Source organism: Actinocrinis sp., from assembly GCF_035946395.1.
In the GTDB taxonomy this organism is placed as follows: domain Bacteria; phylum Actinomycetota; class Actinomycetes; order Streptomycetales; family Catenulisporaceae; genus Actinocrinis.
Window position 1 is genome coordinate 1 of sequence record NZ_DASYZI010000298.1, and the last position, 43,164, is coordinate 43,164.

Consider the following 43,164-nt stretch of genomic DNA (forward strand, 5'->3'; position numbering starts at 1 on the left):
CGCAAAAGCCCTGGTCGGCACACTTGCCTTAGGCCCCGCCCTCGCCCGAGGCCTCGTCCGCCGTGACTTGCCCTCCCGCACAGAGCGCTGGCTGGCGGACTTCGTCACAGGCCTCGGCCCCGCATTCATCAAGATGGCGCAACTCCTAGCTACCAGGGCCGACCTCCTTCCGCCACACGTGTGCACAGCGCTAGGCCGACTACATGACGCCGTCGAGCCCGACGCACAGTCCGCCGGGCCCTCGCCCGACCTCCTCAAACGCAGTGGTCTCACAATCGAGACCGACCCGGACGGCGTACCCAGGCCAATCGCAACAGGCAGCATCGCTTCCGTCTACCGCGCAACAGACCCCACCGGTCGGGTAGTGGCCGTCAAAGTACGCCGACCAGGCGTCGAACACGAACTCACCACCGACCTAGAGCTGATGCGCCGAGTCACACGAATGGCTGCACGCCTGCCACCACTACGCGGCATGCCTGCCGTGGAGATCGTCGACCAGCTGACTGCCGCGATCCGCGCCCAACTGGACTTTCCACGCGAAGCCCGCCATCTGGAGCAACTCCGTGCCAATCTGGCTACGCAGCCCCGCATGCACGTACCAGAGGTACACACGCAGCTGTGCAGCGACGACGTCCTGGTCATGGAATTCCTGGACGGCCTCAGTCGGCACACCGCCGCCAGTCTCCCCGCCGCCGACCGCGAACAAGCCGTGCTCGCCACGCTGCACAGCATCTACCACATGCTTTTCATCGACGGGCTCGTACATTGCGACCTGCACCCGGGCAACGTCTACTTCCGGGCCGACGGCACGGTCGCACTCGTAGACGCCGGATTCACCGTGCGCCTTACCCAGGACGCCCGGGAGAAGTTCGCGGCCTTCTTCATGCGTATGTCCTACGGGCACGGAGAAGCTTGCGCGCAAATCGTTTTGTCCACCACGATCCCGGGACCACGCGCCAACGTCGACGGCTTCACCCGCGACCTTGCCGACCTCGTCCACGTAAGCAGCGGTGCCCGCGCGGCGGACTTCGACCTGGTGCGTTTCGCAGCCAGCCTCTTCATCCTGCAACGGCGGCACGGACTCTACGCCGACCCGCAGTTCATCTTCCCGCTCCTATCGCTCCTCGTGCTGGAAGGAACCGTTCGCGCCCACGCGCCGAAGGTCGACTTCCAGAAGGAGGCCGAGCCCTACATCCTCGACGCGCTCTTCGCCCGAGTATTCGAGGCCCACGGGGCGCCAACCGGCTCCTGACTCCCGCAGTCCCCGCAGTCCCCGCAGTCCCCGCAGTCCCCGCAGTCCCCGCAGTCCCCGCAGTCCCCGCAAGGGAACCTACCCCGACAACGAACTCACTCCGATGCCGAGGGGCCCGGCCGATCGAAACCGGACGGGCCCCTCGTCTGCTGCACTGGACCGTTACACGCCCGGGATCGGGCTGCTGCTCTGGTTCACCGTGACCGGGAAACCCAGCAGCTGGAAGATCGAGCCACCGGAACCCGACCCCGAACCCGAACCGCTGGACGAACCGCCGGTCGAGGACGAGGACGAGGACGAGCAGGCACACTGGCCGTTCGCCTGGTCCGTCGTCGAACCGAGCGTGTCGCCGAGGTTGTCGAGGATGTCCCCGACCGGCGCGAGCAACCCGCCGAGGCCGAGCAGCCCCGGGGACGGCGAGCCGCCGCCGGAGCCGGGCTGCGTCCCGCCACCGGAACCCGAGCCGGAACCCGAGGGCGGAGGGCAAGTCACGCCGGACCCCGAACCGCCGCCAGACCCCGAACCCGGGCCCGTGCCCGGTCCAGAACCGCCGCTCACCGGCGTGAGCGGGATTGGGCTGGACAGGTTGTAACCCTGGTTCACCGGCGGGAAATTCAGCACATTGGTGGCGAGCAGCTGACCCGGCTGCGTCGTGGTGAGCACGAGCGGCCCGCCGCCACCCGGCGGGTTCGAGATGGTCAGCGTGAAGCTCAGGAACATCAGCATCTCAGGGCTCGGCGGGAAGGTCGAACCCATCCGCAGCAGGCTCAGCGGGGTGACCGACGCGTTGGACTGCTCGATGGTGACCGTGCCGAGCACCGGGCTCTGCGCGGTGACCCGGTGGCCGACGATGCTCAGCTTGAGCCCGTCCGTGTTGTTGGTCTCGACCCTGACCCGGATACCTCCCTTGAAGTCGAGGTTGACGATACCGGTATTGATCTTGAGCGGGACGTTCGCCGCATAGCAGCTGCACGGGATCTCCACCCCGGCCGCCGGCAGCGGGAACGGGAACCCGCCAAGACGCGTCTGCGGGCTCTGCGCGGCGCGCGCGGTGCCCGGAATCACGGCACCGGCACCGGCCACGGCCGCTGTCACGGCCGCACCCTTCATGAAGGTACGGCGAGCCGGCCGCTCCGCAGCGGCCTCACCACCACCGGTCGCGAGCGCGCCGGCGAGGTCGGAATCTGTCACGGGAACTCATGTCCTCTCTGTCCAGGCGGACCGAGGCCGCACCTGAGACCTCTGGAAGCCGTTCCCGCTTCGCACTCAGGCGCCCGAGGGACGGCTGACAATGTCCCTACTGGTATACACACGCCTGTTGTCAATTCAGCCGACCTACGCCGGGCGCCCCGGCATGATCACCCGTTCGGCCCCGGCCCCCGAGCCCGCCAGCGCCACACCTCGCGTCCCTACACCCAAGCCGTGCCGGCCATCAGAGTGAACGCGCCCCCGTACACGTCGCATAGTCCAACAAAGAGGCTACATCGGCCCGAGTCGCATTCCGCCATACTGAGCCGGTGCCGCAAGCCATCCGATCCGAGACGATCGAACCGGTAACGCCGGAGCCGGCCAGGCCGGTGCGGCGGGCGATCCTCACCCAATCCTGGCTCGATCTGACCTTTCTGCATTGGACCGCGGCGCCGGAGACGGTGCGGCCACTGCTGCCGCGTGGCACCGAGCCCGACGTCATCGATGGCCAGACATACATTGGGCTGATCGCATTCCGGATGTACCGCATCGGCATGGCTGGACTGCCCGGCCTGCCCTGGCTCGGCACTTTCCCCGAAACCAACGTGCGGCTCTACTCGGTCGACGCGGCGGGCAGGCGCGGCGTGGTGTTCCTCTCGCTGGACGCGGTCCGACTGCTTCCGGTGCTGACCGGCCGGATCGGATTCGGCCTGCCCTACATCTGGTCCCGCATGTCCGTGCGTCGAACCGGTGACGTGATCCAGTACACGAGCCGCCGGCACCGGCCGGGGAACCCGTCGGCGAGCTCGCATATCAGGGTCCGCATCGGCGGAGCAGTCGAGAACCCCACTCCGGTGGAGCACTTCGTGACCGCCCGCTGGGGCCTGCACAGCACACTCCTCGGGCGCACCTATTACCTGCCCAACGAGCATCCGCGTTGGCCGCTGTTCAAAGCCGACGTACTGGAGTTGCGGGAGAACCTCATCGCGGCAGCCGGTTTGCCCGTTCCGACCAGACCGCCGGACAGCGTGTTGTACTCCCCGGGCGTCGCAGTCCGCTTCGGTGCGCCACTGCCCCGCTGAACCGCGGGCCGCACGGCAGCGGTCGCATGGATGTATGAAGAACGCTCCAGAAGGGGCTAAAACAGACGGATCAGGGTAGTGATAGCTGAATGAGTCTGCGGCGCCGGCCGGGCACCCTAGGGAGCGCCGCGGACTGGGGGCACCGCACTGCGAGGGGAGGCGCGGTTGGCTCACTCACGGTCACCGGCGGCGCGCGCGGTCACGGGTATCCGGCTGCTGTTCACCGCGCTCGGGCTCAGCGGCCTGATCTTCGGATACATGGGCCTGAACCAGTACGAGCATATGCACCCGAACGAGGAAAACCACAAGGTCGACTCCAGCGTCAGCAATCTCATCTACTACGACGTCGAACTCGCGCTGCTCCAGTCCACGCCGCTGGCCAGCGGCGGGCCTGTGCCCGGTGAGCTGCAAATCGGCCGGTTCTGCGCGCCGTGCGTGCTCGTGTACCCCGTGACGGAGTTCGGCGTCGCCTTGTCCGCTGTGCGGATTCGGCGGGCTCGTACACGTCGGCTTCGCGGACATGTGGTCATCTGCGGCTCGACGCGAGCTGCGCAGGTGCTCACCTCCCGGCTGCGGGCTGATGGGACTCGCGTCGTGGTCGTCTCTCCCGATGCCGCCGACGAAGCCGATCACGACGCCGTGACCGGAGATCCGTGCTCGCCGTACACGTTGCGCGCCGCCGGAGTCGCCGGAGCGCGTCGCGTGTATGCGTGTTTTGCGCTCGGCGAACAGAACGCTGAGATCGCTGCGGCCGTCGAGCAGGCGCGCTCGCCGGGAGGGTCGCTGCCCGAGCGAATCCATGTTCTGATTCCCGACCTGGAGCTGTGCTCGGCGCTGCGCGCCCGGCACTGGAGCGTGGCCGACACCGGCGGGCGCCGACTCGGCTTCTTCAACCCGGAGGAGACGGCCGCGCAGGCCACGGTCCGCGTGGACGACGCGGCGTTCGCGGGTGAGACGCCGCGAATCGCGATCGTCGGTACCGGAGCCTTTGCGCGTTCGGTCCTGACCGAGTTCGCGCGGCAGTGGCTGGCGCGAGGCGGGGTGCGCCGTGAGCCCGTCGTGGTCTTGTTCATCGGCGTCGACGCGCACGGCATCGCCGCGGAACTGGCAGGCCAGTACGCGTTCCTGGCTTCGGTGTGCCGGATCGTGCCGTACGCCGAACCGTTCGAGAGAGTTCTCGAACGCTATGCGGCGGATCCGTCGGCACCGCGGCTGCGCCGGCTCTACTTCTGCCAGGACGACGAAGGCGACGCGCTCAAGGCCGCTCTCGACACGGCGGCGGGATTCCAGTCCGCCTTCACGCAGGCCGTCGTCCGGGTCGATCGGATGACCGGGATCGCGGCCGGATTCCGCGCCGGGCCGGATGGCGGCGGCATCCTGTTCGACGCGCTCGGCGGCCGGCTTCGGCTGGTGGACGTCACCGCGGAGGGCTGCGATCCGGATCTGATCGAGGACGACCTCGCCGAGTCGCTCGCCCGCGCCTGCCACCAGCGCTATCTCACCGACCAGTTCGCGGCGGGGGCGGCCCCGCGCAGCTCGTCGGCCATGGTCCCATGGGAAACCCTCACCGAGCAGTACCGCTGGGCGAACCGGGATCAGGCCGCGGACATCGGCAGGAAGCTCGCCGAGATCGACTGCATTCTGAGCACGCGGCGAGCGAACGGGCCGCAATTCGCGTTCCAGCACGGTGAAGTCGAGCGACTCGCCGAACTCGAACACGAACGGTGGACGGCGGAGCGGCAGCGCCAGGGCTGGCAGTGGGGTCGCGAGCGCGACAACGCTGTCAGGCTGCATCCCGGGCTGGTCCCGTGGCAGCAGTTACCGGAGTCGGAACGGGAGAAGGACCGGCAGGTGGTTCGCAGCCTGCCCGAGCTGCTCGCAGATGCGGGCTTGGCGATCGTGCGGATGGAAGCGTCGAGTCCGACCGTGGCCGTGACCGGCCGCGGGTAGCCGGGCCCGGCGGGCTCAGCTCTGGCGGGTCGCGCCCTTCGGCCAGATGATCTTGACCGGGATGCTCCGCGACCGCGCGGTGTGCACCACGTGCGCCGTCCCGCCGAGCTTCGTCGAAGCGACGCCGTTCCACACCGCGACCAGCGAGTCGACCGACTCCAGCATGGCGTCGTTGACCGCCACATACACCTGGGGCCTGGCCAGCGGCTCGGCGATGGGGCGCACGAAATCGGCCCGGCTCAGCAGCTCCGCGAGGGCCGGATCGCCGTCGGAGCCCGGGTCGGCCAGTTCGGCGGTGTACTCGCCCGACGGCATGATCACTTCGAGGCGGCCGCCCATATCGAGCAGGATGCGCGCGAAGATCCGATCAGCCCCCGGCGCCAGGCAGCTGACGCCGATCATGTCTGCGGGTTGGGTCTCGCGTAGTTCGAGCAGATGAGCGCGTAGCGCTTCGGCGACGAGGTCCGTCGTCTCAGGACCAAGGTCCATGTGCCCGGTGACGCCGACACGCATGGTTTGCGGGCGAGTGTCGGAGCTGGGTGCAGGGAGTGTGGGTTCCCCCGTGCTTACATCCATAACGTTCGATTTGCCCGCTCGACCGAGGGCTGCAAACCAGGACATGGGCGGGGATCGGGGGCAGGGACGGCGACGTGATCGCCGAGCCCGGCCAGCTCCGTGAGGCCGGGTGCAGCGCAGGTCAATCTGACGGGTAATTAGTTGCTTGACAAAAGGAATTAACTCATCCGACACTGTTCGCACCCGGAGCCGCCCAACGATCCGCCCGCTCATCCACATCCCCTCCGGGATGCGCGTCGGCAGTCGAGTGGCCGCCGGTTCGATCGGTTCGGTCAATTCGATCTTGTTTTCGTTCGATCACGCAGGGCTGCAACGGAGCTGCAACGGAGCAGAGAGGCTGCCAGTGATGGGGTACCGGAGACTTGGAAAACTCCGCCTTGGAAGACCCAGACTCGGAAAACTCAGGCTCGGAAGACCCAGACTTGAAAAACTCCGGCTCGCAGACAGAGCCGGGAACAGACTCAGACTCGTCGTCGGCTCGGTGACGGCTGGGGTCGTGGTCGTGGCCGGGAGCGTGTCCGCGGTGGTGTTCACGGCCGGTCCGGCCGGGGCCACCGGGCCGACTCAGCCTTCGGCGGAGACGGCCAGGTCGCTGTACATGAACAACTGGACGGACACGACCGGGATCTGGATGGCGCCGCAGCTGGCGCAGACCGACACGAACACGCAGTACGGCCCGCGGCTCGCTGAGCTGCACTATTCGCCGAACGCAGTCGCGTCGGCCGCGTCGGCCGTCAACCAGATCGTCGACTACACCGGGTTCTTCCGCGACGAGACGCACGGCGTGAAGTACGACCAGGTGCACAACTTCGGGTCCGCGACCGGCTATCTCGACTCGGGTGGCATCCTGCGGTCGGACTACGGGCCCTACTCGGGCACGGCCATGCCGGTCTCAATCGGCCGCGACTACGCGATGGTGCCCAACCAGCACTTCATGGTCGTGACCTACCGGCTCACCAACACGACGGCGTCGGCCGTCACCATGAACGTGCTGGACTCAGTGCACCTCAACAACACCAGCACGACGGGCGCGACGGTACACGCGACGTATGACTCGACGCGCGACGCCGACATCGCCGACATGTCGGCGAGCGGGCAGTACCAGATCGTGCTCGGGTCGTTCGGTGCGTCGTCCGGGCACCAGGTGGGCGACGACACGGTGTCCAACACGTCGTCCCCGACTGTTGCGCCTTGGTATACGTTCGACGCGAGCGGCACGTTGCCGGGGAACGCCAGTGTCACCGCCGGGAACGTCGACATCGCGCTGTCGAAGCTTGTGTCGGTACCGGCCAACTCGACTGCTACGACGTCGTTCTATCTTGCGATCGCCGCCACCTCGGCCAATGCGTTGGCCGCCGCCGACACGGCTCGTGGGTCCAGCGACTCGTCCTGGGCCTCCACCACGATGACTGCGTACAGCAACTGGCTGGCGGCTGGGAAGCAGACCACGTCGACGTTCACGGACACAGGCCTGTCGACTGCCTACGACCGGTCGCTGGTGGTGATGAAGCAGACCCAGAACCCGGTGCTCGGGACCTGGCCGGCTGCCACCAACCCGATCGCGTACGGGTACAAGACGTGGATCCGCGACTCGGCGGTGACGGCGCTGGCGATGGATACCGCCGGGCATCACGCGGAGGCGGCCAAGTACTACAACTGGCTGATCACCGAACAGAACTCGGACGGGTCATTCGGTACTACTTACAACGAGTGGACCGGGGCGTTCGTCAGCTTCGTCCAGCCGGAGGACGACTCGATCGGCATCTTCCTGATGGGTGTGCTGCGGCACTACCAGCAGACGGGAGACACGACGTTCCGGGACGCCATGTGGCCCGCGGTGCAGAAGGCCGCCGGGTTCATCTCGGGCGGGATTCAGAGCAACGGCTTCGGACCGTCCGACTTCTCGATCTGGGAGGAGACGCAGGAGTACAACGCGTTCACCCAGGCGACGTACGAGGCGGGGCTCTGGGCGGCTGAGCAGTATGCGCAGGCCGAGGGGAACAACTCGCTCGCGGACAGCTGGAGTTCCGCGGCGGGCAGCATCGGGACGGCTTTGCAGCGCTCGTCGCTGGCCAGTCCGGCCGGCATGTGGAACGCACCGTCGAACTATTACGACCGGGCCGTCAACACGGACAACACCGCGCGCGTCTCGCCGGTGGACTCCTCGTCGGACATGCTGCTCGTGCTCGGCGTGATCGACGCGGCCAGCAGTCGGGCCGTCTCGCACGTCTCGACGATCACGGCGGATCTGACGCACGACACGTTCGGTGTCGCCCGATATCAGGGCGACGTCTTCTACTACACGTCGCCGTTCAGCCCGGCCGGGAACGAAGCAGGGGCTGCTGAGCCTTCGTGGCCGCAGATGAGCATGTATCTGGCGATCCAGGAGATTTTCACCGGTGATACTACGACTGCTCTGAACCGGTTGACTTGGTATGTCACCCGGACGGCGACCGGCTACATGCCGCCGGGCGAGGCCACCTCGAACGTCACGCAGAAGCCGATCGGCTCGACCATGGTCGAGCCGGTGACCGGCGCCTGGTACGTGCTGGCCGCGCTCGCCTACGGCGGGCAGACGGACACCCGCGTGTATCCGACGGTGGTCCGGGCCGGGATGCGCGACACGCTCACGGTGAGCGCGGGCACCACCGGCGACTGGCCGCAGTGGAACTCGGTGCCGTACTTCACCGACCAGGTCGGCGACGCTGTCAACGGCGACCCGGACACGGACATCCGCGATGTCGCCGCGGCGAATGACGACTCGAATATATATGTCAGAGTCGATAATGCGGATGGGCACTTGCCCGCGTACCAGACCGCCACGGAGTTCGGCGTGGACGTCTACTCGGCGGACTTCTCCGGGGCGGCGAGCGCGACGACGACCGTCGGCATCGACGGCTCGACGCTGCCGCGTCCGGTGTCCTACCTGGTGGCGCGGCGCTCCGGCGACAACCGTTACCTGCATTACCACGTCGCCAACGGCGCGTGGGTGCAGGACGCCGACATCACCAGCGTCATCGCGCCGCAGTGGGATCCCGCCACCGGCCGGATCGAGCTGGTGATCCCCCGCTCCGCGCTCGCGAGTTCGAGCACTGCGAACGGGACCGTGGAACCGCTCACCATCGAACTCGAACACCAGAACCCGACGACGCTGGCCTGGACCGAGGACGATACGAGCACCCTGCTCTACCGGCTCACGGACACCACCGGCGCGGCGCTGTACGGGAACGTGCGGTGAAAGCGGTGACGAGGGCGACGACGACGAGGACGGTGAGGACGGTGCCAGTCGTGGAACCCTGATACGCAGCGCCCCCGGCCGGGGCACACTTTCCGGATGACGACTCCAGGCCCCTCTTCGAACCCGACCGTGACTGGCGGCGCAGGGTCGGCCGACACGCAGCGGCGGACGAGTCCACAGCCGCACACAAGGCCACGGTCGAGCTCGAAGAGCCCTCAAAGCAGAGGAAGAACGATGATCCCGCAGACTGCGGACCACGCGGCGGACCTCACCGCGCCGCACCAGCCGGAGCAGTGGTCCTCGCGCGAACGGAACCTGGCCGCGCTGTTCACGGCCATCCTCACGCGCGGGCCGATCTCCCGGCGCGACGCGGCGCGGGTCATCGGGATGTCCCAGGCCGCGGTGACGAAGCTGGTCAAGCCGATGATCGCGGGCGGCTACGTCACCGAGCAGGAGGGTTATTCGGAAGGTCCGGGCCGGCCGCTGATCCCGCTGATCATCGACGCCAGGCGGCACAACGCCGTCGGCGTCAAGGTGACCGGCGGGGAGCTGATCGGCGTCGTGGTCGACCTGCACGCCGAGGTGCTCCAGTCCCGGCGCGCGCCGCTGGCCGACGCCCGGCCGCAGAAGGTCGTCGAGTCGGTCGCCGAGCTCACCCGCGAGCTGCTGGGCTCGACGGCCGACGGCGAGAGCGGCACGGTCGGCGTCGGCGTCGGGCTCGGCGGGCACGTCGACGGGCGCCGCGGCGTGGTCCGCTTCTCGCCGATGCTGGAGGACTGGCGGGACGTCCCGCTGCAACGGATGCTCGCCGACGAGCTGCATCTTCCGGTGCTGATCGAGAACGACGTCAACACCCTGGCCGTCGCCGAGCAGTGGTTCGGCGCCGGCAGGGACACCTCGTCGTTCGCGGTGGTCACGGTGGGCGCCGGCGTCGGCGGCGCGATCGTGATCGACGACCAGCTGCTGCACGGCGCAAGCGGCGCGGCCGGCGAGTTCGGGCACAACATCGTCGACCCGCGCGGCCCGCTGTGCCACTGCGGCAAGCGCGGCTGCATCGAGGCCTTCGCCAGCGACGAGGCGATCGTGCGGGCCATCGGCGAGCGGCGCGGCCGGCTACCGGGCAGCCTCGCCGAGGCGGTGCAGATCGCGCACGGCGGCGACCCGGTGGCCCGGCAGGTGTTCATCGAGGCCGGCCGGGCGCTCGGCCAGGGCCTGGCCGGCCTGGTCAACCTGCTCAACCCGCCGGTGGTGATCCTTTCCGGCGAGGGGATCAGCGCGTCCGATCTGATCATCGACGCGCTGAACGAGGAGCTCACCAGGTCGAGCTTCTCCTCCGCCGGGCGGGACTGCCGCCTGGTGGTGCGCCCGCTGCCGGACGAGACCTGGGCCCGCGGCGCCGCGGCGACGATGCTGCGCCACGGTGTGCTGCGCTCGCTGATGACCCTCACCGGCGAGATCCCCGTGTAATCCCATAGATCCGCAAATCCGTGTTCTGCCACGTGGGCTACTGTGGCGGCCGGTAATTGATTGCTTGGCGAACGAAAACAATGTTCGAAGGCCACTGGACGGGGTCACCCGGCACCGACGCTCAGGCGGTGCGGACCCCGGGCCCTGTCTCAACCCCGCAACACGGTCCACTCACCATCACACAGGAGTCATGGTCATGAGTCGTCGTCACTACAGCGCACTGATTCTGGGAACGGCCGCGCTGTGCGCGCCGCTGCTCGGCGCCTGCTCGTCCTCGTCCTCGACGGCGGGCGGCTCGTCCGCCGTGTCCGCCGCGCCCGTCACGCTGACCTTCTGGGGCACCTACGGCAACGGAGGCAACAAGACCCAGACGGACGCGCTGAACAACACGATCATCCCGGCCTTCGAGAAGGCCAACCCGGGCATCAAGATCGAGTACGTCGACATCCCCTACGACTCGATGCTCCAGAAGCTCACCACCGGCGCGGCCGGCGGCACGCTGCCCGACCTGGTGCGGGCCGACCTCGGCTGGGTGCCGAAGCTGGGCGCGCTCGGCGTGTTCGCCCCGCTGGACCAGAAGATGAGCGACTACCAGACGCTGGCCGGCGCGGACTACCCGGGCACGGTGGCGACCAACCTGTTCGGCGGGCACTACTACGGGCTGCCGCTGGACACCAACACCAGGGTTCTGATCTCGAACCCGGACGCGCTGAAGGCCGCGGGCATCGCGGCGCCGCCGGCCACCTTCGACGACCTGCGCGCCGACGCGCCGAAGCTGAAGGCCGAGAAGGTCTCGGTGTTCGCGGACAGCGGATTGCAGGGCTGGAACGTCTACCCGTGGATCTGGTCGGCCGGCGGCTCGGTGACCAACTCCGACCAGACCAAGGCCACCGGCTACCTCAACAGCGCGGCCAGCGTGCAGGGCGTCCAGCTGCTGGTGGACCTGTACAAGGCGGGCGCCATCCCGAACCTGCTCACCGGCGACAAGGGCGCGACGCAGACCTCTGACGGCCTGCCGAAGGGTCAGTACGCGGACATCCTGGACGGGCCGTGGATGACCGGCATCTGGTCGGGTCAGTACCCGAGCTTCAAGCCGGTCTACTCCCCCGTGCCGGCCGGTCCCGGCGGTTCGGTCTCGGTCACCGGTGGCGAGGACGTCGTGATGACCTCCGCCTCGGCGCACCAGGACGCGGCGGAGAAGTTCATCCGCTTCACCCAGAGCTCCACCTACCAGCTGGCGATGGCCGCGACCGGGCAGATGTCCGTGGTGTCCGCGCTGGGAGACCAGGAGGCCGCGGCCGCACCCGGGCTCGCGCCGTTCATCAAGCAGCTGGCGACCGCCAAGCCGCGGCCCTCGGTCCCGCAGGCCCCGCAGATCGACACGGTGCTGGCGGACGACCTGACCCCGGCCTTCACCGGCGGCACGACGGTCCAGGCCGCGCTGGACAAGGCCGCCGCGGACATCGACCCGCTGCTGACGGCGACCAGGTAAGCGGCCGGGTATCAGACCACCAGGTATCAGACGACGCGAATGATGACCGCTCAGAACCCTGTTACGTCTGGGTCCGCGGCAGCGCACCTCGCCGCACCGGCTTCGGCCGACGCGGCGGGGCCGCCCCCGCCTCAGGACCTGCCGCAGGACTTGCCCCCGGGCCTTCCCAAGAGCCCGCCCGAGAGCGCCGCACGCGCGTCGCTGTGGCGGCGGACCGCGGCGACGCGCACCGCGCTGCTGTTCCTCGCGCCGGGATTCCTGCTCTTCCTCGGGCTGATCATCTATCCGATGGTCCGCGCGTTCCAGATGAGCTTCTACGACTGGAATGTGGTGGCCGGCTCGGTGAGCCGGTTCACCGGCTTCGCCAACTACAGCCGCGCGTTCCACGACCCGGTGTTCTGGCGGGCCGCCGCCAACAGCGGCGTCTACATGGCGTTCACCGTCCCGCCGCAGATCGTGCTGGGCTTCCTGGCCGCGATGCTGCTGAACAACAAGGCGCCGGGCCGGGCCGTGTTCAGGGTCCTGTTCTACCTGCCGGTCGTCACCAGCTGGGTCGTGGTCTCGCTGCTGTTCCAGTACCTGTTCGCGGACAGCGGCCTGGTCAACTGGATGCTGCACGACGTCACGCACCTGACCGGCCAGCCGACGCTGTGGCTCGCGGGCCGCTGGACCGGCATGTTCGCGGTCTCCGCGCTCGGCGTCTGGAAGGGCATCGGCTGGTCGATGGTCATCTTCCTGGCCGCGTTGCAGGGCGTGCCGAAACAGCTCCTTGAGGCAGCCGAGGTCGACGGCGCGAACGCCTGGCAGCGTTTCCGCGCGGTGACGCTGCCCGCGGTGCGCCCGGCACTGCTGTTCGTCACCGTGATGCTCGTCATCGGCGGATTCAACGTGTTCACATCGGTGCTGCTGATGACCGGCGGCGGCCCGGCGGACTCGACGCAGGTGCTGCTGACGTACATGTACGAGCAGGCGTTCAAGAACCTCGACTTCGGCTACGGCTCGTCGATCGCCGTGCTGCTGACGCTGTTCGTGTTCGTACTTTCCGTGGTGCAGCTGCGGGTGTTCCGCGGCGACGCCGAGGGGGCCGCGTGACTACGTACTCTGCCATCGCGTCCGCTGCGCCGCCGCCGCGGCGGGGCCGCCCCCGGCGGCGCGTCACCGGCCGGGCCGCGCGGTACGTGATCCTGGTCGTCGGCGCGGCGATCATGCTGCTGCCGTTCGCCTACATGCTCTCGACCTCGTTCAAGAGCCAGGCCTACGTGCTGACGCTGCCGCCGCAGTTCGTTCCGCACCCGGCCACGGTGTCCAACTACACCGACGCCTGGAGCTCGCACGACTTCGCGCGCTACTTCATCAACTCGCTGATCGTGGCGGCGTGCACCACGGCGGTGTCGCTGCTGCTGAGCTCGATGATGGCGTACGCCTTCGCCCGCTTCGCGTTCCCGGGCCGCGAGGCGCTCTACAAGATCCTGCTGCTCGGCCTGATGATCCCGGCGATGATGCTGATCATCCCGCAGTTCGTGCTGGCCAAGTACCTCGGCCTGCTCGACTCGCTGGCCGGGCTCGTGGTCTTCTACGTCGGCGGCTCGCTGCCGCTGAACACCTTCCTGCTGCGCGGGTTCTTCACCGCGATCCCGGTGGAGCTTGAGCAGGCGATGACGGTGGACGGCGCCGGGGCGTGGACCCGTTACCGGCGGCTGATCCTCCCGCTGGCGAAGCCCGCCCTGGCCACGGCGACGATCTTCACCTTCCTGGCCAGCTGGGACGAGTTCGCCTGGTCGCTGACCATCATCAACACCCCGTCGAGGCAGACGCTGCCGCTGGCCATCGCGCTGTTCCAGGGCCAGAACTCCACGCTGTGGGGGCTGGTGTTCGCCGCCTCGGTGATCGCGGTGGTGCCGGTGATCGTGGTCTTCCTGCTCTTCCAGCGCTACTTCGTGCAGGGCCTGACCGCGGGAGCCGTCAAGGGATGAGCGAGTCAGAGTTGATCGAGCCGGGGATGGCCGAACGGCTTGAGCTGCTGCCGGCCAGGACGCTGTTCCCGCCGGAGCAGCCGGTCCTGATCGAGGTGCGCGGCGGCTGCCCGCCGGGCGCGGTGCTGACGGTGAGCCACCTCGGCGAGCGGCTGACCGGGTGCAAGGCCGGCCGCGGGCTGGCCGACGTGGGCCGCCTGCCGGCGGGCGGCTACGGCGTCGAACTCTCCGACCGGGACGGCTCCGTACTGGCCCGCACCGCCGTGCAGGTCGCGGCGGACCCGCGATCGGTGCTGCGCTACGGCTTCGTCGTCGACTACCGGCCGGACCGGGACCTCGCGGCGGTCACCGACAACCTGCGCCGACTGCACCTGACCGCGGTCCAGTTCTACGACTGGGCCTACCGGCACGCCGACCTGGTCGGCGGCGGTGAGCTCTACGACGACGCGCTGGGCCAGCCGGTGTCGCTCGGCACCGTCAGGTCTCTGATCGAGGCCTGCCACGAGGTCGGTTCGTCAGCGCTCGGCTATGCGGCGGTCTACGCCGTCGGCCGCCGGGAATGGGCCGAGTGGGAGCACGACGCGCTGCTCACGCCGAGTGGAGCGCCGTACGCGCTCGCCGACTTCCTGTTCATCGTCGATCCCGCGGCCGCGGACTGGATCGGGCACCTCGCCGGGGACCTGTCCGCGTCCGTCGCCGAGGTCGGATTCGACGGCTTCCACCTCGACCAGTACGGATACCCCAAGCGCGCGCAGCGCGCGGACGGCACGGCGGTCGACGTCGCCCGGAGTTTCGTCACGACGATCGAGAGGGTCCGCGAGGCGCTGCCCGGTTCGCGGCTCGTCTTCAACAACGTCAACGACTTTCCCACCTGGGCAGCGGCCGCCGCGCCACAGGATGCCGTGTACATCGAGGTCTGGCCCCCGCACGTGGGTCTGGAACACCTCGCGCAGGTGGTGACGCGCGCTCGCGCAGAGGCAGCGGGCAAGCCGGTCGTCATCGCCGCGTATCAGCACGTATATGACAGCGCGCCGGCCGAGAGCGCGGACCGTGCGACGGCGCTGACCATGGCGACCCTCTATTCGCACGGCGGCACGCATCTGCTCTGCGGCGAGGCGGACCGGATCCTCATCGACCCCTACTACGTGCGCAACCACACCGCCGAGCCGTCCACCGCGGCGCTGCTGCGGCGCTGGTACGACTTCCTGGTCGAGCACGACGAACTGCTCACGGCGCCCGGCATCACGGATGTCACGGGTTCCTACGCGGGCAGCTACAACGACGACATCGATGTCTCATATACGCAGACGCAGACGCCTGTCGGGCACCTGGCCGCGCCCGGCACGGTCTGGCGGCGGATCACGCAGGCCGGCGACCGCCATGTCATGCACTTGATCAACCTGGCCGGCCAGGGCGACACCCTGTGGGACGCGCCGCGCGACGTCCCCACAGACGTCGGCGCGGGCACGCTGAAGATCCGCCGCGCCGGTTCCGCGCCACCCCGCGTCCGGGTCGCCGACCCGGATCGGCATCCCCGCCTCATCGATGTCGAAGTCACCCTGGACGGCGACTTCGCCCACGCGCGCCTGCCCGCGCCGCACCTGTGGCAGCTCGTACTCATCGACCCGAGCCGCAACACCCACCTCTGACATTGCCAGCTTGGAGCCAACGATGCACAGGATGCAACGACGCATTCGCCGCCGCAGAACCGTGACCGGCGCCGTCACCACGATGACGGTCGTCGCCGGACTGTTCGCCGCCGCGCCCGCCGCACACGCCGCCGGCGGCACGGTGAGCCTGACCGACGCGTACGTGGATCAGGCACGCTACAACCCCGGATCGTCCGCGACCGTCTCAGCAGTCGTCCACGAGACCAGCGGTGCCGGATCGTGGTCCGGCAACGTGAACTACACCGTCACCCACCTCGGCAGCACCGTGACGTCCGGCGCGGTCCCGGCGACCGTCGCGGCCAACGGCACCAGCACCGTGACGTTCTCGGTCACCCCGCCGAGCACCGACTTCACCGGCTACCTGGTGCAGCTGAGCGCCGCGAACCCGACCACTGTCTCGACCGCCGCGACAGCGATCGACGTCTCCAGCAACTGGACGCACTTCCCCCGGTTCGGCTACCTGACCTCGTACCCGTCCGGGACCACCAGCGCCTCCGCGGACGCCGACATCGCCGCTCTGGTGCAGCACTACCACCTCAATGCCCTTCAGTTCTACGACTGGATGTGGCGGCACGAGAACCCGGTCGAGCACAACGCGGACAGCAGCCTGCCGGCGACCTGGACCGGCTGGAACGGCGACGTGATCTCGACCGACGCGATCAAGACGTACATCGCCGCCGCGCACAACCGCGACGTCGCGGCGATGCCGTATTCGATGTCGTACGCCGCGTTGCAGAACTACCAGACCGTCTCCGGGGTCTCGCCGAGCTGGGGCCTGGACTACGTCTCGACCGGCCTGCCGTGGTCGTTCCAGATGAAGCCGGACGACCCGAACACCGTGATGTACCTGTTCAACCCGGCCAACACCTCCTGGCAGAACTACATCACCGCCAAGTACGCGGACCAGGTCAACAGCATGGGCTTCGACGGTACGCACCTGGACCAGCTGGGCAACTGGGGCGCGATGAAGGACACGCTGGGCAACACGGTCGACCTGCAATCCGGCCTCGCCTCGCTGGTCTCGGCGACGAAGAGCGCGCTGTCCGCCACGTCCGGCAAGGTCGTCGGCTTCAACGCGGTGGACGGCTTTGGCGGCCCGAACGTGGCTGCGGCGCAGGCTTCCGACTACCTGTACTCAGAGCTCTGGGACAACCACGAGACCTACCTCGCGGTGAAGACGTACATCGACGGCCAGGAGCAGGCCTCGAACGGCATCCCCTCCGTGCTGGCCGGCTACGTGAACTCCAGGGACGACGCAGGCCCCTCATACGAGGCCGAGAACGGCGCCTTCGGCGGCGCCGTGTCGTTCGCCAACGACCACCCCGGCTACACCGGCACCGGCTTCGTCGCCAACTTCGGGCAGGTCGGCGACAGCGTCACGTTCACCGTCAGCGCTCCGGAGGCCCGGCAGTACAGCCTGGTGTTCCGGTATGCCAACGCCACCGGCGGCGACGCCACGCGCACCATCAAGGTGGACGGCAACACGATCGGCGACGTGAAGTTCCCGTTCGACACGGGCAACAACTGGAACAACTGGTACACGAACGCCGACATCGTGACCCCGACGCTGTCCGCCGGAACGCACACGGTCACCGTCGCGGTCGGCTCCGGCGACTCCGGCTACATCAACCTCGACAACCTGGTGCTCGGCACCTTCGACACCACCTCGGTCGAGCTGGCCGACTGCGCGTTCGCCGCCTCCGGCGCGACGCACATCGAACTCGGCCAGGGCGACCAGATGCTGGCCGCACCGTACTTCCCGGACCACAGCAAGCAGATGACGAACCAACTGCACTCCTGGATGAAGGACTACTACGACTTCATCACCGGCTACGAGAACCTGCTGTACGGGCCGGACGTGCACTCGGTCGACTCCGGCGGCCAGTTCGTGTCCATCGCAGGCGTTTCGACCAGCGGCAACGCCTCCGGCGGCAGCGTGTGGACCAACCTGAAGAAGACCTCGGCCGACGACGTCATCCAGCTGGTGAACCTGCTGGGCAACGACGGCACCTGGCGTGACGCGGGCAAGGCCACGCCTCCGGCGCAGAGCAATCTGGCCGTCAAGTACTACATCGGCCCGAACGAGAACCCGACCGCCGTACACGTCGCCTCGCCGGACAGCGCGCACGACGCCAGCACGAGCCTGGCCTACACGGTCGCGAGCGACGCGAACGGACGCTACATCACGTTCACCGTGCCGTCCCTGAACAACTGGGACATGGTCTACGTCGACCGCACCTTCACCACCCCGGCGAGCAACCAGTACGAGGCGGAGAGCGCGGTGCTGACCAACGTCACCACCAACACCAACCACCCCGGCTACACCGGTACCGGTTTCGTCGACAACTTCTACCAGGCCAACAGCGGCGTGTCCTTCACGGTCAACGCGGCGACGGCGGGCAGCCACACCCTGGTCTTCCGCTACGGCAACGGAGGCACCGACGCGTCGCGCATCGTCGCAGTCGACGGGAACCAGGTCGCCACACCCGCCTTCCCGACGTTGGGGACGTGGGACGCGTGGAGCACGGTCAGCGTGCCGGTGACCCTGACCGCCGGACTGCACACGGTGGTCACCTGGGACGACACCGGCAGCAGAAACGCGATCAACCTCGACAACCTCACCCTGCAATAAGAACCCTGCCTGACCAGTAACCCCGCCCGACCAGTAACCCGGTCTGACCAGAACCACGGAAGCGGTTGACATCTTGTCCGACAACATCACTGCTTCGGCTTCATCCGAACGGCCGACCTGGTGGCGCCACGGCGTCGTCTACCAGCTGTACGTCCGTTCCTACACCGACGCGAACGGCGACGGCATCGGCGACCTCGGCGGGGTCGCGGCCAGGCTGGACCACATCGCCACGCTCGGCGTGGACGGCGTCTGGCTCAATCCCTGCTATCCGTCGCCGAACCGCGACGGTGGCTACGACGTGGCCGACTACACCGTCATCGACGAGCGCTACGGCGGGATGCCCGCGTTCGAGGCGCTGCGCGACGCCGCGCACGCGCGCGGGCTGAAGCTGCTGATGGACCTGGTGCCCAACCACTGCTCGACCGAGCACGACTGGTTCCGCCGCGCGGTCGCGGCCGGTCCCGGAGCGGATGAACGCGGCAGGTTCATCTTCCGGGACGGCCGCGGCGCCGGCGGATCGCAGCCCCCGAACAACTGGCGCTCCACGTTCGGCGGCCCGGCGTGGACCCGGCTGACCGGTCCGGACGGCGAGCCGGAGCAGTGGTACCTGCACAGCTTCGACGCCGGCCAGCCCGATTTCGACTGGTCGAACCCCGAGGTCGCGGACATGTTCGACGACGTGCTGCGCACCTGGTTCGACCGCGGCGTCGACGGCTTCCGCATCGACGTCGCGTACGCGATGGTCAAGCATCCGGACCTGCCGGACCTCGACGACCCGGCGGGAGAGAACCCCTACAGCTGGAACCAGCCCGGGGTGCACGACATCTTCCGCCGCTGGCGCGCCCTGGCCGACGCCTACGAGCGCGAGCTCGCGCTGGTAGGCGAGGTCTGGCTGCCTCCGGCCGAGGCCGCCGACTACATCAGGCCGGGCGAGTTGCACCAAGTCTTCAACTTCGATCTGCTCCAGCAGGAGTTCGACGCCCGCGCCTTCCGCGCGTCCATCACCGACTGCCTCGACGCGCTCAAACACGTCGAGGGCGTGCCGGCGTGGACGCTCAACAGCCACGACGTCCATCGCGCCGTGACGCGTTATGGCCTGACCGATCCCGAGCCGCCCGCCACGGCCGACCTCAACGCGCTGCGCACTCGTGCGCGAGGCGTCGTCGACGTGCAGCTCGGGACCGAGCGCGCCAAAGCCGCGCTGCTGCTGATGCTCGCTTTGCCCGGTACCGCGTACCTCTACCAGGGTGAGGAACTCGGCCTGCCCGAGGTCCAGGACCTGCCGGACGAGGCGCGGCGGGATCCGATCTGGGAGCGCTCGGGCCACACCGAGCACGGCCGCGACGGATCCCGCGTCCCGCTGCCCTGGCGGGCTGACGCGCCGGACTTCGGCTTCAGCCTCGGCCCTGACCACCCGGAACACGCTCAGCACACTGAAGCGGAACCGCCCTGGCTCCCCCAGCCGGCGTGGTTCGCGGACTACAGCGCCGATCGGCAGGAGTCCGATCCGCGGTCCGTGCTCGCGTTCTACCGCCGCGCTCTGCGCGAGCGCAGGAACCTCGACCCGGACGCACCGCTCGCGTGGCTGGAAATCCAGCGTGACGACGCCATCGCGTTCCGCCGCGGCGACTACGTCTGCGTGACCGTCTTCGACGGACCGCCGATCGACGCCCTGCCGCAGTGGGGTCCGGCAGTCATCTCCAGCGGCACCGCCGGCGACACGAGGACGACGACCTGGTACTGCACCGCCCCAGCCGAATGACGATCAACCGCTTGCCACGGCGGCGTCCGCCTGCGATGCTCTCTAATGTGATGTGCGTCACATCTGCCTGGCGCTGACAACCCGGCCGCCGTGATCGGCGGTCTGGTTCGTCAACGCTTGTGGCTCAAGGGGGCTGAATCGGGTGGACGCCAGAGCGCGCGCCGAGTTCGAGGAGTTCGTCACGGCGCGCTCCGCCGCGCTGTTCCGCACCGCCGTCCTGCTGACCGGAAACCGGCAGGACGCCCAGGACCTGGTGCAGTCGGCGCTGGAACGCGCCTGCCGGCACTGGGACCGGGTCGCGGCCGCGGAGCAGCCCGAGGCTTACGTGCGCCGGATCCTGGTCAACGGATTGAAGGACCGGTGGCGGTTGCTGCGGCGGCTCGCCGAAGTGCCCTTCGACGACGCCTGGCCTTCCGCGCCTTCCGGCCAGGCCCCCTTTCGGCAGGTCGAGCTGCGGCGGTCGATGATCGCCGAGCTGCGGCGGCTGCCGGTCGGCATGCGCTCGGTGCTGGTCCTGCGGTACTTCGAGGACCTGTCCGAGGCCGAGATCGCCCGCGCCCTGAACTGTTCGACCGGGACGGTCAAGTCCCAGGCGGCCCGCGGGCTGGCCCGGCTGCGGGCCTCGCTCGGGCCGGCCGCGGCCCGGTTCCCGACGAATCAGGATGCGGTTATTCGACTGCTGCCCGGAGGAGACTCATGAAGCGTCCGATGTCACCCTTCGAGCAGGAACTGGTGAAGGCCATGGACGAGTACGCACACCACGCCACATCCCCGGGCTTCGACGCCGCCCGGATCGTCGCCCGCGAGCGGCGGCGCATCAGGGTCCGGATCTCGCTCGCCACCGTCTCGGTCGCGACCGCCGCGGGCATCGCCGCCTGCGTGGCGACCGGCGCGCCGGGCACCGGACGGGTGGGCGTTCCGGTGGTCGGCGGGACGACCGCCCCGGCGACGTCAAGCCCCGCACCCGGCGCGAGTGCGGGGCCGACCGGCGCCACCGGCGGCGGCAGCCCCGCCACCTCGTCCTCGTCGACGCCAGGCGGCGTGGCGCCGTCCTGGCCGACCACCGCGACGAGCAGCCCGTTCACCGGCACCGTGCCTCCGGTACCCGTGCTGGTCTCCGTTCGCGTCGGCGCGCACCCCGAGGGCGGCTACGACCGGATCTCGCTCGAATTCACCGGACAGGCTCCCGGCTATCACGTGGGGTACGTCCAGCAGGTGGTGCGCGACGGGTCCGGCGCACCGGTCTCGCTGCCCGGTTCGGCGTTCCTGCAACTCGCCTTCACCTCGGCGCAGGCGCACGACGCGAACGGCGGCTCAACGCTCAACCCGGCACCGACGAACCCTGTCACGGTCGGCTATCCGGAACTGCGCTCGTACGTGCTCAACGGCGATTTCGAGGGCACCGTCTCCGTCGCGCTCGGCCTGGCCGCGCAGCACGGCTTCCACGTCAGCGAGCTGACGAAGTCGCCGACAGACCACGTCGTCTACATCGACATCGCGCGAAGCTGATCCTTCTGGCGCGGCGCCGCGAGCGGGGCGGCCAGCACGATGCGGGCGGCTCCGGCGGCGATGAGCTGATCGTCCCAGGGGCGCACGTCGATCCGGGTCTCGCGGACGCAGGGAAGCAGGTGCGCGGCCAGCGCGCGATGGAAGGGCTCGCTGAGCCACTGCCACAGCGCGGTGATCTCGCCGACGACCATCACGGTGTGCGGCCCGAGCAGGTTGATCGTCCCGGCCAGGCTGCGGCCGAGCAGCGCGCCGGAATCCGCGAGCAGCCGCTCGGCATCGCCGCCGCGGCGCGCCGCGGCGGCGAGCTCGGCGAGCTCGCAGTGCTCGCCGATGATGCCCGCCGCGCGCGCCCTGCGTACGAGCGCTTCCGTACTCACCTGCGTCTCCAGGCACCCCCGGTTGCCGCAGGCGCATTCCGGGCCGTCGGGCAGGACCGGCAGGTGGCCGAACTCCCCGGCGGCGCCGGCGGCGCCACGGTACGGCGCCCCGTCGAGCACCATGCCCAGGCCGATCCCCTGGCCGATCGCCACCAGCAGGAAGTCGGCGCATTCGGCGCCCGGACCGTAGAGGCGTTCGGCGGCGGTCAGGGCGCTGATGTCGTTGTCGACGAACACCGGGACGCCGAGCGCCGAGCGCAGGTGCGCGGCCAGCGGCAGGCCGTTCCAGCCCAGGCGCACGGACATGCGCAACGTTCCGGTCTCGGGCTCGACCACCCCGGGCACCGCGACCCCGACACCCGAGAGCGGCATGCGGTTGCGCTCGGCCTCGTCGACCTCGGCGCGGATCAGGGCCGTGAGCAGGTCCGCGGCGTCAGGCGCACCCGGGTCGAATTCCCGGCGGAAGCTGTGCACCACCGCGGCATCGAGGCGGGCGACGACGCCGGTGACGTGCTCGTGCGCCACCTGGACGCCGATCGCGTGCGTGGACGCGGGCACGAGCCGCAGCGGGATCGAGGGGCGTCCGGCCGGTGACGGACGGGGATCCTCCTCGGCGAGCAGACCCTCCGCGAGCAGCCGGCGGGTACTCGCGGTGATCGTCGCGGGACTGAGCCCCAGCAACTCGGCGATCTGCGCGCGGCCGAGCGGCCCCCGCCGGGCGAGCAGCGCCAGCACGGCGGTGCGAGTCATGTCTCCCGAGACCGAGCCCGCACCCCAACGCATCTTCCATCGCTTCCTGCAAGCACCGCCGGACGATGCCCACCAGCCTAACCTCACCGGCGCCGATGGGCGCTTGAGCAGCGCACCGGGAACGGTTTCGCAGAATTCTCAGAAGTTGTATCTGGCTCGCGCCGACCGGCTCTTGGGATGCAGCACTCGGATACACACGGGGCCGGTATCGCTGTGCACCGGCCGGGTGCTCTCTACAAGGGAGGGAAAGTTGAAGATCGTTCGACTGCCGTCGCGGCACGGGGGGCCGGGCCGAAGCAGTGCCGCACGAGCCGGCACGCGGCGCGTGCTGCCGCTGCTGGCGCTGGCCGCAGCGCTGTTCACGGCGGGTACCGCACCGGCGGCCGCCGCGGGAAGCACCGCCGCGCGTCCCGCACACGCGACGACCACGACCAACAGCCCCACCGCGGTGGCCAAGCCCGCGCCGGTGCCGCCGAAGGGCATCCCGGTCGGGTTCACGAACGTGGCCAAGCCGCACGTCACCGGCCACGCCGCCATCCGGCCCATGACCACGTGGACCGTGTCGCTGACCGCGAGCACGTATGACACGTGGCCGACGGATTACTCGACGCTGACCGCCACGGCCAACCAGGACGTCGGGCCGACGCCGTACTTCATCTACATCATCAACGCGAACACCGGCGCCAGCGTGGCCATGTGCGGCAGCGGCACCACGTGCGCAGTCACGCTGACCTACCCGACGCCCATCACCGTCGGCTTCTACGCGATCATCGCCACGAGCAGCACCGGCACAAGCGAGCAGGCGCTCTCGGTCGAGTTCACGGTGGAGTGGCAGGGGATCGACCTCAGCCTGGCCGCCAGCCCCAGCACCCTGCCGGTGGGCAACGTCAGCACGCTGACCGCGACGAGCGACGTCGACATCGCGTCCTCGCCGTTCTACATCCAGATCTGGGACACCACCGTCGGCGGAGGCCCGCTGAACGCCCCGTTCACCTGCGGCGGAGGCAAGACCTGCACCGTCTCCGTCAGCCAGAGCGTCGCCACCACGCACACCTTCGTCGCCACCTTCGGCAACGTCGGCTCCGCATACCCGCCCTCCAGCCTCCAGACGACCAGCGCGACCAGCTACGTCACCTGGACCGCCTCCGGCTGGACCGTCTCGCTCAACGCCCCGGCCATCACGATCAACGGTCCCGAGACCGTCACGGCGACCGCCAACGGCAACGTCGGGCCCACGCCGTACTACATCGAGATCTTCGATGAGAACGGCACCCTGCTCGCCGCCTGCGGCTCCGGCACGACCTGCTCGGTGAGTTTCACGCCGATCAGGTGGCCGGGCAGCAACTTGGTCGCCTTCGTCTCGTCCTACTCGTCCACGTTGCCCCCGGCCGTCATCGAGGCCTCGTCCAACACCGTGAACTCGCAGTACGAGTACCTCGGCTGAGCCGCGGCCGGCGCACCAGCCGCCGTTAGCCAGAGCCCTGTCATAACAGGCAGGTGGGGAGCCCCGGTCGACGCCGGGGCTCCCTGTCGTTCGGGTGCCTTGACAGCGTCGTGATGCGGTCTTAACGTCCTCCGCGATTAATTCGCGCCCGAATTAAGGAGGATGGTACATGCGTGATCGACGAAGCTCACGCCCGCGGCGCTCCGCGCTTCCGCCGCTGAGCGCCGGGATGCTGCTCGTGGCGAGCGCCGGGGCCGCGGTGCTCTCCCCCGCCCCGGCCGGGGCCGCCACGCCGACCGCCGTGATCACCGCTCCCGCGCAGACCGTCGCGGGCTTCGGCGCGTCCGGCGCGTGGTGGGTCAACGATCTGGCGAACTTCTCGGCGAGCGCGCAGAGCCAGGTGGCCGGCCTGCTGTTCGGCAGCGGCGGCATCGAACTGAGTCAGTACCGGTACAACATCGGCGGCGGCGGGGTGGGCGTGAGCACGCCGGCCCGTGCCCCGCAGAGCTTCCTGACCTCGTCAGGGTCCTACAACTGGTCGAACGACGCCGGGGGCCAGTACTTCCTCAAGGCCGCGGCGGCCGACGGCGTGCCCGACCTCATCGGCTTCGTCAACAGCGCGCCGAGCCAGTACACGACGAACGGCAAGAACTGCGGCGGGAACATCAACACCGCCGACGACGCGGCTTACGGCACCTATGTCGCGACGATCGTGTCGCACTTCGCGTCGACGGGCGTGCACTTCGGCGAGATCAGCCCGATGAACGAGCCCGACGACTCGTTCAGCAGCTGCGGCCAGGAAGGCATGGCCGTCCCGGCCTCGGCGCGCGCCGGCGTGATCGACGCCGTCGGCTCGGCGCTCGGCTCCGCGGGTCAGCCCACGAAGATCATCGCCGACGAGTCGAGCCAGACCACGCAGCTGCTGTCCGAGGCGCCCACCTGGCTCGCCGATTCGAGCGCGCCCTCGCACCTGACGGCTATTGCGCACCACACCTACAACTACCCGTCGAACTCGGCCCTTGAGCAGGTCGGGGCGCTCGGTGACGTCAACACGAAGCCGGTGTGGGCCAGCGAGATCTGCTGCCAGGTCACCGGCGGCGGCTATGGCCAGCAGTACGACCCGACGATGTCCGGCGCGCTGGTGCTAGCGAACTACGTCTACACGGACTTCTCCTACGCCGACGACAGCGCCTTCCAGTGGTGGACCGCGCTCTCCTCGGCGCTCGGCTGCAATCCGGCGGCCAGCGGTTCGTGCCCGACCACCGTGAACTCCTCCGGCTGGAACGACGGGCTGGTCTACTACGACCCGAACTACGCGAGCGACGGAAACCAGAACGTCTATCCCACAAAGCGCTTTTACGCGCTCGGCCAGTACAGCAGGTACGTCCGGCCCGGCGCGGTGCGGTACGGCGTGTCCGGCTCACCGTCCGGCGTGCAGACGACGGCCTTCTGGCACAACGGCCAGTGGACGGTCGTGGCGAACAACGCCAACACCTCCGCGACCACCCTCAGCCTCAACCTCGGCAGCGGCACCGTGAGCGCGGCCGGCGCACATCAGACCGACGCGAGCGAGAACCTGGCGAGCATCGCGGCGCCGAGCATCTCCGGCTCCACGATCAGCGCGTCCCTGCCCGCGCAGAGCGTGACCACGTACGTGCTCACCAGCTCCGGCAACCCGGGCAGCGGCGGCACCAGCGCGCACGAACTCGTCGGCGTCCAGTCCGGCAAGTGCCTCGACGTGCCCGGCGCCTCGACCACCAACGGCACCCAGCTGGACCTCTACAGCTGCAACGCTGGCAGCAACCAGGAGTACACGCTGAACCCGAACGGCGAGATCACGGTCTACACCGGGTCCGGCATGAAGTGCCTGGACGCCTACCAGCAGGGCAAGACGGCGGGCACGATCGTCGACATCTACACGTGCGGCGGCGGCAGCAACCAGCTCTGGCAGGCGCATCCGGACGGCAGCATCACGAACAACGAGTCAGGCCTCTGCCTCGACGCGTACGGCCAGGGCACGGCCAACGGCACCAAGATCGACCTTTACACCTGCAACGGCGGCACCAACCAGCAGTGGACGCTGAACTGAGCCAGGAGTGCCGAACCAGGACTCGTGTTGGGGAGGCCGCGTGCAGCCTCCCCAACACCGGCGCGCTGAGCGATCCTCAACAGTGGTCGGCCAGTCTGCCGGGGCGTTCGGCGTTGATCTGCGCGGTGGTGGGCATCGCCAGGGGGCCGGTGACCTCGTAGGCCGTGAGCTGGGAGTCCGTGTACACCTGCTTCACGTGGCCGGTCGTCAGATTGACGGCGACGAGGGCGCGCACCGACTGATCGATCAGGTCGCGGCACTGCGGCTGGCTGATCAGAATCGTTTCGGCGCCGGTGACGGGTTGAGCCGCGCTGGTGTAGACGGTTCTGCCAGGCAGGTAGTACGACAGCGACCAGATGGGGAGACCGGCGCTGACGATCGGGCCGGTCAGGTTGTACTCGCGCATGAGCTTGGGGACGACCATCACGCCCGTCGGCTTTATCCCGGCCACGACGACTGTCTGGTCGACGCTCTCGGCCGCCGGGATGGCAAGCACCGCCGCGCCGGTGGCCAGAGCGATCGGAATCGTCAGGCGTGGAACTCGCACGGCGCGGCGGATCACTTCGGCAGAGCCGAGTGCGGCGAGGACCAGGAACATCGGGGTCCACATCACCCAGTAGTAGCCGAGCGCGACGTTCGCGATGAAGCCGTGGAAGACGACCGGCGCCGCCAGCGCCGCGACGCACCACCAGACCAGCAGATCCCGGCGCAGCACCACGGCGCAGAGCGCGGCCGTGACGAGGAACACGGTCAGCACCGAGCCGTAGTTGTGCCCGGCGAACCAGAAGTTGGCCCACCACGGCGGGTCCGCCGAGACCCGGCCGGCAAATCCGATCAAATGACCGGCGGAGGCCTGCGCGGACTGGAAGTCGATCAGATACCTAATGCGGTCGATCGGGTGACCCAGCGGTACGTAGAGCCCGACGAAGACGGCGAGCGACACGACGATCGCGACGAGGGCTTGGACGCTGCGGATGAGGAATTCACGGGCCGGGCGGCGAGGCTGGGACCATGTCAGGTCGGGCCGGGACTGTGTCAGGTCGGGCCGGGACCGCGTCGGGTCGAGCTGAGGCCGCGTCAGGTCGATCGGCGCGACATCCGCTGAGGTTGCTGATGCACTGGCTGCGACATCTGCTGGAGCGGTGGCGGCTGGGGTGGCGGGTCCGGCCTTCGGCGCCACCGCCGACCTGATGAACGGTGCGATGATCAGTGTGGCGATCACCGGACCCACCGCGCCGAGGAAACCGTTCTCCTTCGATCCGGCCGCGCAGCCCACCGCGACGCCGGTCAACATGGCGAAAACCCACGCGCTGCGGCCGGTCCGCTTGGACCACTCCCACGCCACCACGACCGAGAGCACCATGAACAGGCTCGCGACCGGGTCGAGCATCGCGAAGCGGTCGAATCGGCCGATCGAGTTGCCGGCCGGTTCAGGCAGGACCGTGAGCAGCGCTCCGGCCAGCAGTCCGGTCCAGCGGCCCGCGGCGCGTCCGATCCACACCGCGACTGCCAGCCCGGCGAGCACAGTCGCCAACGCGCTTATCGCGCGTGCCGCGGTCAGACCCGACGGCGTGCCGTCAACCAGTTGCGCCAAGCCGAACAGGTACTTGGCCAGCGGCGGATGCTCGAAGTTGTCCGGCGTCAAGGCCGGCCGGCCCCCGGTCAGCGGCGCCGGCGCAAGCACCTGGCCGTGGACGTATCGCCAGGCAGCGCTCGTATACGTCGGCTCGTCCGCCACGATCGGCGCCGTGCCGAGCTTGTAGAAGTTCTGGAACACGGCCCAGAGCGTCGTGAGTACCGCCGCGGCCACGAAGCCCCAGTCGCCCCGCCCGAAACCGATGCCGGGGTCGGCACGCATTACGGTCGCGCGGCCCGAGTGCCGCGTATGCGTTGAGAGCGCAGGTGTGTCTGTGTCGCCCGCGACTCGCGGCGCTCCTGACACGGCACATCTCCTTGATATTTTGTCGCTGCTGAGACATCACCAGTTGGACATGCACTGTAGCTGAGACGCATAGCCGACTCAGCTGAGTGCGTGCGGTGCAGGGTGCGGGGAGGCGCGAACGCGACCGCGGCGCCGGGCGTGTCGCTCAAGCGCCGGGCGCCTCAGTCAGCGGAAGTGAGAATACTGCGGCCGTTTGCCACTGGTCTCAAGCATGCCCGGATGTACGCCGGGCAGGTCGCCGGTGCGCTCGTCGGCGGCAGCGGCCAGTTTGCGCAGCAGACGCAGGAGTTGTTCGCACTCGGCCGGTTCCAGTGACGCGCACACCGCCGCCTCCACGCCGAAAGCCGCGTGGAACGCCTGGTCGAGGGTCGCGGCGCCCTTCTCGGTGAGCGTGACCGTGTAGGCCCGGCGGTCGTCCGGATGCGGGCGCCGCTCGATCAGGCCCTTGCTCTCCAGGCCGTCGACCAGCGCGACCATCCGGTTGGGCGTGATCCGCAGCATCGCGCCGAGCGCCCGCTGGGAATCGCCCCGGCAACTGGCCAGCAGCCGCAGCAGGCCGAACTCGCGCGGTTCGATGCCCAGCCCGCCCAGTGCCCGGCCCATTTCCGAACCGGCCTGGTAACCCAGCCGGGAGAGCAGGAAGACCACGCTCGGCGGGGTCTGTCCGGGGTCGGCGGGATACGCCGGGCTGGGCGTCATGGCGGTGCGTGCTCCTGGGCGGGGCGGTGGATCTGGGGTTCTTCCGGAACGGTACGGGCCTATGACGACTCACAGGAGGATCCCAGGTACAAATAGTTCCAGCAGAGTTACCATACCGTTGTGGGACGAGTTCGCTCCATCCCGGTGTGGTTCCGCGGAACGAGGTGACTGCGATCATGAGCGATGACACCGCTCCCGACCAGGACGGTCGCTCGGGCCCGGAGGACCGCGCCATGATTGAAGAGGGCACAGTCGAGAAGGGCGCAGTCGAGAAGGGCACGGTCGACAAGCGCACGGTTGAGCACAGCACGGCTGTGAACGGCTCGGTTGAGCGCAGCGCGACGCGGATCCCGGCAGTGGAGATTCACGAGGTCAAGATCCACGGCGCCTTGCGCGCATCCGACACCGAACGCGACGACGCGTTGCAAGCGCTGGCCGCGCACTACGCGGACGGCCGGCTTGAGCGTGCCGAGTTCGACGAGCGCGCCGAGGTGGCGCTCGCGGCGCGCACACGCGACCAGTTGCACGCGCTGTTCGCCGACCTGCCCGGACCTGTGCCCGTGCCGTCGTCCACGCCCGAGGTCGTTCCGGCCGCCCCACGCACGCCCGAGCGCGTGGCCGAGGCCCGTATGCGGCAACGCCCGGCCGGATTCCCGCCGCCGATCGTCTTCAGCCCGGTCCTGTTCGTGTTCGCGATCGTCGCGGTGTTGTACGGCGCGCCGCCGTTCCCGCTCATCCCGCTGGTGTTCATCCTGACCGGTGGTCCGCGACGCTGGGACCGGCAGGCACGGCCGTGGAACTGACCTCGTAGAATCGCCCCCGTGGAATCGAACTCACAGCCGCGAGCCGAATCGACGGCGCTAATGGAGCGGCTGCGCCGGGCGAGCTTCGGATCGCTGCTCGCGTTGCTGATCCAGTACGGGCTCGGCATGGGAGTCAGCCTGTTCGTGAACGTCCCCGACGCCGACAAGGGCAGAGGCACGGGAGAGGCGTTCGGCAAGGCCCTGTCCAGCGGCCCCGCCGCGCTGGCCGCGCACGCCGGTATCGGCCTGCTGCTGATCGTCAACGTGATCGTCGTGCTCGTACTCGCGATCCGCACGCGGCTGCCCTCGATGATCATCAGTGCCGCAGTCGGCCTGCTGTGCGTGATCGGCGCGGCGTTCTCCGGCGCCGACTTCGTCGACAAGGGCATGAACAGCTCGTCCATGACGATGGCCGTGCTGACCGGCGTCGCAATCGCCTGCTACGCGGTCAATCTCTACGTCCTCGGCTCCCGGCGAAGCTGACCGGCGGCACCGGGAATCAGTCGACTTATCCCATGACGGACCTGAACCAGGGCGGCCAGAGGCACGCCGATGCCGAGACGACTGCGGCCGCTGCCGTCGTCGACCTGCTCACGACTCGTGCCGCCGAGGGCAGCCGTCCCGGTCGGCGCACGGATCAGGCACGGCTGGTACTCCTGATCGAGGGCGGCAGCTCGCGTGGCACGTTCTCCAGCGGCATGACCCTCGTCATCGAGGAACGCGGGCTTCTCGACTGCTTCGACGCCGTGTACGGCTCGTCGGCCGGTGCGCTGAACGCCGCGTGGCTGCTGTGTCGGCGCGCGGCGCACAGCATAAGTGCGTGGTGGGATCCCGAAGTCATGCGGCGTGTGATCGATCCGCTGCGCGCCCTACGTGGCCGACCGATCATCGACACGCGGCATCTCGTGTACCACGTCTACGAGCACGTCATGCCGATGGGATTCACGGACATCCTCGACAACGCCGTCACCTTCCATCCGCTCGCGACGAACGCGCAGACCGGCGCATCGACGGACCTGCACTCGCTGCTTACCGACGTGCCGCAGCTCCAGCTCGCGTTGCGCGCGACGACCTGCCTGCCGGTGCTCGCGGGGCGGCCGGTGAGCTTGGGCACCGAGCGGTACGTCGATGCCGGGGTCTCGGAGAGCGTGCCGATCCACACCGCCATCGCGCAGGGTGCGACGCACATCGTCGCCCTCCGGACCCGGCGGCCGGAAGAGCTCGTACATCCGCCGTCGCGGTTGGAGCGGCGGATCGTCGGAGGCTACTTGGCCCGCCACGCGCCGGGCGCGCTCGACGCGTGGATGCATCGGCACGAGCGCCGCGCCGACGAGGAGCGGGCACTGGCCGGGCATCCGGCGGTGCTCCAGATCCGGCCGCCGGCCGATGCTCCGGTCATCGGCCGGGTCGAGCGCGATCCCGGCGTGCTGCGTAGCGCGGTGGAGTGCGGACGTGCCGTGGCGGCAGCGGCTCTAGGCGGCGCGGCGGCCGGGAATGTGTCAAGCGGCTGACGCGGAGTGGTCTAGCCGGAGCGGAGATTTTGCCGGTTCTTGAAGCAACCATCAGTTTCCACTGGACGACCTAAACCATGGAACCGGAGTTGTGTGCCGCCGCCCCGTGGTGTGAACCCCACCCCACACCCGGAGAGCGGCGGGCGGCGCCCCGCACGGCCGCACCACGTCCGGTTCCCCGGCCGCAACCGTCGTGGCTGTCCGCACGCATGCACAGGGGGCACGGCGGCTCGCTCGCGACCGGTCCGGCGGGTGTGACGACCCGCTGCCAGCCCGCCGGTCCGCTCCGACAGGACCGGCGGGCTCTCCCTTGTCCGATCAGGGGAACACGTGGGCTGAGAGGGCGTGCCCTCTGAATCAGGCGACGAATGCGTGCAGCGCGTCGGTGAACGCGTCGGGCTCGTCGATCCACGGCAGGTGGCCCGCCGATTCGAGGGTGACGCGGGTGACGTTGGGCAGCGCGTCAGCCAGCGAATCGACCGACCAGCGAGGCCTCGGGTCACGCGCACCGTCGACGACGAGTACGCGCATGGACACCGGCAGCGCACGGCAACGCGCGATCATGTCGGCCTCCGTCAGGGTACGCACTTCCGCGACGAGCAGCCGGTTGACCTCGGGATCGCTGACGAAGTACGGCGAGAGCAGCTGTTCGGCGTGTTCGCGGGCGGTGGCCGGATCGGGGAAGTCGGTCATCAGCCTGAGCACGTCCGCCTCCCGCTCCTGCTCCTCGGTCGGCTGGTCGAGTGCGGTGAGCGCGGCGAACTCGGCGGCGTGCGGGGCCATGGCGGCCAGGAAGTTCGCGTTGTGCCGCGGTCGCCAGTCCCAGGACAGGCCGACGCCGGCGACGTAGACGAGGCTCCGGGTGCGCTCGGGGTGGTTGAGCGCGTAGTGCAGCGCGAGGTTCGCGCCCCACGAGTGGCCGACGACGGTGACTCGCTCCAGGCCGTGCGCGGCACGCACCGCGTCCAGGTCCGCGACGAAGCGGGCCAGCGTGTACGGCCCCTGATGCCGGCTGCGGCCGCCTCCGCGCTGGTCCCAGCGGATCACCGGGCCGCGGCCGGCGAGCAGGACGGCGAGCGGGGCGAGGGTGTCCCAGAACCCGGGGCCGCCGTGGCAGAGGACGAAGCCCGCGTCGGCGTCGGCGTCGGATTCAGGGTCCGTGGATGCGCCGCGCGTGGATCGGCTGGGGGCCCCTTCACCCGAGCTCGTACTGCCGCTCTGCTCGCAGCGAGCGGTCCAGAGGCGGCAGCCGTCGTCGGTGGTGACGTAGCTCTCGGTGAAGACGGGGACCGGAGTGCTGGTCATCTGCTGCCGATCATCCGCCGCTGGTCAGGAAGGTGATGATCCCGTCGGCGATGGCGCCGGCGATGTGCCGGCGACCGCTCGCCGACTCCTCGATCGCCAGGTCGTCGGCGTTCTGCATGTTGCCGCACTCGACCAGGATCTTCGGCACCGTGGTCAGGTTCAGGCCGGCGAGGTCGTCGCGCGGCTCGTAGCCGTTCGTCCCGATGTAGGTCGACGGGGTCAGCCCGGACTCCCGGTCGAAGGTCGCGTGCAGATCGACCGCGAGCTGATGCGAGGCGGCGTCCACTCCGGAGCCGCCCACCGACTGGACCGCTTCGAGCAGCTGATAGCCGCGACCACCGACGGGCCCTCCGTCAGCGTGGATCGAGACCGCCGCGGCGGCGTGCGCGTCGTTGCCGATCGCGGCGCGCTTGTCCACGCAGGGTCCGACACTGCTGTCGTCGGTGCGCGTCATCACGACGGTGATTCCGCGCTGCTGGAGCAGCGCCTCAACCAGCAGCGCGACCTGGAAGTTGAACTGATGCTCGGTGTAACCGTCCGGGCCCTCGGTGCCCGTCGTGTCGCACGCCTTGTACTGGCCGAAACCCTGCGGGACGAGTTGGGCGATCTCGGCGGCGTGCGACGCGTTGCCGCCGTTGTGCCCGGGGTCGAGAGCGACGACCTTCCCGGCCAGCGGCGACACTGGGCTCGGCGCGGCGGCGGCTGTCGAGGACGCGATGGACCTCGGCGATTTCGTCGTCAGGGCGGAGGCCGCTCCCGAAGGCAGGAAACCGCCGGTGGCGGCCGTGGACGTGGCGGTCGGACCGCCCGCTTTCGCGCCATTGCCCGCCGCGAGCGCGGACGGGCTCCCGGCCACGTGGCCCTGGCAACCGGCGCACGCAGTGGTACCTGCCAGCAGGATCGCCAGGATTGCCGGGGCACGCCGCACTTTCGTTCGCGTCGTCACCCGGGCAACCCTAGCGACTGTGTCGGCAGGGATCCACGACGCCGCCCGACTACGTTGCGTCGCCGCATCGCCACCGGTGACCCCGGGATCACTCGGGCTGAGCCGCGGCGGGCAGGTCAACCAGCCGTCCGAGCGCGGCGCGGTGCCGGGCAGCGGTGCCGAGCGCGAGGGACGCGGACTTGGCGCGCTTGAGGTAGAGGTGCGCCGGGTGCTCCCAGGTGAATCCGATGCCGCCGTGCAACTGCACGCACTCCTCGGCCGCGCGCACCGCCACGCCGGAGCAGTACGCCTGTGCGAGCGCGACGGCGACCGGCGTGTCCGGATCGTCGTCGGCGACGCACGCCGCGGCGTATCTGGCGACCGCGCGCGCCTGGGTGACCGAGGCCCACAGGTCGGCGGCGCGATGCTTGAGCGCCTGGTAGGAGCCGATGAGCCGACCGAACTGAGTACGGGTCTTCAGGTAGTCGACGGTCAGGTCGAGGCAGGCCTGCGCGACGCCGAGTTGTTCGGAGGCGAGCATCGCGGCGCCGACGGTCAGGGCTCGCGCGAGCGCGGCGGCGGCCTGATCGCCGAGCGCGAGGCGGCGCGCGGGGACGTCGACGAGAGTGACGTCGTGCAGGGGGCGGGTCAGGTCGAGGCAGACCACTGCGTTACGGGTCAGCCCACTGGTGACCGCTTCCACGGCGAAGAGCGCCGGGCCGTCCGGCGCCATGGCCGGGATGAGCAAGAGGTCTGCGAAGCCGGCGTCGGCGACGCTGGTGATCCGGCCGGTCAGGTGATCGAGTTCGTCGGCGGTGACGGTCGCCGGAAACGGCGTGCCGGGTCCGGCGAAGTACGGTCCGGTCGACAGCGGCACCGCGAGCGCGACGGCGCCGCGGCCGGTGGCCAGCCGTTCGACGAGGTCGGCGTCGTCGAGTTCGAGTACGCAGGCCGTGGCGATGACCGCGCTGGTCAGGAATGGCGTCGGCGTGACGGCCCGGCCCAGTTCCTCGGCGACGACCGCGACCTCGCGCCACGACGCGCCTTCGCCGCCGTGTTTCTCCGGGACCGCGAGACCCGCGCAGCCGAGGCCGGACGCGAGCATCCGCCACAGCTCCGTGTCATAGACCTGATCCGATTCGCAGCGGGCGAGCACGGCGCTCCACGGGCTGCGGTCGGACAACAGCGAGCGGACGGAGGCGCGCAGGTCCTCTTCGACCTGCGAGTAGAGGAGGTCGGGAACGTGATTCGCCGACGCGGCGTTCGATGACACGGTGTCCGATAACACAGCATTCGATGACACGGTGTTCGACGGCACGGTCGGCGGCACAGCGTTCGACGGCACAATGTTCGATGATGCAGGGTTCGTCGGTGCGGTGTTCGACGGCACAGCGTTCGATGACGCGGTGTTCGATGACGCTGTGTTCGATGATGCAGGGCTCGATGCCGCTGACGCAGGGTTCGATGCTGCTGCCGTGTTCACCGGGACAGATCCTTCCAGGGCACGTCCTTGTCGACCCGGATCTCCGGGGGCAGGCCGAGCACGCGCTCGGCGACGATGTTGCGCAGGATCTCCGAGGTGCCGCCCTCGATCGAGTTGCCCTTGGAGCGCAGGTAGCGGTACCCGGCGCCGCGGCCGGTGAAGTTCGCGGAGTTCGGGCGGGCGGTCGCCCAGTCGCCGGTCGACCAACTGTCGTAGCGCAGGCCCTCCTCGCCGACGAGGTCGAGTTCGAACCCGGAGATCTCCTGGTTGAGCCTGGCGAAGGCGAGCTTGACCGCCGAGCCCTCCGGTCCGGGCGCTCCGGCGGCGAGTTGCTGCCGTAGCCGGGCCGCGGTGAGCCGGGCGGCCTCGGACTGCACCCACAGTTCGAGCAACGCGTCGTGCGCCGCCGGGGTGCGCAGTCCGGGGCGCTCGCGCCATTCCCGGGCGACCACGCCGATCATGCCGCCCTCGCGCGGCCGCGCGCCGCCGCCGATCGCGACGCGCTCGTTCATCAGCGTCGTCTGCGCGACCGCCCAGCCCGCGCCGACCGGCCCGAGCCGCAGCGCGTCCGGGATGCGCACCTCGCTGAGGAAGACCTCGTTGAACTCGGCCTCGCCGGTCAACTGCCGCAGGGGGCGGACTTGGACACCCGGCGCGGTCATGTCGCAGACGAAGTACGTCAGGCCCTTGTGCTTGGGCACGTTCGGGTCGGTCCGCGCGATCAGGATCCCCCAACGCGCCTCGTGCGCGATCGAGGTCCACACCTTCTGGCCGGTGACGAGCCAGTCTCCCGAGTCCCCCGAGTCGCCCGATCCGTCAGGGCGCTGCGGCACCGCCCGGGTGGCCAGGCCGGCGAGGTCGGAGCCTGCGCCGGGCTCGCTGAAGAGCTGGCACCAGACCTCCTCGCCGGTCCACAACGGGCGCAGGAAGCGCCGGCGCTGCTCGTCGGTGCCGTGCACCAGGATCGTCGGGGCGGCCATGCCGAGCCCGATGCCGATCCGGTCGGGCTCGTTGGTCGGTGCGCCCGCGGCGGCGAGCGCCTCGTCGACGATCCGCTGGTCCTCGCGCGGCGCGTCCAGGCCGCCGAGTCCCACCGGAAAGTGCACCCAGGCCAGCCCGGCGTCGAACTGCGCGCGCAGGAAGTCCAGTCGCGCCGTGGCCGCCGGATCGTGCTCGGCCAGCAGGGTCCTCACCCGTTCGAGCAGCATCTGCGATACCTCCTCGATTGTGCTCGATTGTGTTCTCAACCGCCGACGGACAGCGTTTCCTGGCCGCGCCGGACCAGCGCGGGCACCATGTCGCCCATGCCTTCGAAGCCTGATCCCACGGTCTGGCCGCTCAGGAAGCGGTAGTAGATGCCCTCGGCGATGACCGCGAGCTTGAAGTATCCGAAGGCGACGTACCAGGGCAGCGAGTCCACATCCAGTCCGCTGCGTGAGGCATAACGCTCGACCAGTTCGCCCTGCCCCGGGAACCCCGCCTCGGCGCTCACCGCCGAGGTCAGCGCGGCGTTGCCCAGCGATTCGAGCTCGGTCCAGTAGACGCACAACAGGCCGAGGTCGGCGAGCGGATCGCCGAGCGTGGCCATCTCCCAGTCGAGCACGGCGGCGATCCGGTCGTGCCCGTCCACGATCGCGTTGTCCAGCCGGTAGTCGCCGTGCACGATCACCGCACGCTGCGACGTCGGCACGGCGTCGCCGAGCGCCGCGTGCAACTCGTCGATGCCCGGCACCTCCCGGCTGCGCGACGCGGCCAGCTGCTTGCCCCAGCGCGCGACCTGCCGGTCCAGAAACCCCTGCGGGCGGCCGAAGTCCGCCAGGCCGACGTCGACCGGGTCGACCGCGTGCAGATCCGCGAGCACGTCCACCAGCGCCCAGGACATCGCCCGCGCCCGCTCGGCGGCCAGCCGCGCGGTCTGCGACGTTCTGCGGTAAACCGTCCCCTCGACCCGCTCCATGAGATAGAACGGCGCGCCGATGACCTCAGCGTCCTGACAGAGCAGGTACACTTCGGGTACCGGCACGGCGGTCGGCTGGAGCGCCGACAGCACGCGGAACTCGCGCGCCATGTCGTGCGCGGTGGCCAGCACGTGGCCGAGCGGAGGACGGCGCAACACCCAGGTGGCGGAACCGCCGTCGCGGCGGCCGTGGACGAGGTAGGTCAGGTTCGACTTGCCGCCGGCGATCAGCTCGGCGGCCAGCGGGCCGTCCGCGAAGCTGGGGCGGTGCCCGGCCAGGTAGGCCGCCAGCGGGCCAAGCGGCAGGCCGGGCGGATCCTGTCGGCCGGTCGGCGCGGCGGCGCGGCGGTCCGGTTCCGCGGGCTCGGTGGTCATCTCGGGTGCCTCGCTCAGGTCTTGCGGGCAGGACGGCTCGGTGGAACAGTACCGACTAGTCGGTACGTCGGCTAGAGCGTGTTCGAGCCGAGGTTGCGCGGGGGCCGCGCAGACACCAGTGAGGCGGACAACAGCAGCGACGCTGTCGGAAGAGGCTTGCAGATGATTGCCAGCACGATGCAGGACTACCCGCTCACCATCACGTCCATCCTGCGCCACGGTTCGCGCGTCTACCCCCGCAGCGAATGCGTCACCTGGACCGGCACCGCGGCGCGGCGCGCGACGTTCGCCGAGATTGCCCGCAACGCCGAGCGGCTGGCTGCGGCGCTGGCCCGGCTCGGCGTCGGCGCGGGCGACCGGGTCGGCACGTTCGCCTGGAACCACCAGGAACACCTGGAGGCCTACTTCGCGATCCCGTGCATGGGCGCCGTGCTGCACACGCTGAACATCCGGCTGCCCGCCGACCAGTTGGCGCACATCATCGACCACGGCGGCGACCGGGTCCTGCTGGTGGACGGCAGCCTGCTGCCGGTGCTGGCGCGCGTCGCCCCGGGGCTGGCCGGGGTCGAGACGTACGTCGTGATCGGCGACGGCGACCTGCGCCTGCTCGACGGGCTGCCCACCGGAACCAGGGTGCTGCGTTACGCCGACCTGCTCGCCGCCGAGCGGCCCGGCTATCAGTGGCCTGAGCTGGACGAGCGGTCCGCGGCGGCGATGTGCTACACCAGCGGCACCACCGGCGATCCGAAGGGCGTGGTGTACTCGCACCGCTCGGCCTATCTGCACGCGCTCGCCGGGCTCTCCGCCGGGCTGACCGGCTGCACCGACGCCGACAGGGTCCTGACGATCGTGCCGATGTTCCACGTGAACGCGTGGGGCATCCCGCACGGCTCGTTCCTCAACGGCAGTACGCTGCACATGCCGGGGCAGTACCTGACCCCTGACATGCTGGTCAGGTTCATCGAGACCGAGAAGGCCACGGTCGCTTCGGGCGTGCCGACCCTGTGGACCGCGATCCTCAACTACGGCGCCGACCACGAGATCGACCTGTCCTCGCTGCGGCTGGGCAGCTCGGGCGGCGCGGCCGCCTCCCGCTCGCTGTTCGAGGCCTTCGAGCGCAGGTACGGCCTGCGGATCATCCAGGGCTGGGGGATGACCGAGACCAGCCCGGTCTGCGGCATGGCGCATCCGCCGGCCGGGATCGAGCACGGTACCGCCGAGGAGATGGACTGGCGGCTGAAGACCGGCCGGGTCGGCGCCGGGGTGGAGATGCGGATCACCGACGTGCAGGACGGGCGCGAACTGCCCTGGGACGGCGAGGCGGTCGGCGAGATCGAGGTGCGCGGTCCGTGGATCACCGCGTCCTACTACCGCGACCCGGCGCCGGACCGCTTCCACGACGGCTGGCTGCGCACCGGGGACCTGGGCACGATCGACGAGCTCGGATACTTCCAGATCACCGACCGCGTCAAGGACCTGATCAAGTCGGGCGGCGAGTGGATCTCCTCGGTGGAGCTGGAGAACCAGCTGATCGGGCACCCCGGCGTGCTGGAGACCGCGGTGGTCGGGATTCCGGACACGCGCTGGGACGAGCAGCCGCTGGCCTGCGTGGTGCGCCGTCCGGGGCCGGCCGGCGAGGCGCTGACGGCCGAGGCGCTGGCCGCGTTCCTCGGCGGGAAGGTCGCGCGCTGGCAGATTCCCGAGTACTGGGCCTTCATCGACGAGGTGCCCAAGACCACGGTCGGCAAGTTCGACAAGAAGCTGCTGCGCGTGCGGCACCGCGAGGGCGCCCTGGAGGTGCGCAAGCTCGACCGCGTGCCGGACTCCGCGACCGCCGCGAACGTGGATCAGGTCAGCGGCTAGCAGCGGCTGGAACCAGGATGGGGAACGGCGATGGACTTCGAGATCAGCCCGAGGGCGCAGGAGTATCTGGAGCGGCTGCGCGCCTTCATGGAAAGCCACGTATATCCGGCCGAGCCGGTGTACGCGGCGCAGCGCCGGGCGCTGGCTGAAGCAGGGGACGTACACGGCGTGCCGGCGGTCGTGGCGCAGCTGAAGGCCGCGGCACGCGAGCGCGGCCTGTGGAACCTCTTCCTGCCGGACGCCGAAGAGCCGCGGCACGGCCTGTCCGTCGCCGACTACGCGCCGCTGGCGGAGCTCACCGGCCGCTCGATCGAGCTCGCCCCGGAGGCGCTCAACTGCGCCGCGCCGGACACCGGCAACATGGAGGTGCTGCACCTGTTCGGCACCGCCGAGCAGAAGGAGCGCTGGCTGGCCCCGCTGCTGCGCGGCGAGATCCGCAGCGGTTTCGCGATGACCGAGCCGGAGGTGGCCAGCTCGGACGCGTCGAACATCAGGACCCGGATCGAGCGGGACGGCGACGAGTACGTCGTCACCGGCCGCAAGTGGTGGACCACCGGGGCGATGGACCCGCGCTGCCGGATCCTGATCGTGATGGGCAAGACCGACCCGGACGGCCCGGCGCACCGGCAGCAGTCGATGGTGCTCGTGCCGCTCGGCGCGCCTGGGGTGAAGGTCGTGCGCGCCCTGCCGGTCTTCGGGTACCAGGACCAGCACGGCCACGCCGAGATCCACTTCGACGCGGTGCGGGTGCCGGCCGCGAACCTGATCGGCGAGGAGGGCGGCGGTTTCGCCATCGCGCAGGCCAGGCTCGGCCCCGGCCGGATCCACCACTGCATGCGCGCGCTCGGCATGGCGGAGCGGGCGCTGGAGCTGCTGTGCGAGCGCGCGGCCGGCCGGGTGGCATTCGGCCGCCCGGTGGCCGCGCAAGGCGTGATCCAACAGTGGATCGCCGAGTCGCGGATGGCGATCGAGCAGGCCAGGCTGCTGACGCTGAAGACCGCGTGGCTCATCGACCGGCACGGCGGCAAGGCCGCGCGCACCGAGATCGCCGCGATCAAGGTGGTCGCGCCGCGCGTGGCGCTGGACGTGGTGGACCGGGCGATCCAGGTGCACGGCGGCGCAGGCGTCAGCGATGACACCCCGCTGGCCGCGATGTGGGCCGCGCTGCGAACGCTGCGCATCGCGGACGGCCCCGACGAGGTCCACATCCGGTCGGTGGCACGCAACGAACTGGCGCCGTACCTGAACCGGGCAGGCGAGCCGAGACAGCCGGGCGTTCTGAAGCAGGCGGGCACCGGGGCGTGACCATGAATCGTGAACCGATGGACGCGTTCATCGCCATGCCGCGCACCGCCACCAGAGTCGCGCCGTCCCCGCTCGAACCGGACCTGGCAAGGCTGCCGGTGCAGGAGCGGCTGCTCGCCGCGTCGCTGCGACTGTTCGCGCAGCAGGGTTTCGAAGGCACGTCGGTACAGGAGATCGTGGCCGCGGCAGGCGTGACGAAGGGCGCGATGTACCACTACTTCGCGTCCAAGGACGAGCTGCTCTACCAGATCTACCACCGGCTGCTCGGCCTCCAGACGCAGCGGCTGACCACGATCGCCGACGGGCCGGGCTCCGCCGAGCAGCGGGTGCGCGCGGCGGCGGCGGACGTGGTGGAGAGCACGCTCAGCTCGATCGACGAGGCGATCGTGTCGTTCCGCTCGATTCACATGCTGCCGCTCCCTCAGCGGGTGCAGGTGCGCGCCGAGCGGCGGCGCTACCACGAGCGGTTCCGCGCGCTGGTCGAGGAGGGCCAGCGTGAGGGCGCGCTGCGCAAGGACGTGCCCGCGGACGTGGCCGTGCACTTCTTCTTCGGCTCGGTCAACCAACTGGGCACCTGGTACCACCGCGACGGCGAGCTGACTCGTGATCAAATCGCCGAGCACTACGCGGAACTGTTCATGACCGCCCTACGCACTTAGGCAGCGTCCAAGGACAAACAGCCCTGGAAGCAGCGCCGCGTCCGAAAAGCTGCGGTCTGGCGCGTTTACCGTGCCGTTGGGCGACCGCGGTTTCGGCGCCTTCTAGCCATACCGTCCGGTCGGTACTACGCTCACGCCGCCGCACAGCGTTGTGCGGTCGCATCGGCTTCGGCACTGCGACTCCTTCGGCTCAGGAGGCAGAGCAATGTCCGCTTCGGCAACGGAAGGAATCCCCGCTCCACGTCCCGCCGCCCCGCACTCGCTGTGGAACCGGCAGCTCAGCCGGTACCCTGACACCGCCGTCCGCTACGCATACCTCGCGATCGTCATCCTCGCGACGATCGCCCTCTACTACCAGCTCTACATCCAGTACGCGGTATCGACCGCGATCATCACGCACTACAACATGACCTTCACGTACTTCGTGTACGTGTCCGTCGTCGGCGCGGCGCTCGGCGCATTCGCCTCGCTGGCGGCCGGGCTCGCGGACCGCTGGGGCCGCGCGAACCTGACCATCTGGGGCCTGCTGATCACCGGCGCCCTTGTCGCCTTTGCGGTGCCCAACGCGTCGTCGAAGGGCATGTACCTGGCGCTGATCGCCATCGTCAACTTCGTCGAGGGCGTCATCCTGGTCACCACGCCGGCGCTTGTGCGGGACTTCTCCCCGCAGCTCGGCCGGGCCTCGGCGATGGGCTACTGGACGATGGGCCCGGTCGTCGGCAGCCTCGTGGTCACCGCGGTGACCAGCCACACGTACACCGGCTCGACGACCTGGCAGGACGAGTTCCGCTACGCCGGGTACGCCGGGCTGGCGCTGTTCGTCATCTCGCTGATCGGGCTGCGCGAGCTCTCCCCGCAGTTGCGCGACCAGATCATGGTGACGCTGCGGGACCGCGCGCTGGTCGAGGCGCGGGCCAAGGGCCTGGACACCGAGGCGGCGCTGCGCGGGCACTGGCGGCAGATGCTGCGCGTCGACATCGTCAGCTCGGCGTTGGCGATCAGCCTGTTCCTGCTGCTGTACTTCGCCGCGGTGGCCTCGTTCACGGTCTACTACGTGACCACCTTCGGCTACACGGTGCAGCGCACGGCCGGGCTGCTCAACTGGTACTGGGCGGCGAACGCGATCAGCTTGGTCGTGGTCGGGCTGCTGTCCGACGCGGCGAGGGTGCGCAAACCGTTCATGCTGATCGGGGCGCTCGCCTCGATCGGGGTGCTGATCCCGTTCGCGCTGGCCGCGACCCGGCCGCAGACCAGCTACTACACCTTCGCGCTGCTGGTCGCCGGGATCGGGATCTTCGGCGGGTTCACCTACGCGCCGTGGATGGCGAGCTTCACCGAGACCGTCGAGCGGCGCAACCCGGCGGCGACCGCGACCGGGCTGGCCGTGTACGGCTGGATCATCCGCATCGTGGTCGCGGCCTCGTCGGCGATCCTGCCGCTGGTCGTCTCCAGCGCCACACCACTGGTGGACCACGGCGCGCAGGTCGCGGCGGCGCAGGCGCAGGCCGGTCCGGCACTGGCGATCGTGCAGCAGCACCCGCAGCTGTTCGCGCAGCTCTCGCAGTACCCGCCGAACGCGGTCCCGCCGGCGCTCCAAGCACAGGCGGCGGCGCAAGTCGGCATCCCGGACCTGCTGACGGTGCAGAAGGCCGCGCCGCAACTGGCGGTGCTCAGCCAGTACGGCCCCGCGGTCCAGCAGGCCGCGGCGCAGAACCCGAAGGAATGGCAGCGCTGGTGGTGGGTGTGCGTCGGCGGCGAGGCCGTCTTCATCCCGTTCATCTTCCTGATGGCGGGGCGCTGGAGCCCGCGCAAGGCGCGCGAGGACGTTCAGGCGCACGAGAAGCTCATCAGCGAGCAGCTGGCCGAGCTGAGCGGCGCGACACCCT

At 69.6% G+C, this 43,164-nt stretch carries 32 protein-coding genes; 22 read left to right on the forward strand and 10 right to left on the reverse strand.

Annotation, left to right across the window (positions count from 1 at the left end):
* Positions 1-133 precede the first annotated feature (133 nt).
* Entirely contained in the window at positions 134-1,252 is a 1,119-nt protein-coding gene (locus tag VGS97_RS18010; protein WP_326854762.1) for an ABC1 kinase family protein, read from the forward strand.
* A gap of 162 nt (positions 1,253-1,414) precedes the next feature.
* On the opposite strand, the gene VGS97_RS18015 is transcribed toward VGS97_RS18010, so the two are convergent.
* Entirely contained in the window at positions 1,415-2,443 is a 1,029-nt protein-coding gene (locus tag VGS97_RS18015) for a twin-arginine translocation signal domain-containing protein (protein WP_326854731.1), read from the reverse strand.
* 326 nt (positions 2,444-2,769) lie between these two features.
* On the opposite strand from VGS97_RS18015, the gene VGS97_RS18020 reads away from it, so the two are divergent.
* Entirely contained in the window at positions 2,770-3,522 is a 753-nt protein-coding gene (locus VGS97_RS18020) for a DUF2071 domain-containing protein (RefSeq protein ID WP_326854732.1), read from the forward strand.
* A 165-nt stretch (positions 3,523-3,687) separates the two neighbouring features.
* On the forward strand, positions 3,688-5,472 hold the full coding sequence (locus tag VGS97_RS18025) for a RyR domain-containing protein (RefSeq protein ID WP_326854733.1): 1,785 nt from the start codon (positions 3,688-3,690) through the stop codon (positions 5,470-5,472).
* A gap of 15 nt (positions 5,473-5,487) precedes the next feature.
* Here the strand turns inward: VGS97_RS18025 and VGS97_RS18030 are convergent, their stop codons facing one another.
* Entirely contained in the window at positions 5,488-5,985 is a 498-nt protein-coding gene (locus VGS97_RS18030) for a hypothetical protein (protein WP_326854734.1), read from the reverse strand.
* 544 nt (positions 5,986-6,529) lie between these two features.
* On the opposite strand from VGS97_RS18030, the gene VGS97_RS18035 reads away from it, so the two are divergent.
* From VGS97_RS18035 to VGS97_RS18080, 10 genes are all read left to right on the forward strand, one after another.
* A complete protein-coding gene (locus VGS97_RS18035; protein ID WP_326854735.1) occupies positions 6,530-9,286 on the forward strand; it encodes a glycoside hydrolase family 15 protein in 2,757 nt (918 codons plus the stop codon).
* Between the two features lie 234 nt (positions 9,287-9,520).
* Complete coding sequence (locus tag VGS97_RS18040; RefSeq protein WP_326854736.1) at positions 9,521-10,753, forward strand: ROK family transcriptional regulator; 1,233 nt, start codon at positions 9,521-9,523, stop codon at positions 10,751-10,753.
* Between the two features lie 196 nt (positions 10,754-10,949).
* Positions 10,950-12,245 carry an extracellular solute-binding protein gene (locus VGS97_RS18045; RefSeq protein ID WP_326854737.1) on the forward strand — a complete coding sequence of 432 codons (1,296 nt, stop codon included), beginning with the start codon at positions 10,950-10,952 and terminating at the stop codon, positions 12,243-12,245.
* Between the two features lie 42 nt (positions 12,246-12,287).
* Positions 12,288-13,337 carry a sugar ABC transporter permease gene (locus tag VGS97_RS18050; protein WP_326854738.1) on the forward strand — a complete coding sequence of 350 codons (1,050 nt, stop codon included), beginning with the start codon at positions 12,288-12,290 and terminating at the stop codon, positions 13,335-13,337.
* On the forward strand, positions 13,334-14,218 hold the full coding sequence (locus VGS97_RS18055; RefSeq protein WP_326854739.1) for a carbohydrate ABC transporter permease: 885 nt from the start codon (positions 13,334-13,336) through the stop codon (positions 14,216-14,218). Before VGS97_RS18050 ends, VGS97_RS18055 begins: the two co-directional genes overlap by 4 nt.
* Entirely contained in the window at positions 14,215-15,867 is a 1,653-nt protein-coding gene (locus VGS97_RS18060; RefSeq protein WP_326854740.1) for a glycoside hydrolase family 66 protein, read from the forward strand. The genes VGS97_RS18055 and VGS97_RS18060 overlap by 4 nt, the downstream gene beginning before the upstream one ends.
* Before the next feature lie 31 nt (positions 15,868-15,898).
* Positions 15,899-18,520, forward strand: coding sequence for a glycoside hydrolase family 66 protein (locus VGS97_RS18065; protein ID WP_326854741.1), 2,622 nt, complete (start codon positions 15,899-15,901; stop codon positions 18,518-18,520).
* Positions 18,521-18,593: 73 nt separating this feature from the next.
* The gene (locus tag VGS97_RS18070; protein WP_326854742.1) at positions 18,594-20,282 is read left to right on the forward strand and encodes a glycoside hydrolase family 13 protein; all 1,689 of its coding nucleotides are present in this window, start codon (positions 18,594-18,596) and stop codon (positions 20,280-20,282) included.
* A 142-nt stretch (positions 20,283-20,424) separates the two neighbouring features.
* Entirely contained in the window at positions 20,425-20,982 is a 558-nt protein-coding gene (locus VGS97_RS18075) for a SigE family RNA polymerase sigma factor (protein ID WP_326854743.1), read from the forward strand.
* On the forward strand, positions 20,979-21,791 hold the full coding sequence (locus tag VGS97_RS18080) for an AMIN-like domain-containing (lipo)protein (RefSeq protein WP_326854744.1): 813 nt from the start codon (positions 20,979-20,981) through the stop codon (positions 21,789-21,791). Before VGS97_RS18075 ends, VGS97_RS18080 begins: the two co-directional genes overlap by 4 nt.
* Here VGS97_RS18080 and VGS97_RS18085 read toward each other — a convergent pair.
* On the reverse strand, positions 21,767-22,918 hold the full coding sequence (locus VGS97_RS18085) for an ROK family transcriptional regulator (RefSeq protein WP_326854745.1): 1,152 nt from the start codon (positions 22,916-22,918) through the stop codon (positions 21,767-21,769). The two genes, VGS97_RS18080 and VGS97_RS18085, sit on opposite strands and share 25 nt — an antisense overlap.
* Before the next feature lie 250 nt (positions 22,919-23,168).
* Between VGS97_RS18085 and VGS97_RS18090 the strand changes: the two genes are divergently transcribed.
* The gene (locus tag VGS97_RS18090) at positions 23,169-24,362 is read left to right on the forward strand and encodes a hypothetical protein (protein ID WP_326854746.1); all 1,194 of its coding nucleotides are present in this window, start codon (positions 23,169-23,171) and stop codon (positions 24,360-24,362) included.
* A gap of 169 nt (positions 24,363-24,531) precedes the next feature.
* Positions 24,532-26,451 (forward strand): glycoside hydrolase, encoded by a 1,920-nt coding sequence (locus VGS97_RS18095; protein ID WP_326854747.1) that lies wholly within the window; start codon positions 24,532-24,534, stop codon positions 26,449-26,451.
* 76 nt (positions 26,452-26,527) lie between these two features.
* On the opposite strand, the gene VGS97_RS18100 is transcribed toward VGS97_RS18095, so the two are convergent.
* Positions 26,528-28,309 (reverse strand): ArnT family glycosyltransferase, encoded by a 1,782-nt coding sequence (locus tag VGS97_RS18100; RefSeq protein WP_326854748.1) that lies wholly within the window; start codon positions 28,307-28,309, stop codon positions 26,528-26,530.
* Positions 28,310-28,558: 249 nt separating this feature from the next.
* Positions 28,559-29,092, reverse strand: coding sequence for a MarR family transcriptional regulator (locus VGS97_RS18105; protein WP_326854749.1), 534 nt, complete (start codon positions 29,090-29,092; stop codon positions 28,559-28,561).
* Between the two features lie 176 nt (positions 29,093-29,268).
* Here VGS97_RS18105 and VGS97_RS18110 point away from each other — a divergent pair, with 176 nt between their 5' ends.
* Genes VGS97_RS18110 through VGS97_RS18120 form a run of 3 tightly spaced genes read left to right on the forward strand, consistent with a single transcriptional unit; the run spans position 29,269 to position 31,406 of the window.
* Positions 29,269-29,895: a DUF1707 domain-containing protein gene (locus VGS97_RS18110; protein WP_326854750.1), complete on the forward strand. Its 627-nt coding sequence runs from the start codon at positions 29,269-29,271 to the stop codon at positions 29,893-29,895.
* Between the two features lie 18 nt (positions 29,896-29,913).
* Positions 29,914-30,378 (forward strand): hypothetical protein, encoded by a 465-nt coding sequence (locus VGS97_RS18115; RefSeq protein WP_326854751.1) that lies wholly within the window; start codon positions 29,914-29,916, stop codon positions 30,376-30,378.
* A gap of 32 nt (positions 30,379-30,410) precedes the next feature.
* A complete protein-coding gene (locus VGS97_RS18120) occupies positions 30,411-31,406 on the forward strand; it encodes a patatin-like phospholipase family protein (RefSeq protein WP_326854752.1) in 996 nt (331 codons plus the stop codon).
* A gap of 357 nt (positions 31,407-31,763) precedes the next feature.
* On the opposite strand, the gene VGS97_RS18125 is transcribed toward VGS97_RS18120, so the two are convergent.
* The 5 genes from VGS97_RS18125 to VGS97_RS18145 all read right to left on the reverse strand — a co-directional run bounded on the left by VGS97_RS18125 (position 31,764) and on the right by VGS97_RS18145 (position 37,451).
* On the reverse strand, positions 31,764-32,711 hold the full coding sequence (locus VGS97_RS18125; RefSeq protein WP_326854753.1) for an alpha/beta hydrolase: 948 nt from the start codon (positions 32,709-32,711) through the stop codon (positions 31,764-31,766).
* Positions 32,712-32,721: 10 nt separating this feature from the next.
* On the reverse strand, positions 32,722-33,657 hold the full coding sequence (locus VGS97_RS18130; RefSeq protein WP_326854754.1) for an N-acetylmuramoyl-L-alanine amidase: 936 nt from the start codon (positions 33,655-33,657) through the stop codon (positions 32,722-32,724).
* Between the two features lie 88 nt (positions 33,658-33,745).
* Positions 33,746-34,909 (reverse strand): acyl-CoA dehydrogenase family protein, encoded by a 1,164-nt coding sequence (locus tag VGS97_RS18135; protein ID WP_326854755.1) that lies wholly within the window; start codon positions 34,907-34,909, stop codon positions 33,746-33,748.
* Positions 34,910-35,115: 206 nt separating this feature from the next.
* Positions 35,116-36,345 (reverse strand): acyl-CoA dehydrogenase family protein, encoded by a 1,230-nt coding sequence (locus VGS97_RS18140; protein ID WP_349262177.1) that lies wholly within the window; start codon positions 36,343-36,345, stop codon positions 35,116-35,118.
* A 17-nt stretch (positions 36,346-36,362) separates the two neighbouring features.
* A complete protein-coding gene (locus VGS97_RS18145; protein WP_326854757.1) occupies positions 36,363-37,451 on the reverse strand; it encodes a phosphotransferase family protein in 1,089 nt (362 codons plus the stop codon).
* Between the two features lie 162 nt (positions 37,452-37,613).
* Between VGS97_RS18145 and VGS97_RS18150 the strand changes: the two genes are divergently transcribed.
* The 4 genes from VGS97_RS18150 to VGS97_RS18165 all read left to right on the forward strand — a co-directional run.
* Positions 37,614-39,314, forward strand: coding sequence for a long-chain fatty acid--CoA ligase (locus tag VGS97_RS18150; protein WP_326854758.1), 1,701 nt, complete (start codon positions 37,614-37,616; stop codon positions 39,312-39,314).
* A 30-nt stretch (positions 39,315-39,344) separates the two neighbouring features.
* The gene (locus VGS97_RS18155) at positions 39,345-40,619 is read left to right on the forward strand and encodes an acyl-CoA dehydrogenase family protein (RefSeq protein WP_326854759.1); all 1,275 of its coding nucleotides are present in this window, start codon (positions 39,345-39,347) and stop codon (positions 40,617-40,619) included.
* Positions 40,620-40,654: 35 nt separating this feature from the next.
* Positions 40,655-41,278 (forward strand): TetR/AcrR family transcriptional regulator, encoded by a 624-nt coding sequence (locus VGS97_RS18160; protein WP_414641747.1) that lies wholly within the window; start codon positions 40,655-40,657, stop codon positions 41,276-41,278.
* Between the two features lie 205 nt (positions 41,279-41,483).
* The coding region (locus VGS97_RS18165) for an MFS transporter (protein WP_326854761.1) at positions 41,484-43,164 on the forward strand (1,681 nt) is incomplete at its 3' end.

Excerpts from the sequence above, each read along its gene's own strand:
- VGS97_RS18065 (WP_326854741.1), top strand. The coding sequence starts at position 15,899 with ATGCAACGACGCATTCGCCGCCGCAGAACCGTGACCGGCGCCGTCACC.
- VGS97_RS18120 (WP_326854752.1), top strand. The coding sequence starts at position 30,411 with ATGACGGACCTGAACCAGGGCGGCCAGAGGCACGCCGATGCCGAGACG.
- VGS97_RS18125 (WP_326854753.1), bottom strand. The coding sequence starts at position 32,711 with ATGACCAGCACTCCGGTCCCCGTCTTCACCGAGAGCTACGTCACCACC.
- VGS97_RS18040 (WP_326854736.1), top strand. The coding sequence starts at position 9,521 with ATGATCCCGCAGACTGCGGACCACGCGGCGGACCTCACCGCGCCGCAC.
- VGS97_RS18155 (WP_326854759.1), top strand. The coding sequence starts at position 39,345 with ATGGACTTCGAGATCAGCCCGAGGGCGCAGGAGTATCTGGAGCGGCTG.
- VGS97_RS18160 (WP_414641747.1), top strand. The coding sequence starts at position 40,655 with ATGCCGCGCACCGCCACCAGAGTCGCGCCGTCCCCGCTCGAACCGGAC.
- VGS97_RS18050 (WP_326854738.1), top strand. The coding sequence starts at position 12,288 with ATGACCGCTCAGAACCCTGTTACGTCTGGGTCCGCGGCAGCGCACCTC.
- VGS97_RS18010 (WP_326854762.1), top strand. The coding sequence starts at position 134 with ATGGCGCAACTCCTAGCTACCAGGGCCGACCTCCTTCCGCCACACGTG.
- VGS97_RS18145 (WP_326854757.1), bottom strand. The coding sequence starts at position 37,451 with ATGACCACCGAGCCCGCGGAACCGGACCGCCGCGCCGCCGCGCCGACC.
- VGS97_RS18150 (WP_326854758.1), top strand. The coding sequence starts at position 37,614 with ATGATTGCCAGCACGATGCAGGACTACCCGCTCACCATCACGTCCATC.
- VGS97_RS18110 (WP_326854750.1), top strand. The coding sequence starts at position 29,269 with ATGAGCGATGACACCGCTCCCGACCAGGACGGTCGCTCGGGCCCGGAG.
- VGS97_RS18060 (WP_326854740.1), top strand. The coding sequence starts at position 14,215 with ATGAGCGAGTCAGAGTTGATCGAGCCGGGGATGGCCGAACGGCTTGAG.
- VGS97_RS18080 (WP_326854744.1), top strand. The coding sequence starts at position 20,979 with ATGAAGCGTCCGATGTCACCCTTCGAGCAGGAACTGGTGAAGGCCATG.
- VGS97_RS18085 (WP_326854745.1), bottom strand. The coding sequence starts at position 22,918 with ATGACTCGCACCGCCGTGCTGGCGCTGCTCGCCCGGCGGGGGCCGCTC.
- VGS97_RS18105 (WP_326854749.1), bottom strand. The coding sequence starts at position 29,092 with ATGACGCCCAGCCCGGCGTATCCCGCCGACCCCGGACAGACCCCGCCG.
- VGS97_RS18095 (WP_326854747.1), top strand. The coding sequence starts at position 24,532 with ATGCGTGATCGACGAAGCTCACGCCCGCGGCGCTCCGCGCTTCCGCCG.
- VGS97_RS18100 (WP_326854748.1), bottom strand. The coding sequence starts at position 28,309 with ATGCGTGCCGACCCCGGCATCGGTTTCGGGCGGGGCGACTGGGGCTTC.
- VGS97_RS18030 (WP_326854734.1), bottom strand. The coding sequence starts at position 5,985 with ATGCGTGTCGGCGTCACCGGGCACATGGACCTTGGTCCTGAGACGACG.
- VGS97_RS18045 (WP_326854737.1), top strand. The coding sequence starts at position 10,950 with ATGAGTCGTCGTCACTACAGCGCACTGATTCTGGGAACGGCCGCGCTG.